The sequence below is a fragment of the Paenibacillus thalictri genome (genome assembly GCF_004307995.1).
GTDB lineage: Bacteria > Bacillota > Bacilli > Paenibacillales > NBRC-103111 > Paenibacillus_AF > Paenibacillus_AF thalictri.
Genome location: NZ_SIRE01000023.1, coordinates 1 through 57,671, shown reverse-complemented (window position 1 = coordinate 57,671; position 57,671 = coordinate 1). Strand labels below are relative to the sequence as shown.

At 52.4% G+C, this 57,671-nt stretch carries 47 protein-coding genes, 1 other RNA gene, 1 pseudogene and 1 riboswitch (1 of these 50 running past the window's edge); of the genes and pseudogenes, 26 read left to right on the top strand and 23 right to left on the bottom strand.

Annotated features, from left to right (window positions below; translation table 11 throughout):
* Positions 1-1,011, top strand: the 3' portion of a protein-coding gene (locus tag EYB31_RS28300) for a DJ-1/PfpI family protein (RefSeq protein WP_131016836.1). Its footprint begins 36 nt before the window's first position; 1,011 of the gene's 1,047 nt are visible here — the last part of the coding sequence; the start codon falls outside the window, past its left edge; it ends in the stop codon at positions 1,009-1,011.
* Positions 1,012-1,035: 24 nt separating this feature from the next.
* Here EYB31_RS28300 and EYB31_RS28295 read toward each other — a convergent pair whose 3' ends face one another.
* On the bottom strand, positions 1,036-1,629 hold the full coding sequence (locus EYB31_RS28295) for a TetR/AcrR family transcriptional regulator (protein ID WP_131016835.1): 594 nt from the start codon (positions 1,627-1,629) through the stop codon (positions 1,036-1,038).
* 111 nt (positions 1,630-1,740) lie between these two features.
* Between EYB31_RS28295 and EYB31_RS28290 the strand changes: the two genes are divergently transcribed.
* A complete protein-coding gene (locus tag EYB31_RS28290; RefSeq protein ID WP_131016834.1) occupies positions 1,741-2,391 on the top strand; it encodes a DUF2306 domain-containing protein in 651 nt (216 codons plus the stop codon).
* Positions 2,392-2,513: 122 nt separating this feature from the next.
* Here the strand turns inward: EYB31_RS28290 and EYB31_RS28285 are convergent, their stop codons facing one another.
* Positions 2,514-3,707, bottom strand: a complete 1,194-nt coding sequence (locus EYB31_RS28285; protein WP_131016833.1) for an MFS transporter — start codon at positions 3,705-3,707, stop codon at positions 2,514-2,516.
* 172 nt (positions 3,708-3,879) lie between these two features.
* Here EYB31_RS28285 and EYB31_RS28280 point away from each other — a divergent pair, with 172 nt between their 5' ends.
* Positions 3,880-5,760, top strand: coding sequence for a SpoIIE family protein phosphatase (locus EYB31_RS28280; RefSeq protein ID WP_131016832.1), 1,881 nt, complete (start codon positions 3,880-3,882; stop codon positions 5,758-5,760).
* A 59-nt stretch (positions 5,761-5,819) separates the two neighbouring features.
* On the opposite strand, the gene EYB31_RS28275 is transcribed toward EYB31_RS28280, so the two are convergent.
* The 5 genes from EYB31_RS28275 to EYB31_RS28255 all read right to left on the bottom strand — a co-directional run bounded on the left by EYB31_RS28275 (position 5,820) and on the right by EYB31_RS28255 (position 13,480).
* Complete coding sequence (locus EYB31_RS28275) at positions 5,820-8,486, bottom strand: YbhB/YbcL family Raf kinase inhibitor-like protein (RefSeq protein WP_131016831.1); 2,667 nt, start codon at positions 8,484-8,486, stop codon at positions 5,820-5,822.
* A gap of 212 nt (positions 8,487-8,698) precedes the next feature.
* Positions 8,699-9,064, bottom strand: coding sequence for an STAS domain-containing protein (locus tag EYB31_RS28270; protein ID WP_131016830.1), 366 nt, complete (start codon positions 9,062-9,064; stop codon positions 8,699-8,701).
* 5 nt (positions 9,065-9,069) lie between these two features.
* Complete coding sequence (locus EYB31_RS28265) at positions 9,070-9,495, bottom strand: ATP-binding protein (protein ID WP_131016829.1); 426 nt, start codon at positions 9,493-9,495, stop codon at positions 9,070-9,072.
* 182 nt (positions 9,496-9,677) lie between these two features.
* Positions 9,678-11,471, bottom strand: coding sequence for an AfsR/SARP family transcriptional regulator (locus EYB31_RS28260; protein ID WP_240762961.1), 1,794 nt, complete (start codon positions 11,469-11,471; stop codon positions 9,678-9,680).
* A 161-nt stretch (positions 11,472-11,632) separates the two neighbouring features.
* Positions 11,633-13,480, bottom strand: coding sequence for a stalk domain-containing protein (locus EYB31_RS28255; RefSeq protein ID WP_131016827.1), 1,848 nt, complete (start codon positions 13,478-13,480; stop codon positions 11,633-11,635).
* Positions 13,481-13,653: 173 nt separating this feature from the next.
* Here EYB31_RS28255 and EYB31_RS28250 point away from each other — a divergent pair, with 173 nt between their 5' ends.
* Positions 13,654-15,150: an AAA family ATPase gene (locus EYB31_RS28250; protein WP_165452659.1), complete on the top strand. Its 1,497-nt coding sequence runs from the start codon at positions 13,654-13,656 to the stop codon at positions 15,148-15,150.
* 85 nt (positions 15,151-15,235) lie between these two features.
* Here EYB31_RS28250 and EYB31_RS28245 read toward each other — a convergent pair whose 3' ends face one another.
* From EYB31_RS28245 to EYB31_RS28185, 13 genes are all read right to left on the bottom strand, one after another.
* Positions 15,236-16,804 (bottom strand): extracellular solute-binding protein, encoded by a 1,569-nt coding sequence (locus EYB31_RS28245; RefSeq protein ID WP_131016825.1) that lies wholly within the window; start codon positions 16,802-16,804, stop codon positions 15,236-15,238.
* A 13-nt stretch (positions 16,805-16,817) separates the two neighbouring features.
* The gene (locus EYB31_RS28240; RefSeq protein ID WP_240762937.1) at positions 16,818-17,924 is read right to left on the bottom strand and encodes an SGNH/GDSL hydrolase family protein; all 1,107 of its coding nucleotides are present in this window, start codon (positions 17,922-17,924) and stop codon (positions 16,818-16,820) included.
* A gap of 195 nt (positions 17,925-18,119) precedes the next feature.
* Positions 18,120-19,490 carry an extracellular solute-binding protein gene (locus EYB31_RS28235; protein WP_131016824.1) on the bottom strand — a complete coding sequence of 457 codons (1,371 nt, stop codon included), beginning with the start codon at positions 19,488-19,490 and terminating at the stop codon, positions 18,120-18,122.
* A gap of 55 nt (positions 19,491-19,545) precedes the next feature.
* Positions 19,546-20,259 carry an HAD family hydrolase gene (locus EYB31_RS28230; RefSeq protein WP_165452658.1) on the bottom strand — a complete coding sequence of 238 codons (714 nt, stop codon included), beginning with the start codon at positions 20,257-20,259 and terminating at the stop codon, positions 19,546-19,548.
* 25 nt (positions 20,260-20,284) lie between these two features.
* On the bottom strand, positions 20,285-22,000 hold the full coding sequence (locus EYB31_RS28225) for an ABC transporter ATP-binding protein (protein WP_131016822.1): 1,716 nt from the start codon (positions 21,998-22,000) through the stop codon (positions 20,285-20,287).
* Between the two features lie 134 nt (positions 22,001-22,134).
* Positions 22,135-23,469, bottom strand: a complete 1,335-nt coding sequence (locus EYB31_RS28220) for a cryptochrome/photolyase family protein (protein WP_131016821.1) — start codon at positions 23,467-23,469, stop codon at positions 22,135-22,137.
* Positions 23,470-23,626: 157 nt separating this feature from the next.
* Entirely contained in the window at positions 23,627-24,115 is a 489-nt protein-coding gene (locus EYB31_RS28215) for a C40 family peptidase (protein ID WP_420819480.1), read from the bottom strand.
* 3 nt (positions 24,116-24,118) lie between these two features.
* Positions 24,119-24,261: riboswitch (cyclic di-AMP (ydaO/yuaA leader) on the bottom strand.
* A 293-nt stretch (positions 24,262-24,554) separates the two neighbouring features.
* Positions 24,555-25,376 carry a hypothetical protein gene (locus EYB31_RS28210; RefSeq protein WP_131016820.1) on the bottom strand — a complete coding sequence of 274 codons (822 nt, stop codon included), beginning with the start codon at positions 25,374-25,376 and terminating at the stop codon, positions 24,555-24,557.
* Between the two features lie 9 nt (positions 25,377-25,385).
* Complete coding sequence (locus tag EYB31_RS28205; RefSeq protein ID WP_131016819.1) at positions 25,386-27,431, bottom strand: M1 family metallopeptidase; 2,046 nt, start codon at positions 27,429-27,431, stop codon at positions 25,386-25,388.
* A 252-nt stretch (positions 27,432-27,683) separates the two neighbouring features.
* Positions 27,684-30,164 carry a S1C family serine protease gene (locus EYB31_RS28200; RefSeq protein ID WP_240762935.1) on the bottom strand — a complete coding sequence of 827 codons (2,481 nt, stop codon included), beginning with the start codon at positions 30,162-30,164 and terminating at the stop codon, positions 27,684-27,686.
* Between the two features lie 196 nt (positions 30,165-30,360).
* Complete coding sequence (locus EYB31_RS28195) at positions 30,361-32,220, bottom strand: ABC transporter ATP-binding protein (RefSeq protein ID WP_420819479.1); 1,860 nt, start codon at positions 32,218-32,220, stop codon at positions 30,361-30,363.
* Entirely contained in the window at positions 32,210-33,949 is a 1,740-nt protein-coding gene (locus EYB31_RS28190; RefSeq protein WP_131016818.1) for an ABC transporter ATP-binding protein, read from the bottom strand. The genes EYB31_RS28195 and EYB31_RS28190 overlap by 11 nt, the downstream gene beginning before the upstream one ends.
* Before the next feature lie 6 nt (positions 33,950-33,955).
* Positions 33,956-34,408: a MarR family winged helix-turn-helix transcriptional regulator gene (locus EYB31_RS28185; protein ID WP_240762933.1), complete on the bottom strand. Its 453-nt coding sequence runs from the start codon at positions 34,406-34,408 to the stop codon at positions 33,956-33,958.
* A 455-nt stretch (positions 34,409-34,863) separates the two neighbouring features.
* Here EYB31_RS28185 and EYB31_RS28180 point away from each other — a divergent pair, with 455 nt between their 5' ends.
* A complete protein-coding gene (locus EYB31_RS28180) occupies positions 34,864-35,361 on the top strand; it encodes a YwhD family protein (protein ID WP_131016924.1) in 498 nt (165 codons plus the stop codon).
* Between the two features lie 240 nt (positions 35,362-35,601).
* Here EYB31_RS28180 and EYB31_RS28175 read toward each other — a convergent pair whose 3' ends face one another.
* Positions 35,602-36,411 carry a dienelactone hydrolase family protein gene (locus tag EYB31_RS28175; RefSeq protein WP_131016817.1) on the bottom strand — a complete coding sequence of 270 codons (810 nt, stop codon included), beginning with the start codon at positions 36,409-36,411 and terminating at the stop codon, positions 35,602-35,604.
* 84 nt (positions 36,412-36,495) lie between these two features.
* Positions 36,496-38,451 (bottom strand): transglycosylase domain-containing protein, encoded by a 1,956-nt coding sequence (locus EYB31_RS28170; RefSeq protein ID WP_131016923.1) that lies wholly within the window; start codon positions 38,449-38,451, stop codon positions 36,496-36,498.
* Between the two features lie 253 nt (positions 38,452-38,704).
* Here EYB31_RS28170 and speE point away from each other — a divergent pair, with 253 nt between their 5' ends.
* The 4 genes from speE (at position 38,705) to EYB31_RS28150 (ending at position 41,190) form a co-directional block, all read left to right on the top strand.
* Positions 38,705-39,532 (top strand): polyamine aminopropyltransferase, encoded by an 828-nt coding sequence (speE, locus tag EYB31_RS28165; protein WP_131016816.1) that lies wholly within the window; start codon positions 38,705-38,707, stop codon positions 39,530-39,532.
* Between the two features lie 87 nt (positions 39,533-39,619).
* A complete protein-coding gene (speB, locus tag EYB31_RS28160) occupies positions 39,620-40,489 on the top strand; it encodes an agmatinase (RefSeq protein WP_131016815.1) in 870 nt (289 codons plus the stop codon).
* A 37-nt stretch (positions 40,490-40,526) separates the two neighbouring features.
* Entirely contained in the window at positions 40,527-40,670 is a 144-nt protein-coding gene (locus EYB31_RS41590; protein WP_131016922.1) for a Beta-galactosidase C-terminal domain, read from the top strand.
* Between the two features lie 106 nt (positions 40,671-40,776).
* Positions 40,777-41,190 (top strand): YwiB family protein, encoded by a 414-nt coding sequence (locus tag EYB31_RS28150; RefSeq protein WP_131016814.1) that lies wholly within the window; start codon positions 40,777-40,779, stop codon positions 41,188-41,190.
* Here EYB31_RS28150 and EYB31_RS28145 read toward each other — a convergent pair.
* A complete protein-coding gene (locus EYB31_RS28145) occupies positions 41,187-42,368 on the bottom strand; it encodes a S8 family peptidase (protein ID WP_240762931.1) in 1,182 nt (393 codons plus the stop codon). The two genes, EYB31_RS28150 and EYB31_RS28145, sit on opposite strands and share 4 nt — an antisense overlap.
* A gap of 377 nt (positions 42,369-42,745) precedes the next feature.
* On the opposite strand from EYB31_RS28145, the gene rpoE reads away from it, so the two are divergent.
* The 17 genes and pseudogenes from rpoE (at position 42,746) to EYB31_RS28065 (ending at position 57,458) form a co-directional block, all read left to right on the top strand.
* On the top strand, positions 42,746-43,330 hold the full coding sequence (gene rpoE / locus EYB31_RS28140; RefSeq protein WP_131016813.1) for a DNA-directed RNA polymerase subunit delta: 585 nt from the start codon (positions 42,746-42,748) through the stop codon (positions 43,328-43,330).
* A 251-nt stretch (positions 43,331-43,581) separates the two neighbouring features.
* A complete protein-coding gene (locus tag EYB31_RS28135) occupies positions 43,582-45,207 on the top strand; it encodes a CTP synthase (RefSeq protein ID WP_131016812.1) in 1,626 nt (541 codons plus the stop codon).
* A gap of 309 nt (positions 45,208-45,516) precedes the next feature.
* Positions 45,517-45,906 (top strand): response regulator, encoded by a 390-nt coding sequence (locus EYB31_RS28130; protein WP_131016811.1) that lies wholly within the window; start codon positions 45,517-45,519, stop codon positions 45,904-45,906.
* A 140-nt stretch (positions 45,907-46,046) separates the two neighbouring features.
* Positions 46,047-46,901 carry a class II fructose-1,6-bisphosphate aldolase gene (gene fba, locus EYB31_RS28125; RefSeq protein WP_131016810.1) on the top strand — a complete coding sequence of 285 codons (855 nt, stop codon included), beginning with the start codon at positions 46,047-46,049 and terminating at the stop codon, positions 46,899-46,901.
* Positions 46,902-47,057: 156 nt separating this feature from the next.
* A complete protein-coding gene (locus EYB31_RS28120) occupies positions 47,058-48,305 on the top strand; it encodes a UDP-N-acetylglucosamine 1-carboxyvinyltransferase (protein ID WP_131016809.1) in 1,248 nt (415 codons plus the stop codon).
* A 160-nt stretch (positions 48,306-48,465) separates the two neighbouring features.
* Positions 48,466-49,776 (top strand): transcription termination factor Rho, encoded by a 1,311-nt coding sequence (rho, locus tag EYB31_RS28115; protein ID WP_131016808.1) that lies wholly within the window; start codon positions 48,466-48,468, stop codon positions 49,774-49,776.
* A gap of 20 nt (positions 49,777-49,796) precedes the next feature.
* Entirely contained in the window at positions 49,797-51,071 is a 1,275-nt protein-coding gene (locus tag EYB31_RS28110; RefSeq protein WP_131016920.1) for a radical SAM family protein, read from the top strand.
* A gap of 75 nt (positions 51,072-51,146) precedes the next feature.
* Positions 51,147-51,344 (top strand): 50S ribosomal protein L31, encoded by a 198-nt coding sequence (gene rpmE, locus EYB31_RS28105; protein ID WP_131016807.1) that lies wholly within the window; start codon positions 51,147-51,149, stop codon positions 51,342-51,344.
* Positions 51,345-51,444: 100 nt separating this feature from the next.
* Positions 51,445-51,840: a hypothetical protein gene (locus EYB31_RS28100; protein WP_131016806.1), complete on the top strand. Its 396-nt coding sequence runs from the start codon at positions 51,445-51,447 to the stop codon at positions 51,838-51,840.
* A gap of 75 nt (positions 51,841-51,915) precedes the next feature.
* Positions 51,916-52,181, top strand: an RNA gene (ffs, locus tag EYB31_RS28095) — signal recognition particle sRNA large type.
* A gap of 234 nt (positions 52,182-52,415) precedes the next feature.
* Positions 52,416-52,700, top strand: a pseudogene (locus EYB31_RS41585) (PAS domain-containing protein); the annotation flags it as partial.
* A gap of 96 nt (positions 52,701-52,796) precedes the next feature.
* A complete protein-coding gene (locus tag EYB31_RS28090; protein WP_420819482.1) occupies positions 52,797-53,819 on the top strand; it encodes an ATP-binding protein in 1,023 nt (340 codons plus the stop codon).
* Between the two features lie 85 nt (positions 53,820-53,904).
* Entirely contained in the window at positions 53,905-55,641 is a 1,737-nt protein-coding gene (gene dnaX, locus EYB31_RS28085; RefSeq protein ID WP_131016805.1) for a DNA polymerase III subunit gamma/tau, read from the top strand.
* A 15-nt stretch (positions 55,642-55,656) separates the two neighbouring features.
* Entirely contained in the window at positions 55,657-55,968 is a 312-nt protein-coding gene (locus tag EYB31_RS28080; RefSeq protein WP_131016804.1) for a YbaB/EbfC family nucleoid-associated protein, read from the top strand.
* A gap of 32 nt (positions 55,969-56,000) precedes the next feature.
* Positions 56,001-56,597: a recombination mediator RecR gene (gene recR, locus EYB31_RS28075; RefSeq protein WP_131016803.1), complete on the top strand. Its 597-nt coding sequence runs from the start codon at positions 56,001-56,003 to the stop codon at positions 56,595-56,597.
* A gap of 313 nt (positions 56,598-56,910) precedes the next feature.
* Complete coding sequence (locus tag EYB31_RS28070; protein ID WP_131016802.1) at positions 56,911-57,195, top strand: DUF2508 family protein; 285 nt, start codon at positions 56,911-56,913, stop codon at positions 57,193-57,195.
* Positions 57,192-57,458 (top strand): pro-sigmaK processing inhibitor BofA family protein, encoded by a 267-nt coding sequence (locus EYB31_RS28065; RefSeq protein ID WP_131016801.1) that lies wholly within the window; start codon positions 57,192-57,194, stop codon positions 57,456-57,458. Before EYB31_RS28070 ends, EYB31_RS28065 begins: the two co-directional genes overlap by 4 nt.
* Positions 57,459-57,671 lie beyond the last annotated feature (213 nt).

Below are 57,671 nucleotides of genomic sequence, written 5' to 3'. Positions count from 1 at the left end.
CTGCTTGATGCTATAGCGCCATTCGAGGTCTTTTGTGCCGCTGAAACTTATTCCGGAGGAGCCATACGCGCCGAGCTCGTATCAGCTGAGGGAGAGCGTCTTGTTCCCAGTGGAACTAACGGTGTTCCAATCTGCGCTAGCGGGGGGATCGACTCTGAACGCGCCAAAATCATCCTTGTTCCCGGGGCATCGGGAGTAGTTGCAGGGGACGGGCCGGATTCCGTGCCGTTCTTGCTGCAGAAGGCATCGGAGACAACATTGATCCAAAGGGTAGGGGAAGCGTTCGGAAAGCCGGATGTTATTGTCGCTACCGTATGCGGCGGATCGCTTCTATTGGCCATGGGCGGCTTATTGGAAGGCCGGTATGCTGTCACTCATCATCTGGGAATGGAAGTACTGGGGGCGACCGGCGCAGTACCGGTTGCCGCGCGTGTGGTCGAAGACGGCAACTTCATCTCGGGAGGCGGCGTAACGTCGGGACTGGATGTGGCATTATATCTGGTAGAGCGGGAGTTAGGTCCGCAAATTTCACATGCAGTGGAGAAGCTTTTTGAATATGAACGTCGCGGAACTGTGTGGCAGCGGCGGGGCATTGTCCCCGTACCGGAGGGGCCGCAATTTTCGGGCGAAACGGAGCTTTCGTCTGCATCTGAACGGCTCATCCAAGCCCCCTCGGCAACCGGCAATTACGCCGGGGTTCATACCCATGAGTCGGTTTTTCAAGGGGTATGGGAAGTAACCATCTCCACGCCGATCGGCAAGATGCTTGTCACCTTGAATATTTCGGCGTTCAATGGCACGATTAGCGGTACAGCCAAGCAAGGCCAAGAGACGTCCCATTTCATCGATCCTGTGGTAAATGGAGGCATACTCAGCTGGTCTCAGCGCATCACTAAACCAATGCATTTGAATCTAAAGTTCGAGGTGTCGGTTGAAGGCAATCGAATGAACGGAACGGCTAAGGCCGGTCTGTTACCTGCATCCAAGCTAATGGGTGAGCGGATATCTTAAGTCCGGAGCCGGCAGGTTGAATGGCTAGCTCGTTTTATAGGATAATAGCAGACGTTCAATATGCTGTTTGGCATAGGCAACATGTTTGTTGTCGCGGGTCAATCTGCTGGTCATGATGCCGCCTTCTATTGAGGAGAAAATAAAAGAAGCGACGGATTCCGTATCCATATCCGGTTGAAATTCCCGCGCAGCAATCCCTTGCTGCAGAATACCTTGGATAAAAGCAAGCATTTGCTCGTATGCGGCAAGAGCGTGATCCCTCAGCACGGGAAACGAGTGGTCGCTCTCCACCGCCGTATTCAAGAAAGGGCAGCCGCCGCTCATCGGAGGACTGTGAACGGTGTCGCTGTATACGTCGCACATCGCCAGCAGCTTGTCGCTTGCCGTCGTCACGCCTTCTGTCGCCGCGGAGAAATGACTCCAAAGGACCTCCCCCGCGTACTTGAACGCTTCGATAGCAATATCGTCTTTGCTGGAGAAACTGCGATATAGGCCGCCTTTGGTCAGGCCGGTGGCGTCCATGATATCCTGCATCGTAGTTGCGGCATAACCTTTTTGATTAAACAGCTCCGCGGATTTCATGATGATGTGAGTTTTCGTTTTTTCTCCCTTGCGCATGGTCTGAATCCTTTCTGGTGAAGCTTATCCGTTTGATCCTATTGTACCACTCCTGTTCGTGAATCACAGCACGTCTTACTCCAATATGGTTAAAAGAAAGGGCTCTGCCAAATGCCGAAACCGGGACGATTGTACACGATCTTATTTGTAATATCGTTTGTTTTTGTTGTTTATGCGGTTTACGTCAATTTTATTTACGACCCTCAAGCAGCGGGCTTTTTAAGCCATAAAACGGACTTGAAGCGTCCGCTCAATGTGCCGGTGTGGTTGAAAATCATGAACGTTCATGTTGTTTTTGCCTGCATAGCGATGTTGTCCGGGTTGATCAACTTCTCTAACCGGATTATTGCAAAACACCGCAAGTTTCATAGAATAAACGGTTACTTATACCTCGTTTCCGTTATCATGGTGGATTTGACCTCCGGTTTTATGGCCCCTTATTCTACAGGAGGCAAGTTGAACAGCATCGCTTTTAATATGCTGAATATCGTCTGGCTGCTTATGACCGTCACGGCGATTGTGCAAATTCGCAAGAAACAGGTAGTGAAGCACCGGAAATGGATGATCCGCAGTTATGCGTTTTGTTTTACGAATATGTGTATTCACCTGATTACCGCATTCCTTCATGATGGGTTCGGGATCGCGTACAGCACCAGCTATACCATCGGCGTTTACGGAACGATAGTGCTTCTGCCGATAGCGGCTGAGGTGGTGATAAGGACGGTATTTAGGAAGCCGCCCCTCATCGCTGTAGGCTATTAGAATCAACAAAAAAACAGCGGGCTCCTGATCGGAGACCTGCTGTTTCTTTGTTGAAGGGCTTGTTCGAATAGGGGCCCGATATTGGCGATTCACGCTGGCCGATTTGGATAAGGCTTGTTGGCTTAAGCTTGCCCTGAGATCACAGCGACCTTCTTGCCCAGCAAAGCCGAAGCAATCATAATCAGCAGCATCACCAGCATAATCGAGATGAGCAGCCATTGCGCGCCTGCTGTACCAAACGCATCCATCAGCCAACCAATCACGCGTGGCACAACGGCGCCGCCAATGCCCCCTGCAGCAACAAGCAAGCTGGTTGTGCGTTCCGTTCTACCCGGCATGAGCAAATTGGCGGCTACTAAAGCGATGGAGAAGATGCCGGCCATGCCCAATCCCAGCAGGACGATAACCCCGATGCTGCTCCACAGCGTGTTGGTCAAGGAGAACACGGCGACCATAACCAGAGAGAACCCGCAGCTGTATAATAAATACTTGGCATAACCGACACGCTGAGCAAGGACTCCGGCAAAAAGACGTCCGACGGCCATCGCCGTCCAAAAAAAGGTGTTGCTGATAGCCGCCTCGGCGGAAGAGGCCCCTGTATTTTCGATCAGCATCGATGGAGCGAAATTAACAAAGCTCATCTCCGCCCCGACATAGACCATAAAGAAAATAACCATCAGGGTTAAAAAGGAAATCCCTATACCGTCAAGGCGTTTCACAGGTGCCGACTTGGAGGGCAATGCCGCGTCCGGGTTGCGGGAGAGCGTGCCGCGGTGTTTGCCAACCGGCATGAAGATCCACAACGCCCCGATGACCGCCGATAAAACGGCCACAGTGAGAAAGGACAAATTCCACACGCCATACAAAATCAATACGCCCGAGATAAGCGGAATCAGTAGCGCCCCGACTCCAAAGAATACTTCCAGTCGGCTCATGGCAACGGCCGTGTTATCTTGGACAAACTCAATAATAATGGCGCCGATCACGGCTTCGATGACGCCAAACCCGAGGCCTGCGACCGGGGCTGTAGCCAGCATCCATCCCCAAGGGGGCAGAAAGCAATATACCAGCTCGCCTATTGTCAGAGCCAGCAAGGCGATAATAAGCGTTTCCCGCCTGCCGATTCTGCGGGTAATGGTGGGAGTGAGCAGCACGCCAACGAGGAATCCGGCAAATTGATTAAACACCAGTTGGCCTCCGTCGCTGTAACTGCGTCCATAATAAGTCATCATCTCTTCCAGCACACTGCCTACCACAACATGAGCGAGTCCAATCAGTAAATAACATGCACAGCCTAACCAAAATATGACGCGCATTCCCGTATAACCTCAATTCTGCCTATAGTTTACTCTAGTTGTGACAATATAATAGTTTCGTTATTTAATCAAGCAGGTTCTTGGGAGCACTGGCTGTGCTATAATACAATTGGTTGATTTGACTAAATAATTCCACATTAAAGTACCAGAGACGAACAGGGGAGGCATATTCATGCGCGCGGCTATTCCGGTGCTGTTATTTATGGCAGGATTTCAAGGATACGTACTTACGCTGCCTTTGTTTGGTCCGCTGTTGTTTCAGCTGGCAGCCGTCAAGGGAGCGGATCCTGTACAGGCTGCGACTTCATTTTTGAATTGTTATGCGCTCTCTTTTCTTGTCTGGGGTATTGTACTGCATAAATGGCAGCCGGGATGGAAATGGTGTATTTCTTTGACGTATGCTATTGCGATCGGTTGTTTAGTGCTTACCATCAGTTTATGGTGGCTTGCCGCATCTTATTGGAACATTTTGTTTGCGCTAATCGGACTGGTGGCATCCTTGCCTTCTTTGGTCTGGATATTTCTCATCCGGCAATTGATTCCGCGGCATCAGATCGGACTTGCCTTTGGCATCAACGGTGTTCTCGTGGGCGGACTCCATTTTGTATATAACGTTTCAGGTGTTGGCCCACAGACTGGTATGTTGGCTGTTTTTGGCATGCTGGGGCTTGCAATGGTTGCGCTTTCTCGGTTTTGGAAGGTTCGGCTCCAACCTGAGCCGCTTGCCGCCAGTTTTCGAAAACGCAGCAATCCGATGCCGCTTTTCTTGTTTATTTTCATCGTTTTTTTGCTGGGCGGCATTATGTATCAGGTAGTTAATCCCTTTCTGGCGGAATTCCCTGGCATTCATAATTATTTTGAAAAAATGACCTACATCATGGTCATGCCTCTGGTCGGCTGGTTTGTTGACCGTCGGGGGTTCAAATCAGTGGTATACGGGCTGGCTTTTCTGGGACTCGGGTACGCCGTTTTTGCATTTTCCACTTCTTTTCAAGCGGCTCTTCTCGGCAGTGGACTCCTTCAAATCGGTTTTGCATTTCTGGATGTGTTCGTGCTTTATGCTTTGTCGATATGGGCTGACCGTAAGCGTCCGTTTCTGTTTATTGGCGCGGGACTGGCGGTGTACATCCTTTCTATCAGAACAGGCCTTTCGCTCCGTGACGTGATTGTGCCGTTATCGCTTGGGAATTACCAGATGACGTTTATGGCCGCTTTAATTATATTGCTGATCAGCTTGCTGCTTGTGCATTGGCTAGGGGACCAAGAACCTCGGGAAGTCGAAAAACAGCAGCTGCTTGAAAAGTTGGAGGCCTACTACAATGAAAAAGACGAGGAGCTGAAGCTCGCAGGAAAAATACAGCAGCAGATGCTGCCGGTAGGTCCGCAGCTGCCTGAAGGGGTGGAAGCGGTGGCTTTCTTGGCCGCGGCCAAAGAAGTCGCTGGGGATTTTTACGATATTATCGTAGTAGACAAGCACACCGTTCTTTTTATAGTGGGCGACGTGACGGATAAAGGACTGCCAGCCGCATTAATCATGTCCAATATCGTGGGACTAATCCGCTCGGAGGCGCAGCGGCGGCAAAACCTGCCGGAGATGCTCAAGCAGTTGAACCGGGCGCTCTACAAAGAGCATTCCATGGATATGTTGGTTACGCTGGGAATCGCGATGGTCGATCTTGAGTCCGAGACGATAACCTATGCCAGTGCAGGGCATGTATCGCCCTTAATCATGAAAAAAGATCAGGTGGAATTTGTCCCTTCTTCATCGTTTCCCATTGGCTTGGATGAGGATTTGGAGCCTTATGTCGTTTCCATGCCGATAAGCCGGCATGACACGTTTGTCCTTTACACCGACGGAATCGTCGAGGTCGAAAATGCGGAAAGGCAATTGTTCGGATTTGAACGGCTCAAGCTTGTGCTGGACGAATTAGCCACCTGCGATCATACTGCAGATCAAGTGAAAAACCGAATTTTGGAACAGGTCAAGCTTTTCTCACAAGAGCGGGCGCAAAGAGACGATATGACTTTGCTTGTCATTAGAATGAACGGTTAAGCTCATACAGAAAAAAGGGCAGTGCGAAATGACCTTTCGCCTGCCCTTATCTCTATCTCCTAGTTCCCTGCCCCAACCAAAGTCAGCCCGCTTGGTGCACCTTTATAACTCAAATGATAATTTTGTCCCTGCGTCTGACTGCTGGTCGTGATGGTGAAATGCTTGAACGGGTATAACGTATAGTCGATAGCAACCGCTGTGACGGTAAGGCCGTTGTCGAAGGTAAAATCTCCGGCCACTGGCGCAGCAGACGGTGTTGTATTAAACGAAACGCGAGCGCTGGTGTTGTCCTTTGCGGTGACTTCTTTCACCGCGAGTGCAGGAATCAGGTTGCTTTGGAACTGGAAGGTTCCGACTGTTTCGGCGCTTGCCAAGATTTTTCCGTTCATCTTGCTAATTAATCCGCTGTAGCTGTCCATAAGAGGGTAGCCCGGTATCTCGGTGAACCCTTCAAGGTGATCCGTATTTAAAGCGTACACCGCTACGTGGTAATGATGCGGCGCACCCGCCGGCGGAAAGGGCCCGCCGTATCCGGCTTTGCCGTCGAGATGACTGCCCAACTCAACGCTGCCTGACGGCATGGCGGTTCTCGATGCGCCTTCAGCCAGTGAAGTGACCGAAGCGGGAATATTAATGGCCGTCCAATGCAGGAAGTCCGAAGCATCCGGGTCGTATACAATGACGACAAATGACCGGGTATCGGGCGGCGGATTGGTCCAACTAACCGGGATGCTTGTGTTAGCGGCGCCAATCCAGCCCTCTCCGTCGTATGCATATTGGACAGGAATGGCTCCGCCCCCGCTGAACGCGGTTGTCGATACGGTGAATAACGCCGGTGAATAAGCATATGTTGTGGCGCTTACCGTAGTTAAACCACTGGAATTGCCTGCAGCGTCATATGCGCTGACTCCAAACAAATACGGAGTGGAAGGAGCGAGTCCGGTCACTTGATACACCGTATCGGTAACGGTTGCGATTTTAGCGCCATTCTGGTAAACGGCGTAACCGACAGTGCCCACGTTATCGCTGGCGGGATTCCAAGCCAAGGTTAACGAAGACCACGTGACATCACGGTAAACAAGCCCGGTGACTGAAGCCGGCGGTTCAGTATCAGGAACGGCAGGAACCGTATAGGTAAACACCGACGTCTCGCTGGTTCGTCCGTTTTTGGCGGCAATCGCTTTAACGGTCATATTCGAGTTGACGATAATCGGGCTCGAGTAAACGGAGCTAGCAACTGTTGGCGAGCTGCCGTCCAGTGTATAGTGAATCGCGGCATTTGCCGTTGTTGTACTTAAATAGACGGCGGTGCCAACGGTCACCTGACCTGATACAGGAGTAGCCGTCGGAGCCGCGATGAATTCTATATATGGCGAGTAGCCTCCACCACCACCTCCGCCGCCTGAGCCGGAGCTGCCCGAGGAACTGAACGAAGCGGGAGCAGTTTGGAACGTGGAGTTTTCAGCGCCTTTCCCCAATGTCGCTTTGTCGACTTTCCCTTCCCCCAAAACTTTCGTGACGGCATTTAATACAAGTTCGACAATTTTGCTGTCCTTGCCCAGCCGGATCGATGAGTTGCCGCCTTGTTCGGATACCGTGACGTTGTTGACGGAGCCGCTCGGTATGTCGACTATAATGCTTTGGGCCGAAATATCAAGACTTTCAAACTGGCCGAGCAGCGTGACTTTCGAATTTGCCGGAAGCTGTTCCTGCAACCGCACATTGGAAAAGCCGCTACCCGTTGCATTCGAGCCGTCGAAGATAGCACCGGTACGTACATCCACCTGTTTCACGGAAGTTTTCCCCTCCGCAACAATTCGCACTTCACCGGTCTTCTTATTGACCAAGATGGTCACCAGAACGCTGTCCTTCAGGTGAATGGAGTTGCTGCCGCCGCCGTAAACGTATGTATCGCCTTTTACAGTGACATTTTGCAGCGTGACGTCGCCTTCGCCGATAGCTTCGCCGAGTGTCAGGCTTCCGGAAATGGTTACGTTCCGCAGTGTAACGCCCGATGCGTTAATCAGCACATCTCCGGTTATGGTCTCGTTGCCTGCCGCGGGCCCGAAGGTGCCGGCTTGATGAAATGCCGTTTTTGAGCCTCCTTGTAAAGCGCGGTCCAGGATGACAACGGCTTCGGCTCGGGTTACACTCCGGTTGAAGCCCAGCGTTCCGTTTTCATAACCGTCCAAAATCCCTTTGCTGACAACAGCTGCTAATGGACCCTTGCTCCATTCAGGAAGATCGGCTTTATCGCGAAAACGATCCAGTGCGGACAACTGGCCTTGATCCAGTTGTAGCAATTTGACGATCATGGCGGCCGTCTCTTGTCGGGTGACATCGTTTCCAAGTCTTAAGGTGCCGTCCTCGTACCCGCTCACATACCCGGCTTTTATGGCAATGGCAGCTTGTTCGTACTCCCAGCTTTGCGGGTTGACATCCGAAGCGGTAACAGCGGCCTTCTCGCTAAGTCCAAATGCACGATTCGCAAGCGTCATCCATTCGGCTCTGGTCACAGAAGTATCGGGCCGTATGCTCCCGTCCGCATAACCTTGAATAAAACCTTTCGTTATCCACGATTGTAACTGCCGCTCGGCCCAATGTCCTTTGATGTCCTTGGAGCCGTCTTCCGCAGACACAATGCCAAGCGAAGAAAACGCGAGACTTAAAATCAGCATGACGATGATGCACCGGCCGAGCAGATTGCGTTTACTGTAAAATTTCATAATTCCTCCTCGTATACGTTAGTTCGACTGAAGCTGGAACCTGTGGTTGAGCTTGCGGTCACCTCGCTTTCACAAGATCGATAAAATAAACAATTTCAGTTGAATTCGAATCGTATTTTACACGGCGCGGCTTACAGGCCACTAACAATAGGCCATTACAAAAAACTTACAAAAAAACAGGGCCTTGACGAGATATCGCCAGAGCCCTGTCATTATAGTGAGTTTAAAGTTTCAATACGCTGCATAATCGAATATTCATCCGGGTAAATCATCATATGTTCCGCCAACCCCACCATCAGAAACAGCTTGTGATAATGAGGCGATATGCCGTAAGCGAATGTTTGATAGCCGGCCCGCTCCGTTTTGCGGGTTAGCCGAATAAGCAAAGCGATGCCCAGGCTGTTAATATAATTGACCTGCGAAAAATTCAGGATAATGCAGCACGTATCTTCTTTTTTCGTTTCCCAGTTGAATAGTCCGAGCAGCGGCTCATGAGCGCTCTTGGATAAATCTCCCGACATGTCTATGATAACGGTTTGACCTGTCTCTCGAACATTTGCGAAAAATGTCTCCTCCATGTGCATCACTCCGAACGTCTAAATTGCAGTTCCACATAAAAATGGTCATCGTTTCTTCCGCATTCGCAGCGGTCCGCTAAATTCCGCATTATGAGCAGCCCCCAGCCTCTTGCTTCTTTTTGCTGTGTGTCAGTCCGGTCTATCGATGAAAGAATGGGAGTAAAACCCGATCCCTCGTCGAAAATGCGGAAGCAATAGCTGCCATCGTCAACCACCATATAGACCTGAACCGGCAGGGTTGGGATGAGACGGTTTCCGTGTTCGAATGCATTCAGACAAGCTTCCGCAACGGCGGACAAGATGTCATTGGAACGAGCGGACGCGGGGTCCAGCTTCATTAAAATAACAGCGAGCTCATCTAACAGTACCTTTTCCTCTCCAATGACACTGTCCAATGTCCAATGCTTTTCATATGGAATACATACGGTCACGTCACATCATCCTCCAAGCTGCCCATGGCCACTGAAAAAGCGAACGCTGGCGCTTCTTCAGCATGATTTCGCTCACTTAAGCTATTTTTTCAGTGGCCTGCCCTTGGTTCATGGCAGCATTTGCTTTATATCATCATACGAAATCTTGCTTACAGACGGTTTACAATACGATAGCTGCAGATTTACCGGAAAAGGAGACGCCTTGTTTCCTCTGTAGGCCTGGCATTCAACTGTTCACGGCACATTACCGCCAATTGATTGTAGCAGCGTTCCGCCTCATGGTCCCTTCCGGTGGCGATCAGCAGTCTGATCATAGCTTGATAAGCTTCCTCATGATATGGGGCGAGCTCAAGCCATTCCCGGTAATACAGCTCGGCTTGTTCATGCTCCTTCTGTTGTTCGGCTGTGCTGCCGAGTCTTTGTAAGACATAAAGCTGTTTGCCGAGAAGAAACTCCCGCTGTTTCTCCACCCAATCGAGATAAGGGTATTCGGGCAGCAGCTTGTCGTATTGGGCATAAGCTTTCGTGTAAAATTCCAGGGCAAGAGCGCGTTCCTGCATCCACAATTGATCGGCAATCTTCAGCAGACTGATGTATTGTTCTACATCGACAAACTCGATGACCGACTCGTTTAACCGGATTTGCTCGTCTTTGATAATCACGCCGTCTTCCGTCAGTATGGTGGCTTGCAGCGCTTTTCGAAGCTGGTGGACAATGACATACAGATGCTTAAAGGTCCGGTCCGGATCACGCTGCTGAAATAACTGCTCGGCGGCTTCCTCTTTGTTTGCCGAGTAGTTTGGCTGAAGAAGTAAATAGATGAACAGCTCTTTGGCTTTTTTCCGTTTCCACCCAATGCCGGTTAGTTCCGTACCTTGAGAAGTGATTTTAAGACCGCCAAAGAAGTGAACTTTCCATCGTGCGGCGGCGGGTCTGATTTCATCTGCAGCTGCAGCACCGGCTTGATTGAGGCGGGGGTGATCCGGAAAGTCCGCAGGTTGAAGCATGCCGGTTCGCTCCTTGGCAGAAGGGTGATGCAGCTTTAACATGTCTGCAATCGCTTCCGCTTCGCGTAAAACACGATCCACCTCTTCCGAGTTGCCTGCTGCTAGATAAGCTTCATATTTAACAAGCTTGATCGCATAGTGAAGCTCCCAGTCTGCCGCGCAGGTTTGCTCAATTCGGCATAACGCAACGCCAATTTGCTCAGCGGCCGCAGCGCCTTGCGCACGCAATTGAGCCTGCACAAGCCGGAGCTCGGCTACGGCCATCCAGTAGTATGAATGCAACTTCTGCGGTACAGTGTGGAGCATATCGGCAGCGGCCTTCCACTGGCCTTCTTTCATAAGTCCAATCGCTTCGGCGAAGTGCAGATACCCGGCATATCGTGTATCCAAGGATACCAGCTTTTGCAAATGAATGTGCAGCGATACTTCCAGAGCGGGATTGATATGCTCCATCAATAGCAGCTCAAGTGCCACATCTGCTTGCTCCTGCCGGTTATCTCTGGCAAACAGGCGGAACGCCTCAAGCAGCAGCTTCGTGGCATCAACGGAGTCGTTTAGCAGCCGTGAGCCTCTGCTTATCACATATGGCACGTCGCCTTCCACATCCGGTTCGGAGGTTGAGGTGTACTCATTAAGCAGGAATTGAATCAGCGTTTCCGCAGAATTCAATTCCCCGGTCCTCAGCAAAATATCGGCCCATACCGCCATCGCGGATAGAAGGGGCTTTCGAAAAGATTGGCGCGCGAGCAGTTTCACCGCCGATGCCATGTGCCGTCCCGCCTCATTGAGGTTACCGAGCTTATATTCGCATTGCCCGCGGGCTTTTAACAGCAGGGGGGAGCTTTGCAGATGAGAGGGAGTTAACATCCGCAATATGGCGCCGTCGACTTCGCGGCCCTGCAATATTTCGTTTTCCAGCCGCATGACCGCTTCAGCGATGCGGCCTGCCTGCAACCAACTTAGGATCATCTCATTCACTGCGCATCCAACTCCGCGTGGTAAGTTTCTTTCTCATATTATTCGCCGCCGCAGTCAAACATCCTTTTCCGCAAAGACGCGTTCGCGACTGAAGAAAAAAGCTGCCTCACAGCTCCGTTGGGGGCCATGGAAGCAGCTTTTTCTACTCCGGCTTATTCGAAATCGCCATTATACGAAAGCGCAGAGCGGTCCCAGAGAATAACGTCTCCGCCGCCCCAGGTTCCTTGGCCGCTTGCTCCAAGATACCAGTCTTTACCCGATTCGCCGTGATGCAGAACGATGGGGTATTCGGAATAATGGCTGGCTTCCCAAGTTCCGGCTAAATCGGCGCCATCCATCACATTGTTGGTCCAGCTGTATGTGCCGTCCGCGCGGATGCTCAACACCGATGCCGTTGCCGCTCCAGGGGAAAGCACGCCGCTCTCATGAGCAATGGTTCCGCCGCTGCCGATACGCTCGCGATCCCACAAGACCGCCCCGGCGATCCGCAGCTTGATTGGCTTATCGATAAAAGGAGCTATCTCGTCAGCAGCGGCGATGTCGGTTTGTGGCTCAGTTGTCTCCATTAGACCAACTACTGAGGCGGAGCCGTTCTCACCGTCGATTTCGACCTGAAAGCCAAAAGATTCGGCTATCCGTTTAAGCGGCACCATGAGCCGCAAAGCCAGCACAGCATCCGGTTTATCCATATGTTTAAACGTTGTATCGACCGAAGCGCGCATGCTATCGTCGAGTGTCATCGCAAGCAGATTATCGCCACTTTTTAAATAGGGAATCTGCTCGGTAGGATCCCAAAGCAACTCCACTCCGAGCACTTTGGTGAAAAATCTCAGCGGCACCCACATCTCGTCTTCGATCAACTCGGCTTTATTATCAAGCGTTATGTTCTGATCGTTAATGGCGGCAGTGTTGCTGCCCGCTTGCAGCAGCACGGTTGAGGCAGTTCGGGCGCGATTATTTTCTTGCAAAACGTAAGAAATCGAAACGGCATTGTTCGTCAGGCGATCCAGTTGCAGCTTGGCATATTGTCCGTTGCTCAACTTGACGATATACACGCTGCCTTGTTCCGCTTTCTGATGATCAGGTTTCTGAATGGTGATCGACTTGGTGGGCTCGGGCAAGCTTTCATTCACTTTGGAAACGAATCGGCCGCCCATTTCGGTAAAGGTTGTAATGACAAAATCGGCTTCAGCGGTGTTGCTGACGGTTTTACCGGAAAATATAGAAAAACCTCCGTCGCTTAACGGATTGTTGATCGTGAGAGCTCCGTACTTCAGGCCGCTGTAACTCGCTTTTCTCGTCTCGCCCCACTGAATCGGGAACTTGAGAGGTCCGACCTGAGCCGATTTGGGCGGCGGCGTATTGGCTGCCGGTTTATCACCGTTGGTATTATCGGCATTCGGCTTGGCCGGAACCGGTCCTCCGTCCGGCTGCTTGGCGGGCGGCGTATCGGCGGATTTGACGGACGGCGAGCTGTCAGCGGGTTTAGACGGTTTGCTGTCGGTCGCCAGCTGCGTGTTTTGCGGGTTCGGCTGCGGCGCGGTAGATTCCGCCTTCTCCGTCACATAAGAGAAGGTCACCAAGGAGGAGGTGACGCGGTCCAGCCGGATTTTGGCATAACCGCCGTCATGCGTCATGATGAAGTAAACGGTGCCGGCCTCCATCTTGGCATGGTCTCGGGTGAGAGACGGTACCGTCTTGGTCGTGTCGCTTAACTCTTCGTCGACGATAGCTACACCGCGTGCTCCGAACTCGTTAAACGTGGTCAGCACGAAATCGGCATCATCGGTTTTTTTGACGACACTGCCGGATGCCAATGAGAATCCTCCGTCACTTAACGGACTGTTAATGATGAGCGCGCCGTATTTTAAATTATTGTAGGTCGCTTTCTGCACGGCTCCCCAAACGACAGGTTTGGCGGCTGCACCTGCAGATGCAAGTGCCATAAACCATGCCGCTGCGAGCAAAACGGAGAGGAGCAAGGATACTTTTCGAACCATTCGGAATCTCCCTTTCCATGTCTTTTTCAATTGGGCTACATGCCGCTTAAAGGCGCAGCTTTCATTAAAAATAAAGTAGTTTCACTGCCACCCTCAATGCCAAAACACTGCCAAACTTGCTAACGTTCAATTATAATGAAAGAAATATGGAGGGGAATGGAAGTGATATGCGGGTGAGGACGATAAAGGAGGTTCTGGAAGCCGAGGAAAGCAGGTTGTTTGTAGGCCGTCAGGCAGAGTTAAACGAGCTGGAGAATTGGCTTGCGGCGCGGGACGAATCGTGGCGGCTCGTGTATATACATGGACTTGGCGGCATCGGAAAATCTGCTTTGCTGAAAATGTTCATGCGGAGAAACAGCGACCGCACCTTCATTCATTTGGACGGAAGTCGCAATTCCCTGAATCCGGCGTCGTTACTGACGCATATAGATTGTTGTCTTGGCGGTCAAGAGAACTCAGGAGAGGGCGAAAAGGATGAGCAAGAGCGGCTGGCGGATATCATCAACCGGCTTAATCGCCAAGCCGAGCGGAAGTCTCCGCTTATTCTGCTGATGGACACACTGGAGGAATCCGCTTCAATCGAAGACTGGCTGCGGCAGCGGCTTTTGCCGAGTTTATCGTCTTCGATTCGGGTTGTCATGGCCGGGCGGTTCCCGCTTGGGGATGCCTGGGGTCGCTCGGGATGGAGCAGCGCGATACATTCGATCCATTTGCAGCCGCTTTCGAGGCGGGCGGCGGACGAATATATGGCAGCCAGAGGCTGCTTGGACCCGGGCTTGCGCCTGCGGATTAAAAAAATAGCGGGTGGCATCCCGCTGGCGCTTTCCCTTGCTTGCGCTGCCGGGGGATTTGCGGGAGGGCCGCAGAACGTTTCCGACGAGTGGTGGCTGAGCGATACGATCGGCATTTTGATGAAATCAGTTTTGACCGGCATGAGGGAGGAGCCGTATCAAACGATGTTGGATGCAGCCTGCATGCTGTGGAAATTCGATCAACAGACAGTCGAGCGGATAGTTGGCCGTACGCTGGATGACGCGCATTTCCATGCATTTTGCCGTATGCCGTTTGTCGTAAAGTTCGGAGGCGGCTGGCGGTTGGACGACACGGTAAGGTATTGGGCGGAATATGATCTGCGCAAGCGGAAACCGGAAACATATGAAGCATACCGGTTGCGGGCGGATAGTGCATGGGAAGATACGTCCGTATGGAGCGGCAAGGCGCTTGATTGTGATCCCACCGGACCGCCATTGGAGGCTGCGGCGGAATCTGTGGGGACTGTGGTCCTTCCATTGGAGCGGCTTGAGCGGCTCGTAAAGCAGCTGCTGCAGCAGTACGGCAGACTGGAGAAATCCGCGGAGCTGCTTAGTGCCGCAGAACCTTTGCTGAAGCGGGACGGAGGAGAGGCAGCAGCGCTTAAACCGGAGCCGGTTGGTATGGCCGGCGGAATTCGTTTGCTTTTCGAGCAGGCATTGCGGCAGTTGGAGGAAGGTGGCGCCTCCGAAAACCTGTATGCCGACATCGTACGGCATGCTTACATTAGACGGATTGGAACACACGAAGCGGTGGCGGAGCGGCTGGGACTGCCGACTCGCTCGTACTACCGCAGCTTGCACAAAGCTGTAGAGCAATTTACGTTGAACGTCGCCCGCACATTGAAAATGGAAACATAGCACATGCCCGCAATAAATAATAAGCCCTTAGCTTCTCTCCTACGGAGAAATGCCAAGGGCTTATTCGTTTGTTACGCAGACAATGTTATTTCCGCGGCATAATGACACCGTCTTTTTTGTTGTATCTCTCCGTTGCTTCTTTAATGACTTGATCGCCGCCCTTTTGCTTCCATTCCTCTAGCACTTTCGGGTAATCGGAGATCGGTTCCTTGCCGTACACCATTTTAAAAATATGAGTCAGCAGCACCGGCGGGAACTTGTCGAAGGTAGGCGCGATGTCCGGGATTTTCACCAGACTTGGCAGCTGCGGGTCGAATTGGATGCCGTCAATGCCTTCCTTCGCCAGCATCGTATCGTAAGTCTTAATTAAGTTTTGCCCCTCCGGAGTCAGATTCAGCACACCTTTGTTGTAAGTCGTATCCTGCACGAACCAGAGCAGGATTTGCCGGAAGGTCTCTTCGTCCGATTCTTTCGCATTGGCCGGCATTTTGTAATTGATCTTGCCGTTGTCCTCGGTGTAGTTTTCGCCTTTGACGCCAAATGTGAAAAACTTCTCCGCTTCATCGCCGACCATCCAATCAAAAAACTTAATGATCCCGGCAGGGTCCTTTGTATTTTTATTAATAAAATAAGCACGGGTGACGCTGCCGTACAGCCGGTTGCCGCCTTTGCCGTCGGGTCCGACCGGGGAGGGGATCAGCTTCATCTTGCCGGTAGGCACCGAATCCCGGAGCTGCTGGTCCCACTGCATCAGCAGGTTGGCGTTCATGTTCCAGATCCCCGCTTTGCCCGCCACGATATCGGTTCTGAATTTTGTCGGGTTGGTCGTAACGAATTCTTTGCCGATCAGGCCTTCGTCGACCATCGTTTTGTAGGTTTGGATCGCCTTCTGCATCCCTTCAACGTTAAAAAACTGGGGCACGATCTGGTCGCCTTGCTTCATGAAAAACTGGCTGTAAATGCCGTATGCGCCAAAAAATACGTCCGAATAAACGAAGTCCTCACGGCCCATGTAAGGGTTTTCAACGCCAAGCTTTTTAAACGCACGCATGACGTTTAAATAATCGTCGACCGTCTTCGGCTCGGGAAGTCCGGTTTTTTCCAGCAGGTCGGCACGGATCCATGTAGCCCGCCGCGACGGATTGGACAGCCATTCGGGGATAGCGTAGATCTTGCCGCTCGCATCGGTTTCGCGCGCCCAAGCTTCTTTCGGTATTTTTTTCAGCAGATTTTGCCCGTATTTTTCGAGCAGATCGTTGAGCGGCAGAAACACGCCGGCTTGTACCGATCCGGCCAGCTGTAGGTTATTTAATCCGTCGCCAACCTGCACGACATCGGGGATGTCGCCCGTAGCCATAAGCTGAATCATTTTTTGGTCAAAATCTTTGGCCGGCAAAATACGGATATCCAAGTCGGTATTGGACAGCTCCTCCATCTTTTTCACCCATTTATCTTGGTTGATGTCCGGGCTGTTTTCGGCATACCCGACATTGCCGGAACGGATGGAGATGGAAAATGTGGTTTTGCCCTGTGGAGCGGGGGCGGGTTTGCCGTCGGATCCCGTGCTCGCGGCTGGCGGCGTACTTGACGTGCAGCCGACCGCAAGCGCGGCGGTAAGGCTTAAGCTGATAGCGGAAACGAACCATTTTTTCATTATGATATCCCCTTTATAATTGGATTTGACTCATATCTGACTCTAATTGGTTTGCAGCTTGCTGCTGCATGGTTCGCAGCCGCTCGATTGCGGGGCGCATATGCCCGGCCAATTGCTCTCCCATCAGCATGTGGCCGTAGTCGGAAGGGTGGATCAGATCGGTCGTCAAGGAAGTAAAGTCGCTCATGATCTCATGGCCTTCGATCAGGTGCAGGTCGGGGTACGGTGTGCGGGCGGCGTAGTTTCGCAGGATATCGTTGTAGCGCCTTTCGTGTTCGGCCAGCGGATCGCCGGGATTGGTGAAGAAGGTTGCCCGATTGGGATAAATGGTCGTTATGAAGACCGGTTTCCCGGGGTTCTCCGCAATGACCCGGTCTAGCAAATACGACGCCCGCTGCTCGTATTGCTCCGGCGTGAACACGCCGCGCATATTTACGCCAAGCTCGAGGAATGCCGCGTCCCAGCCGCCGTGTCCGGCGATAAAGTCGGCGATTTCCCGCTCGCAGTAACATGAGCCGCTGAGACCCAGATTCAGCGCATCCGCTTCCAGTCTTCGGGCGGCCTGCTGAATATATCCGTTGTAATGGTTAGTCGCGCCGGCAGCCTGTGTGATGGAAGAACCATAGGCCAGCAGCGTCAGCTTAGGGAGCGGGCCGCTCTCCGGAGGGCGTACTTCGCAGCCGAAGGCGTCGACTTCATGGAATACCGCCCCTACCCGGTCGAAATGGATCCTCCAGACGTCCGGCGAATACGCCCGGTTGTGCAGAACCGTCTGACTCACTTGGGCCAAACGCTCAGGGGTCTCCAGATGCAAGGTGTGAAGGACGCCAGCCGTTAGAGGATGGGAGGAGTGGTATAAGTCCCCCCTGAACACGTGAGCGAATCCGCCCGATTCCACTGCGGACACGGTCACATTGACATACCTCGATTCCGTAACAAAACGGATTTCGCAGCCGTTTGATTGGGCGGCTTTGACCCGGGCCTTGGCGTTTAGCGATTCACGAACCGTGCGGGGAAACCGCTGCAGCCGGAGTCCGGGTAAGCGCTCTCTTTTTTCAAGTTCGCTGACGTTATGAAACAACACCCCTTCATGAATGCACATAGGTTGACTTGATTCCATAAGAAGCAGCTCCTGTTAATAAAATACGTTTCATGAACGGATCAATTTTATTGACCCATTACTGACCCATAACTACTATAAGGCACATTATGCTTGACCGTCAACCACGAAATTGGAAATAAAAAAAAAGGCAGGTCGCGAAGACCTGCCTCATTCCGGAATAACCAATGGAGCGATTATGATTAACTCTTAAGCTTACTTGAGCAGCTGCCAGATATGGCCGCATAACGTATGGCTGTCCTGCAGGCCGGAGACATACAGCATAACCTCCCGTTGAATATCCCGCAGCTTGGCGTTGCTCACGCCAAGATCGGAAAGTGATCTGTAGGTCGGAATAATTTCCCGGTACATGGAAAACCGGGAAGGGCGGTTCAGGTGTTCTGTCCCGCGCCATTCCGCTACCCGGCTGTGCGCCGGAATATTCAGCGTATGCTGCCGGATAAACAGCTGCGTCTCGTAGGAGGTGAGGAACTGCACGAAACGTCCGGCTGCCTCTTTACAGCTTGATTTGCTGTTCATAGCCAGTCCGACAACCAGCAGCAGTGTATTCGAATTGTACAAAGCGGGAAGTGGCGCCACGTCAAACGGAAGATCGGAGCGCTTGAGCGCATTCAGGAAAAAATACGTCGTCATCATTACAGACACTTTTTCCCGCTGCAGCAGGCTTTCCGCATCGGCTTCGGACAGCGCCATCGGGGAATCCTCCGAACTGGCGAGCAGCTCCCGGCACATTTCCAGGCTGGTCTTCAGCCGCTCCTCCAAGCCGGTCCGGTCGCTATCCGCCGCCACCGGCAAGCTCAGCCCGCTTTGCAGCAGGAATACCGGCCAGCGGTTGCGTGATTGCAGGTGGAAATAAAAGCCGAACCGTTCATTTTTGACGGCGAGCTGTTTGACATGCCGGAGCAGATCGTCCCATGACCAGCTGCTGTCCGGTTCGGGCACGCCTTTTTCCTGCAGATGCCCGCGGTGGTAGCAGAGAATGACCGGTGAATAAATAAAAGGATACGCCAAAGAACGGCCGTTATGAATAAACGGTTCCTGCAGAAAGCGGGGAATGTCCGCGCCGATATCGACAGGTTCAAGAAGGCCGGTACTTCCGTTTTCGACAAAATCCTGAAAACTGTTGTTGTTGAACATGACCACATCCAGCAGACCGGCCTCCAGATACTCTTCAATGGCATGGCTGTAGCTGTTCTCGGGAAGCTCCAGCGGCTGCACCTGGATATGGGGGCAAAGCTTGTGGAATTTGGCGATCAGATCGGCGATTTCCGTCTGATTGCCGATTGTATTGTGATAACCGAATTTAATGACCGTCGTAGCATGCGGGGAGGGAGAAAGCACCCGGTTGCCGACACGCGGTATTTTCTCCAGCAGCCCCTCCTGCACAAGGATGTCCAGCCCTTTGCGGACGGAATTGTTGCTTAAGTGAAACTGTCCTTCCAGGTCGCTTTCCGACGGCAGGAATCCGCCGATCGGCAGCTTGCCGCTCACGATGTCTCTGCGCAGCGATTGAACCATTTCGTCCAAGCGGATTCGGAAGCTTTTGCGCCCGGCTTTCGTCTGCATCACAACTACCTCACAAAAAAAGTTATTCTATCCTGTAAATCTATCTTTCCATAGCCTATAACAAAAACCGCCGAATGTCCAAGATGTTCTCCACCGTCCCGATATGAGTCTGCGGTGAGCCGTCGGGAACCTGCTCCTTACGCAAATTGACCCAGATGGCCTGCATGCGAAGCTGCGCGGGACCGAGCACATCGTTTTTCCAGGAGTCGCCGATAAATACGGCTTCTTCCGGTTTCATCCGGTAATGCCGGAGTGCGGTGGAGTATGTTTCCGGGTCCGGTTTCTCGCAGCCGACATCCTCCGAGGTAACGACGTTTTCTCTGGTAAAAAAACAGCCGATGCCGGCTGCTTGGATTTTATCATGCTGCCAATTCGTGGTCCCGTTGGTTACGATGCCGAACCGGTAAGAAACGCTCAGCTCCTGAAGCAAGGAGACCAGCTCCGGGTCCGCTCTCATAAACGATTTGCTGATCTGCCGGTGCAGGCGGTTGAACGAGATAGCCGCGTCTTCATCGGCTTGCACGCCATATTCCGCCAAGGCGGCAATCAGCCGCTCATTGCGAAACCGCTGCAGGCTGATCTCTTGTTTGTGATATTGATCGACGAGCGCACTGTTTTTAACCATAAATACATCAAACAATTGTTCCGCATCGAACCCGCGCGTTGCCTCATGCTGTCTGAACGTTTCTTTGATGCTGTCCGGCCAGTAATCGTCAAACCGTACCAAGGTGTCGTCCAAATCGAACAAAACCAGCTTCCATGAAGGCATCGGCATCGCTCCTTGATGTGTAGTGTTAGGTTCCAAATTGCGCTTTGTGCAGTCTGCTGTAAATGCCGCCGGACGATACCAGCTCTTGGTGCCTGCCCTGTTCGGCAATGCCTTGGTCGGTGACAACGATGATGCGGTCGGCGTTCTTAATGGTCGCCAGCCGGTGGGCGATGACCAGCGTTGTACGTCCCTGTGACAATTCGGCCAGCGATTGCTGGATGGCCGCCTCCGTCTCGGTATCCAGCGCGGATGTCGCTTCGTCGAGAATGAGGATCGGCGGATTTTTCAGAAACATTCTGGCGATCGCGAGCCGCTGCTTTTGTCCGCCGGACAGCTTGACGCCCCGTTCGCCGATGATCGTGTCCATGCCGCCGGGCTGGCTGCGGATGAACGGTTCCAGCTGCGCCCGCCGGGCCGCGTCCCAGATTTGTTCGTCCGTGGCGTCCAGCTTGCCGTAAGCGATATTTTCCCGGATCGAGCCGGAGAACAGGAATACGTCCTGCTGGACGATGCCGATCTGCCGGCGCAGCGACGAAAGCGTCATATGGCGGATATCGGTGCCATCGATGCTGATGCCGCCTTGGGTGCAGTCGTAGAACCGCGGAAGCAGGCTGCACAGCGTTGTTTTGCCGGCGCCGGACGGACCGACGAAGGCGATCGTCTCCCCTGCGGAGATCGAAAGATCGATGCGGGAGATGATGTTTTTATCGGCCTCGTAACCGAATGAGACGGCGTTGTAGCGGATGTTGCCGCGCAGCCGGTCGACTTCTATCGCATTTGGCGCATCGGTGACATCGGGCTGCGTGTCGAGAATTTCGACATACCGCTTAAAACCGGCAATCCCTTTCGGGTAACTTTCGATTACCGCGTTAATCTTTTCGATCGGGCGGAAAAACACGTTGGTCAGCAGCAGGAAAGCGACGAATTGTCCGTAAGTCAGTTCTCCGTGAATGACAAACCAGGTGCCGCACACCATCACAAACAAGGAAACGAAACGCATGAACATATAGGTTAGCGACATGCTTTTGGCCATAATTTTATAAGCCATCAGCTTGGTTTCGCGGTATCTGAAGTTGTTGACCGAAAACAGGCCTTTCTCATGTTCTTCGTTGGCGAATGCTTTGACGACACGAATGCCGCCCACGGTATCTTCGACCCGCGAGTTAAACTCGGCCAAATCGCCGAACAGCCTCCGGTACGTGCGCGTCATTTTGCCGCTGAAATGCATGGCCAGCCACGCCATGAGCGGAATCACCAGAAAGGTGAGCAGCGCCAGCTGCCAGTTGATTGAGACCATTAACAAGAACGCGCCGACCAGCGTCATCACGGCGATGAACACATCCTCCGGGCCGTGGTGCGCAATTTCGCCGATTTCGTTCAGATCGTTCGTAATCCGCGTCATCAGATGGCCGGTTTTGGTGTTGTCGAAAAAGCGAAACGACAGCTTCTGGATATGGTCGAACATTTTTTTGCGCATATCGGTTTCGATGTTGATGCCCAGCATGTGCCCCCAATATGTTACGACATACTGCAGCCCCGTATTCAGCGCATACACCGCAAGCAAAGCGAGACACGCCCATATGATGAGCGCCCAGTCTTTGCCGGGCAGTAGCTTGTCGACAAATTGATTGACGGCCAGCGGAAACCCGAGCTCGAGCAGTCCGGCGATGACCGCGCAGGAGAAATCAAGAATAAACAATCCCTTGTAGGGGCGGTAATAGGAAAAAAAGCGGCGGATCACGGCATTCCCTCATTTCTCGTTTTAAAATCGCTTACAAGGCTTCACTTAGTATTATAAAACAAAAAGGGAAGAGGGTGTTGGGGAAAAAAGGATATAAATAAACCCGGCGGCGGGCCGGGTCTTCAGACATTGCGTTAATGGGCTCCTTGCAGGATGCGCTTGTACACTTCGATAGCGCGTGTACGTGACTGTTTCAGATCTACGATCGCATGCGGCTGCGGACGGTGTATCTCGCGGTCGGACAGATGGGCTAGCTCCGGCAGCCAGCGGCGGATATACGTACCAGCGGGATCGTGGGTTTCCGATTGAATGACCGGATTCATCATCCGGAAATAAGGTGCGGCATCAAAACCAAGCGAAGACGACCACAGCCAGCCCCCGCGGTTCAGCGTACGATCGTAATCGGAAAGCTTGCGGCGAAAGTACTGTTCGCCCAGAGGGAACGGGCAAAGCAGATTTTTGGTCAAAAACATCGATGTGACCATCCGCAGCCGGTTGGGCATGGAGCCGGTCGCGTTCAGTTCGGTCATCGCCGCGTCGACGATCGGAATTCCGGTCCGCCCTTCGCACCAAACCTCGAAGTGACGGTCGCTTAACGCTGACATATCGTAAGTATGCTCGTAGCGGAAGAACAGCGGGTCGGCGCTCGCTTGATACAAGTAAAAATCGCGCCAAGCCAGCTGACGCAGCCAATCTTCGTACAGCTCCCGCTCCAATAACGCCTCGTATATCGTGCGAATCGATAAAGCGCCCGTATTCATGTACCGGCTCAGCCCGCTTGTTTCATCGGAGGCAAAGCGGTCGCGCCGCTGCGCATAACCGGATAACTTCTCTTCGAGAAAACTTGCGAGACAGGGGGCGGGATCGGTGTCCGGCTCATAAGACTCCAGTTGAAAAGGGGGTATCAGCAGCTCGGCCGTATCTGCCGCCAAATCGGCCGTATGCAGCTGTCCCACATGGACGGAAGAGGCCGGCCGGTGAAACAAACCGACATATTCCCGCCATTTTCGGTAAAACGGTGTGAAGATCTTGTACGGCTCGCTTCGTCCGCTCCATTGCTGAAAATCCGGCAGATCGGCAAGGGCTTGATCGGCAAAAGAAGTGAACTTTCGTCCGGTTTCGGCAGCCCAGTCCTGCAGATTCCGGTCGCGCTGCAGTGCATACGGCGTGCAATCGCCGTGGCAGACGATTTCCGCAATGCCGGGATGCCGCGATACTAGCTGCTTAACGACGCCAAGCGGTTCCCCGTACAGCACATGCAGCCGCCGCCCGCAGTCCCGGTACTGCTGGCGCAGCCGCTGCACCTGACGCAAAAAGTGAATCCCGCTATGCTCCAGATGGCGGTTCTGACCCAGCAGCGCGGGATCGAGAATAATGACATGCAAGCTGGGGCTGCCGAGCCGGTGTATATATTCGAATGCGGGCAAATCCGACACCCGCAAATCTTTGCGATGAATAAACAAAATCACAATCCAACGTCCCCTTTTTTTGAAAACAAGCCGGGATGAAGCGGCCGGGCTGGCCTCAATATGACATAAAGCTCTTCAAGAAGACCGTCCATCCCGCAGGGGGATTGGGCTTCCGAAGAGCTTCAGTCTGTTCCGCTATGTACCTACTCGTAAACCTTTATGGATTGGAGTCGGTCATTAATTGATCGTACTGCTCGTCCGACAGGACGCGGCGGGCGGTTACGTAGCGATTGGCATAATAAGACTCGCTCAGCTTCGTAACGGTAATCCCTTTGTTGGTGGCGGAGTGGTAAAATTCGCCGTTGCCGACATAAATGCCGACGTGGGAGATGTCTGTGCCGATCTTCTTACCGTTCGTATCGAAGAATACGAGGTCGCCGGGGCGCAGATCTTTTTTGTCCACCCATGTGCCTTCTAGTGCTTGGCCTTTTGATGTGTGCGGCAGTTTCGTGTCGAAATATTTCGAGAATATGTACGACGTATAGCCGGAGCAGTCAAAGCCTTTCTCGGTTGTGCCCGCATATTTGTATGGGGACCCCATTACCGAATTAACCGCCTGACTGAGCGGCGTTTCTGCAAACACGCTGCCCGCTCCAATAGAAACGGACATCGTCAAGGCAAACACAAGTACTGCAAACTTTTTCAAGACAAATACTCCTTCCGGAGCCTACGAGGTTAGCTTTAGGGTTCGGTTGAAGGTTCCCTATGATCCCTTGACTGCGAGATCAATTCACCCAAAGAGTGGTTCCCCCGTTTTCCTCATTTCAAGAGGAAATTCGGCAAGATTTTTCTTGTTCATGTTTCCAATACTCTAAATTCGCCAAAAGAAACGAAATTCCTGCTTAAGACACATATTTTTCACAAAAAAACTCGAAAAAGGTGCGATTATCTCAAAATATCACCTGTTTTTAGGACTAGCTCTTAAAATCAGGCGTATACACGCAAAAAAGCCGGTCTGCTGCGGCAGAACGGCTTTTGAGGTGCGAAATGTATGGACAATTATTGGGCAAAAACGGCGTTTCTTAGAAGTGCGCGAAAAAGGAGATTGTGGCAGTTTTTGTTCTCATTTTTCGTTTTTCGGGAATTTATAGGGTATCGGTTTTGGCCAGCCAAATCCGATATTGCGACGCAATGGACCACACTCTGCAGAACACATTGGCGAGCCGGTATAGCTGATAGAGAATCAGGGCGAAGAATCCGGCCCAAATCAGCGACACGGATAACACCGTAACTGTCAACACAGCGCCGATCAGCAGCATGATGACGGAGACACTGACGGCCGGCAGCAATCCGCGCAGCATCGTGAACATCCCGCTCCAGGCCGAGCTCCCGTCCGCTAAGGCGAATTGCACGTACATGCAGACGAGACGCAGGAGGTATCCGTACAGCAGATACACGCTGATGATCGGCAGCAGCGACTGGACGATCGATTCATAGGTGTAATGTGTCGATAAGATGTGTGCGGCTTCGGGAGCCAGCCAATAGAGCGGCGCCAAACTTAGCGCAATTTGCAATGCATACAGCCCGAGATACGGAAAGAACAGCTGACGGATACCGTGGACGAAGCGGTAGCCGGAGTTCAGCAGCGTATGGTGCAGGGAATAATACAATCCTGCGTTGATGAGCGGCGTCAGCAGCATCCGTGCGGCCAGCAGGCCGAATCCCAACCACAGGTAGCTGTGGAGCATATCCGTTTTGGTCAGGCGGAACTGGCTTTCAATCCAGAACAGCTGTGTCGCTTCCCGGCCTAAGCTGGCGCTCGGGTAACGATGCAGCAGCGGAACGATGATCGAATACACCATTTTAAATAAGGCCAGGCCCCACAGCAAATTGTAAATAAACAGCGTCAGTACGGCAAAAGGCTGCCGCCAAGCGATATTCCAGCCATCTTTAATCAATTTGAGCACGTTGCCACCTCACCATGCGACCCAGCTGAACAAGGTCTCGAGCAGTTTCACCGATCCCAGGTTCCAGCGCAGCGCGAGCTTCGGGTCGATATCTTTTTTCATAAAGCTGTTGATGTGCTTGGTTTCCAGCACGTTCGTGTGCTGCGGATCGATGACGGCCCAATCGACAGGGGCGGTATGCGTCAGCTTAAACTCCGTCTGATCGGCTTTGCCTTCCCACACTCTGTCCATCTCGGTCCCGTCGGCGAAATGGAAGTGGATCGGCACATACCCGTAGCTGCCGCCCCGCTTACTGACCACAACCGTGCTTTCATAAGAGGGAACGCCGTTTAGCTCTTGCTTTTTCACGTAGATGCCGTCCATCGTAAAGTCGGTCATCATACCGCCAAACACATATTGCCGGAAAAAGTCGCTCCAATCCGCCTTGGTCGTATCCTCCAGCACACGCTGGAAGTCGGCGGTTGTCGGGTGCTTGAATTTAAAGCGGGTGAAATACGATTTCATGACGCGGTCCATCTGCTCGGGGCCGATCTGCCTTTCGATCGACTTAAGCACCAGCTTGGCTCGGGTATACACGTTCTCCGCATATCCATCATGGCCGTGGTAATTCCATGCATTCTGCTTGAGCGCCTCCGGCGAAGTGATGTAGCTCGATTCGACAGCGAGATTGGGCCGCGATCCGTATTCTGTCTCCATAATTTTATCTTCCGAATAGGAGGTGAGCCCTTCGTCCAACCAGGCTTCCTCAAATTCGTTGGAAGCGACCATGCCGTACCAATACTGGTGTCCGATCTCATGCACAAGCACGCGCTCCAGCTCCAGATCGGGATCGGCTTCTTCCGCGGACCAGCTCGTAACCAGCGTCGGATATTCCATGCCGCCCGCGCCGCCTCCGCCTTTGGGAGGCACGACAATCGAGAGTGTGGAGTACGGGTAACTTCCGTACCATTGCGAATAACGGGCCAGCGCTTTTTTGGCGGCTGTTAAATAACGGGCTTTCAGATCTGCGTGCAGCGGATCGAGATACAGCTTGATTTTGACCCCGGGCAGGTTGGGGGTGGCATAAGGTTCTTCGACATAGACGAAGTTGGGTGAAGCCGCCCAGGCAAAATCGTGCACATCGTCGGCGTAAAACGTGTACGTCTTCGACTGCCCGTCGTCGACAGGCGGTTTAATTGGGAAGCCGGTTGCCGCAACCGTGTATTTGGAGGGCACTTTCACGGTCACTTCATAGATGCCGAAATCGGCGTAAAATTCCGAGTTCCCATGATATTGATGGGCATTCCAGCCCTCGTCGGGGCGGCCCCTTGTGCCGACGGGCTCGTACACGGCAAGTTTCGGGAACCATTGTCCGGCCATGATGAAATCCTGGGTATAGCCCATCCGCGCGAAAGTGGCCGGCAGTTGCACGGAGAAGTCGGTTTTTAGCGTAATTTTTTCCCCGGGCAAAATAATTTTGGGCAGCGGCAGCTTGACCAGCGTCTTGTCGTCCTTGTTGCCGTCGTCGGGCTGAACGTATTCGAGGCGGGGGAGCAGATCCTCGCCGGTCAACAGCTTCATCGAAGTAATCTGCATGTTGCCGAAGCTGTTGTCTTTCATTTTGTCGCCCCTCAGCTGTCCTCCCGATTCACGAACGAAGGTGGATTTCTTCGAAGCAAACGCATTGGGATAAAGGTGAAAGTAAAGCTCGGACACCGGCTTTGCGCCGGGATTACGCCAAGTCAGCGTCTGATTGCCGCGCAGCGATTTGTGCGCCGCATCCAGCTCGACGTTCATGTGGTACTCTACGATACGGTCGCTGAGCGGTTTGGGCAGCGGCTTTTCCAGCGGTTTTGCCGGGATGGAAGGAGGAGCTTGGCTGTCGGCAACAGGCTGTACAGGCTCGTTTAATGCGGCTAAAGCGGCGACAGCTTGAACGCCTTGGGCTGTAAGGGCCGGATCGTATGTTGACGACGGCTTGCCCTGCAGCATCAATCCGGTCGCCGCAGTCGTGCTTGCGACGAGCAGAAAAACGGTTATCCATTTTGCGAAAGGATGGGAGAGGACGGTTTTCATCTATTTTTCACCCCGTTGACAAGCTTTCTACAGCATGTATATGTCAGGGGGTGGGGGAATATATCTATTTCGTGGAAAAGCCCTCCACAATTCGCCGGAGGCCACTGAAAAAGGTGAACGCTGCATGTGCGAATCATGCTTCTGAACGCTGGCGCTTCTCCAGCATGATTTCGCTCACTTCGCTGCTTTTTCAGTGGCCCCCAATTGGCAGTGGAGGGCTTTGGGGGCATTAAGGTTAAGGGCGGGAACGCGTTATTTCGTTCCCGCTGTTATTTTCAATGAGGCAAGACACGCTTCGATGCGGTTTGCGTGATCGACGGTCTTGACCGCATCGTTGATTCTGACGCGCACGGTATAAGTGATGCTGCCGCGGTGGAAAATGTATTCTTTTTGCGTATATGGCGAAGCTTTGGTTTTGTAAGCAAGCTCGTAGAGCTTAACCTCGCCGCCGAATGCTTCGCTGTCGCTTTCGGTATATTGGTAATCGGCGTCGTTATCGGCGCTTTTCTTATAGTTTTGCGAGACCCGTTTAACCACATCGTCAAGTGGTGTGCGGTCGTCCGCCTCAATGGTAAATGAACCTCCGATGAAGGAGAAGGTCTTATATTTGCTGTCCACCGACGTATCGCGCTCATAATCCGTTGTGCTCCATATTTCGGGTACTTGCACGGAGTATTTGTATGTCGCGTTGGTGTAAGTATACGTTTTGGAAGGATCGGCCAGGTCGTCATCGTCCTGAATGAAACCGACCGTTTTGTTGAGTGACTCCTTATCGAATTTGACCGATTTCACGGTATCGAGGATGAGGCTCTCAATATGCTGCTCGTCCGTTTCTTTCGGAAAAGCGAATTCCAGGCGGTATTTGAACTTGTCTTTGATCAAATAAAACACGTGCCGCATATTCCATTTATCGCCCATCGTAGAACCGAGGACATCCTCATATGCGGTAACGCCGCCAACCGTCGTCTCCTTCAGTCCGGAAGCGGTCCGGTAATCAGGCTCATACAGGCGCAGCAGCTTCTGCTCCTGCCGTCCCGCCCAGTCCTTGAGCGTATCGCCGGAAGAAGCCGAAGTGACCCGCAGCGCGATCGATTCGGTCCCTTCTTTGTTCGAATGGGAAATCACCGAGCCATGGCTGTCCTCTTTCCAATCACCCGGGACATCATAGGTAATGCCGTATTCGGTGGAAACGGTATTTTTGTTCTGATACACCGAAACGTCCTTAAGCGAGCTGTCCTGTTCATCAAAGCGGGGACCAAACGTGTCGAGCAGATCGTTGTAGCTGTTCTGCTTGAAGCTGTTCTGATAGTTTTCTTCTTTATCTACATATAAAGTGATGTAATAAATCCGGTCCTGCTTGAGAAATGCACGCATTTGAAAGTACGCGCCGCCGCTTGTTTTGCCGGTCAGTCTGGCGTACGGAAACTCCGGACGGTCCACATACTGCTTATCCAGCACGGTATTGGAGGTCCGGCTGGCCAGCTTCTGCAGCAGGCCGTAAGCGGACAAATCTTCGCTTTGCTTCTCGCTGACGTCGATGAAAACACCGAATTCGCCTTTGCTGTCACCGAAACCGATGCTGTCTCCGGTCGGGGACTGCTTGGCTTTGATCAGGCCGGACGGGTAGTCCATCGACCAGCCGTAATGGCTGTCGCCGATGCGGGTTTTGCCTTGATCGGAGTCGATACCGGCATTGTCTTGATCCGGACCTTTGGCCGAGGCGCTTGCCGGGTCTTCGGCTACAGTGATATCCAGCACTGCGGCACCCGACGCGCCCTGCAGTCTAAGCGAGATCCGGTCTCCAGGAATATATTTCTTCAATACCTCGTAATAAGCGACCAAGCTGTTGATGGCTTTGCCTTCAATGGAAAGCAGCACATCGCCTTTCTTCACCCCGGCCAGCGCAGCGGGGGAGTCGGGCTCGACGTAGGAAACCTTCAGCCCTTCTTTGGTCGGCAATCCGACGACCGCTTCCCAGCTTTCCTCCAGCTCAAGTCCCAGATAAGGGCGCTTCACTTTGCCGTATTTGAAAAACTGGCCCATGACGTATTGGACGGTATCGACCGGAATGGCGAATCCCAGGCTGTCGACGCCCAAAGACACATATTTCAGCGTGTTGATCCCGACGACCTGACCCTGCATATTGATGAGGGCCCCTCCGCTATTGCCCGGATTGATGGCGGCGTCGGTTTGGATCAGCTGGTATCTGGAGTGGACCGCCCGGTCGATGCCGCTGACGATGCCGGCGCTGACCGAATTGCGCAAGGCAAAGGAGAGCGGCGTGCCGATGGCCATAACCGTTTGGCCGACATGGACATCTCCCGAAGCGGCAAACGCAGCGGCAGGCAAACCGGTCGCTTCAATCTTGACTAGCGCCAAATCGCTTTCTTCGTCGTAATGCGTTGTTTTGCCCGGGTAAGAAACTCCCTCCGAGGTGACGACCACAATGTTGCGCATGTCCTTGACGACATGAGCGTTTGTAATAATGTATCCGTCGGTGCGCACGATGACGCCGGTGCCGTGGGCCAAGTTAAACCGGTTATTGTCCACGGTTTTGGCGCTGGAAACCGGCTTGCCGATAATGGCGACAACGGATGGCGTCATTTTGGCGATGGCTGCGGGCAGCGGTTCCGGCTCAGCGGCCAAGGCGGCAGCGGGCGGCAGGCTCCCCGCCAGAAAGAAGACGAATGCCAGCATGAGAACAGCCGTTTTTACACGAAAATAATTGTTCAACGATATACTCTCCCTGTCCAATAAAAGTAGTAAGCGTTATCAAGAAAACTTCCGCTGACGCTATAAAATTTACCACTATTCCCCTGGATCCGTCCATCGATTTCCTGAAATGTAAGTAAATTCACATAACAAAGAGATGTTTTTGCCTGAACTGAGGTCAAAAACATCTCTTCCAACACGCCCGCTGCCGGGGTAATCAGACCACTCGGCGAAACTGGCTGTTATATAAGTCGTAATAGAAGCCGCGGCGTTCCAGCAGTTGCTCGTGTGTGCCTCTTTCAATGATGCGGCCGCCGTGAATGACAAGGATCATATCGGCGTCGCGGATCGTACTCAGCCGGTGGGCGATGACAAAGCTGGTCCGTCCTTTCATGAGCAGCGTCATCGCCTCCTGAATATGCATTTCCGTACGCGTATCGATGCTGCTTGTCGCTTCGTCAAGGATAAGAATGGCCGGGTTCGCCAATATGGCTCGCGCAATGGTCAGCAGCTGCCGCTGTCCTTGGCTTAGATTTCCGCCTTCCGAGGTAAGCGGCGTATCATAGCCGTCCGGAAGCTTCTCGATGAAGTTATGAGCGCCCGCCAGCTTCGCGGCGGCTTCAATGTCCGACGGGCTGGCGTCCAGCCGGCCGTAACGGATGTTCTCGCGAATCGTATCCGAGAACAGATAGGCGTCCTGCAGAACAATGCCAAGCTGCTCGCGCAGGCTTGTTTTATCCAAGTCGCGCAAGTCGGCGCCGTCGATGGTAATCCGGCCGCTGTCGATTTCGTAGAAGCGGGTCAGCAGATTGACGATTGTCGTTTTGCCCGCGCCGGTCGGACCGACCAAGGCAATCGTGTCGCCGGGCTTCGCCGTAAATGAAACTTCGCTCAGCACAGGGGATTCGGCATTGTAACCAAACGACACGTTCTGAAAGACAACTTCGCCTTTCACGCCGGCAATAGGTTGCTGCCTGCGGTCTTGGCTGTATTCCGTCTCGGTGTCCAGTGTTTCAAAAACCCGCTCGGCCCCGGCGATTCCGGACTGAATCAGATTGTACTGGTTGGCAAGCTCGTTAATCGGCCTGCCGAACTGCTTGGAATAATTCAAGAAGCTGACGATGACGCCGATCGACGTCAAGCCGCTGAGCGCCATCCAGCCGCCAAGCGCAGCGATCAGCGCAAAGCTGGTGTTGTTCATCACGTTCATGAGCGGGCCCATGGCGCCCGAATAAATCTGCGCTTTCGTTCCGGCATTGCGCAGCTCAAGGTTGATGCTGTGGAATTGCTCAATCGATTTCGCCTCGCGGCTGAAGGTTTTGACCACCTTCTGCCCGGAAATCGTTTCTTCGATAAAGCCGTTTAATTCGCCGAGATGCTGTTGCTGGCCTTTGAAAAACTGGCGTGTATAGCTGGAAATTTTCCCGGTTACCCACATGACCAGCGGAATTGTGACCAGGCTGACGAGTGTCAGCCATACATTCAGCGCCAGCATCATCGCCAGCGAACCGACCAGCGTGACGGCGCTCGTAATGAGCTGTGTGACGCTTTGGCTTAAGGAGACGGAAACATTCTCGATGTCGTTGGTCGTGCGGCTCATTAATTCGCCGTGTGTTTTACTGTCGAAATAGCGGAGCCGCAGCTTCTGCAAATGGGCAAACAAATCGTGCCGCATATCCTGCACGGTCCGCTGGGCAATGCCCGCCATGATATACCCTTGCGCCCATGTCAGCACGCTGCTGAACGCATAGGTGCCAAGCAAAGCGAGACATAACCCGAGCAGACCGCGGTAGTCTCCGGGAATGATATAGCGGTCAATCGCCCGGCCGATGAGATAAGGTCCGATCAGCGCACTGCCGGAGCTGAGCGCAGTCACGATGACAACGCCGATCAAGGCGCCCCGCTGCCGCTTCATATATTGCCAGATGCGATACAATGTGGCGCTGCTGTTCTTGGCGCGCACCTTCGGGCTCATGCCGCGCCCGAAGCCTCCGCCTCCGCCCATGCCGGGCATGTTAAGCGGCGGAGCGGGACTTGGCGCTTCGGAATGGTTGTGTGCTGCGTGTTTATCCGCCATAAACAATCTCCTCCTCGCCCAGCTGCGATTTATAAATATCCCGGTACAGCGCGCTGCGGCTCATCAGCTCTTGGTGAGTGCCTTCGGCGGCGATCCGGCCGCCTTCCAGCACGATAATATTGTCGGCGTCGAGTACGGAAGAGATGCGCTGCGCAATAATCAGGCAGGTGCTCCCGGCCATCAGCTCCTTTAGCGCTTTCTGGATGCGCGATTCCGTACCCAAATCGACGGCGCTGGTGCTGTCGTCCAAAATCAGCACTGCCGGGCGGACCAGCAGCGCCCGGGCAATGGAAATGCGCTGCTTCTGGCCGCCGGACAGATTGACGCCTCTTTGGCCAAGCAGCGTATCGTAGCCGTCCGGGAAACTCATGATGAAGTCGTGGGCCTGCGCGGCTTTGGCGGCTTCCTCAACTTGCTCCTGCGTGGCGTCCGGCCGTCCGAAACGCAGGTTGTCGCGGATCGTTCCGCTGAACAGGACGGCTTGCTGCAGCACCATGCCCACCCGTGTGCGTAAGCGGTCCAGCATCATCTCTCTGACATCGACGCCGTCGATGCGAATCTGGCCTTCCGACACATCGTACAGGCGGGGGATGAGATGCACCAGCGACGATTTCCCGGAGCCGGTGGCGCCGAGAATCGCTACCGTTTGACCGGGTTTGGCGGTAAAGCTGACATCCTGGAGGGCCAGCTCGCGGCGTCCCTTGCCGTAACCAAACGAGACGTGGTCAAAAACGATTTCTCCGCGGCGTATCTCGTAGTTGCCGGCTTGCGGCGGGTCGGATATGTCGGGCCGGGTGGCAAACACCTCGTTGATCCGTTCGGCGGACGCTTTGGCGCGGGAGACGGTCATCAGCATCATGCCGACGCTCATCAGCGATGCCAGCACCTGCGTGACATAGTTCAGGAACGCCGCCAGATCCCCGACCTGCATCCCGCCGCTCCACGTTTGCGCGCCGCCGAACCACAGCACCGCAACGATGCTGGCGTTCATCAGCAGCATCATCAGCGGCATATTCAGCGCCAGCGTGCGTGCCGCTTGCAAGGCGATGCCGGTGTATTCGCCGTTGGCCTTGCCGAATCGGCTGCGCTCATATCCGGCGCGTACGAACGCTTTGACGACACGAATACCGGATAAGTTTTCCTGCAGCACGTTGTTGACCGTATCGAGCTTTTGCTGGACTTGGGCAAACAGCGGGAAAGACCAGCGGATCAGCATATACAAGCTCAGAAAAAGCAGCGGAATCACGACGACAAGAATCAGCGCAAGCTTCGCGCTGATCAGAAACGCCATGATGATGCTGCCTAAAGCCAGAAACGGAGAGCGCACCAGGATGCGCAGCGTCGTCTGGACCATATTCTGCATCTGCACGACGTCCGAGGTAAGCCGGGTGACCAGCGTGCCCGCTTTAAACCGGTCCAGATTGCGGAAGGAGAAGGTCTGCGCATGCCGGAACAAATCTCTCCGCAGATCGGCGCCAAAATATTGCGAGGCGATGCTGGAAAAAATCGTGCATCCGACCCCGCCGATCAGACCGATCAAAGCGTACAGCAGCATCAGCGCGCCGGTGTTGCGAATATGCGCCAAGTCTCCCTTCATCACGCCGTCGTTGACGATGCTGGCCATCAGCTTCGGCTGCAGCAGGTCCATGGCAACCTCAAGCAGCATCAGCAGCGGGGCAAGCACGGCGGATTTCCAGTAGGGCTTTAGATAGGTTGCCAGCTTCCACACATTGCATCACTCCATTATGTTGTCGGCTACATGATTTTCATCCGCTGCCGCGCTCAAATTTTCATCCATATGCAGCAGAAAGCGGCGTAAAAGCAGCTTCTCTTCGGGTAAAAATCCTTCGAAACAGAGACTGTCCAGCTCCATTATCGATGCTTTGACGGCCTGCGCCGCCCGCAGCCCTTTGTCGGTTAAAAAGACGCGCGATACCCGCTGATCGAGAGGATCGGATCTGCGCTCCAGATGACCGGTCGCTTCCATCCGGTTAATCATCACCGTCAGTGTGGCAGGCTTTACGCGCTTATGCGCCGCGAGTTCATTCTGGCTTTGCCCGTCTCGCTCAAGCAAGCGGAGCAGCAGCGGAGGCTGGCCGGGGTACACCTCGTAAGGCTGGATCAGCGTATGAATGCGTTCGCGATGTTTTTTAATCACATGCGACATCATATGGACAAGCGAATCCATTTCGTGCAGGTTAATGGGAAACACCTTCTTTATATTGTATTTATTTAGTCGGCTAAATATATGATAGGACCCACGAATTGGAAAGTCAATGATTTTCCGGAAGATGAGGGTTTGAAAACAAGCCGCGATTCGCTACAATATAAGTGCGTGTTCAAAAAGTCGGCTTTCAACACCGAGAAGGTTGCGTAAAGGTGAAGAAGGAGGAGCGGAGTTTAGGCAAACCTAAATGAGCACCGGACTTCGAACCTGAATGCAAGATTCGATGTCGAATATCCCTTCGGAACACTTCGTGATCAAAAGTCGACATTTTGAACAACTTCTATAAAGGTAAGCCGGGCAGCTTCTCCGCCATGGGGAACGCAACCGCCGGTCAAAGCCGCTGCAAGGCGGCTGAAGCTGAAGCGGGGCTGCTTTACGGTCGGGTTCTATAATTGCAGAATGGATGGTGCCGTGAAATGGATGCGGAAAAAGGGAAAAAGCTATCGCTGAACATCGTCAGCGGTAAAGTGGAGCACCGTGGATTCGGGGCCGGCTCGATTGATCTGAACAACATGTCTAGCGTCATTATAGATGGGGACGAAGCTTATTTGGATATGGGCGCGATGCACGCCAAAAGCAAGGTAGAGAAGGGCATCAAGTTCTCCGTCAACAAGGAAGATACGCCGAACGGGCGTAAATGCTGGATTGTATGGGTTGCCGTGGACCGCAACGAGCAAGGCGAAAAATATTACGCCGGCGTCACGGCGTGCGAGATGCTGGTTGATCCGGAAGCCCGCCGCGGGTGGAAAATTCTTGCCGATCATGTCAACAAAATGGATTATGCGCTAAAACGCCGGTTCGTTTTGGACGGCTTAAACGATGCGGAGAAAGCCGCGCTGAAGGCGTGTCTGATCGAGCAAGGCGAAGATATGTGGGAGCTTTCGCCCGATACGCTTAAGCAAGGGCTGGCGTAATCGGCTGAAGCGGACAACACAAAAAGGCAGACCCGGTGGGGCTGCCTTTTTGCTGTCCTAGTATATTGTGGCATATACTAGCGTTTAGTATACATCGGTTCCGGTTTCGTCACAACCGCAGACACACAAATGACATAATTGCTCCGAAACCTTTTTTTGCCCGCACGTAATCTTCAAAGAGCCGGCTTCTGCTTAAGCTGATGAAAACAGGCGCCGGACTCAAAACACTCCCTGCGGCGTTTACGCTCCCAACTGCCGCTGCAAAAATTCGGCTGCCCGGCGAAATGCGTCCTGCGCCGCTTCCGCGCGGTAAGAAGCCCGCGTATCGTTGAAAAAGGCATGCGGCGCATCGTCGTAAATGACATAATCGAACGATTTGCCCTGGCTGCGCATCGCCTCCGCGAACGCCGGCACCGGCTCGGTCAGCCGCTTGTCCAGCTCGCCGTAGATGCCCAGCACCGGGCAGGCGATGCCCGGGATTTGCGCCTCCTCCGGCGCCGCGCCGTAAAAGACGATCGCACCCGCGAGCTGCGGGTCGCGGCAGGCAAGCTGGGCGGACAACATGCCGCCCAGGCAGAAACCGACGGCGGCGACTTTCGGCGCCGCCACGCCTTCTTCGCTGCGCAGCCAAGCGGCCGCGGCAATAGCGGGCAGCGCGAGCGCCTTGCGGTCGCCGCTGAATATCGCGCCGAGCGTGCCGCCGATGCGCGCGCCTTGCTCTGCCGGCAGCGCGTCCAGCGCTTGCTGCCGCGCATCGGGGTTGCCCCACGCCGCGGGCGGCAGCGAGTCGAGGAAACGTTTCGTTTCCTCGACTCGTTCCGCCGCTAGCGGCTCGGGGCGCTGGCCGTCCTTCGCGTACAAGTCCGGCGCGAAGGCAACGTAACCCAAGGCGGCGAAACGCCGCGTGACGTCTTGGATGTGGGGGTCGACGCCCCAAATCTCCTGCAGGACGACGACGGCTGGAAGCGATTCGCCGCCGCTGCCCTCCGGTCTGGCCAAATACCCGGTGAAGCCTTCCCCAAAGCTCGTCCACTCCGCATGAACATTCATTGCTACAAACTCTCCCTTCGAACGCCGTATTATTTAGCTTGCCAAAATAAGCATATGCCAAATACAGCCAATTCACAACCCTTTCTAATCGTTCCACCAGCGCTTCAGATCGTTCCACCACGAAGAATTGCCCTTCGGTTTCACGGGCTTCACATTGTCTGTCGAAGTAGTTCGCTGCGTGCAATATTCCGTAGGTTCCGTTCCTTTCACGAAAGCTTCCATTCGCGAGTTCGGGCAGTCGCTGTTCGACAGCTTGCCGGTTGCAGGGTCGATGTACACATTCGCGACGCCGTCGGGAATCGGGAACAGCTTCGGCAGCACCGCATCGAGCGCGCGTTCCGTAAACTCGGCGAAGATCGGTGCGGCCAGCGTCGATTCCACGGCGCTGATGTTGCGGTCCTTGTCATAGCCGACCCAAACGGCCGTAGCCAGCTCGGGCGTGAACCCGACCATCCAAGCGTCGGTATTGGTCGTCCCGGTTTTGCCCGCCACAGGACGTTTAATCAGGTTCGACACGCGGTTGCCGGTGCCGCCGTCGTCAAATACGCTTTCCATCAGATTTGTCATTACATACACATAGTTGGGATCCGCCACCTGCTCCTGCTTCGGAGCGGCTTCGTACAATACCTTGCCGGAAGCGTCGGTAATCCGCAGGATGGCCGTCGGCTCGACACGTGTTCCTTGATTGGCGAATACGCCAAAGGCGGATGCCATCTCCAGCGGGCTTACGGGAAACGTACCTAGCGCCAGCGACGGCAGCGGCTTCATCGGGCTGTCGATGCCGAATTTGCGGACCGTGGCGATGACATTTTCCGGACCGACATCAATCAGCGTGTGCACTGCAAAAATGTTGTCCGATTTGGCAATCGCTGTCCGCAGATCGATCCAGTCATAATAATGATTGTTGAAATTGCTGGGCGTGTACGTTTGCCGGCCGTTATCGTAAGTAAACGTAGTGGGCTCGCTTTTGAACCGCGTGACCGGCGTAAACCGGTTCGTTTCCAGCGCGGTCAGATACACAAACGGCTTAAATGAAGAGCCGGGCTGGCGGCTGCTCGCCAAAGCGCGGTTGAATTGGTTTTCGGCGTAGCTTTTGCCGCCGACCATGGCTTTCACATAGCCGTTTCGCGGATCGATGGCAACCAGTGCTGTCTGCAGATCGCCGCGGTCCTTCAGTGTCGCCGCCACCGCTTCGTCCGCCGCTTGCTGTGCGTGCAGATCCAGCGTCGTATAGATATTAAGGCCGCTTTTGTCGTATTGGTCTTCGGTAATGCCAAGCTTGTCGATGGCCAGATTCCTCACGTAATCCTGAAAGTACGGAGCCGGGGCTTGCTTCTTTTCTTCCAGCGTTTTATAGGTCAGAGGTTCCCTTGCGGCGCGGTCGGCGTCGCGTGCTGTGATGTACCCGCCGTCCACCATGGTCTGCAGTACGGTTTCCTGACGTTCCTTCGCTTTCTTCTCGTCGTAGTAAGGAGAGTAGTACCGGGGGCCCTTCGGAATGCCGGCGAGCAAGGCGCTTTCGGAAAGCGTTAAATCTTTTGCGTCTTTGCCGAAAAAAAGCTGGGCCGCCGCTTCAATGCCATACGTCGAATGACCGTAGTAAATTTGGTTCAAATATTGTTCCAATATTTCATCTTTGGACATGTGCAGTTCCATTTGCACGGCATAGATGGTTTCCTTGATTTTGCGCGTCCATGTCCGCTCGTGGGTCAAATATAAGTTTCGGGCGAGCTGCTGCGTAATCGTACCGGCTCCCTGCACCTTGGACATATGCTGCAAATTGACATAGGCGGCGCGGGCGATCCCTTTAAGATCAAAGCCGAAATGGCTGTAAAAGCTGCGATCCTCCGTAGCCAGCGTCGCTTCCACAACATAATTCGACATGTCCGAAAGCGGCACGGTTTGCCGGTTTTGCCCGTTGCGCATCGAATCGATCAAGTCGCCGTGCACATCGTACATTTGCGTTGTCTGCTGCAGTTTGGACACAGGCAGCGCTTCGGAGCGCAAATACAGCAGAAATACAATCGCAAACGCGGACATGATGATAAAAGACGAGAATATAAACGATGCCAGTTTTTTCACAGCGATCCCTCCAATCCGGTCAGACTTCCTTATCTTCCAGTATGGAAAGGAATGGGGGGAGGTATTCTACTGAATGTAAATATTTTTTTAAATCATCTTGGGCAGAGGTTGAGCGTATTTGCAATTTTGGCGGGATATTCTATAATACAATTTGACGTTGAGAACGCCCTGATGAAAAGTATAATTTTTCCGAAGAAAGAAGGGGTTTGAAATGGAACTGTGGTACACGGAGAAACAAACCGAAAACTTCGGCATTACGGCGAAAATTCGTGAAACGCTGGTAACGGAAAAAACCGACTTTCAGGATTTGGCGATGATCGATACAGTAGAATGGGGACGTATGCTCGTACTGGACGGCATGGTCATGACAACCGTGAAAGACGAGTTTGTTTATCATGAAATGGTGGCGCATCCTGCGTTGTACACGCACCCGAATCCGAAGCATGTGCTAGTGGTCGGCGGCGGCGACGGCGGTGTGATCCGCGAAGTATTGAAGCATCCGGAAGTGGAAAAAGCCGTGCTGGTGGAAATCGACGGCAAGGTGATCGAATATTCGAAAACCTATTTGCCTTCCATCGCCGGCGGGCTCGACAACACGCGCGTGCAGGTGATAGTAAATGACGGCTATATGCACATTCACGATCATAAAAATACATACGACGTCATTATGGTGGATTCTACGGAGCCGGTAGGCCCGGCGGTCAACCTGTTTACGCAAGGCTTCTATAAAGGGATCTTCGACGCTCTTAAGGATGACGGCATCTTTGTTGCGCAAACCGACAATCCGTGGTTTAAAGCGGAATTGATTCAAACGGTGAACCGCGACGTGAAGGAGATTTTTCCGATCGTCCGGGTGTACTGCGCCAACATTCCGACTTACCCCAGCGGTTTGTGGACGTTTACGTTGGGCAGCAAAAAGTACGATCCGCTGCAGATCGACGAAACGAAAATTCCCGAGATCGACACCAAATATTACACCCCTCGTCTGCATAAAGCGGCTTTCGTTCTGCCGAAATTCGTAGAAGATCTGACGAAATAAACCATTACACTCGAAACTACGCGATACGTGAATCGTATTCGCTTAAGGAAGCGCAACGATACCGCTTCGGAAAGGACATGCACTCCAATGCGTCTTGATCAAAAATATTCCGGCAACGTCTTTATATTAAGTTCTGAAGATTACGCGGCGTCCCGCGCCGTCATTTATGGCATGCCGATGGACTACACCGTCAGCTTCCGTCCCGGTTCCCGGTTCGGCCCCGCCCGCATCCGCGAGGTATCCATCGGACTGGAGGAATACAGCCCTTATCTGGATAAAAGTCTTGAAGACATCACTTATTTCGATGCAGGGGACCTGCTGCTGCCGTTTGGCAATGCGGGACGCAGCCTGGAAATCATCGGCGAGTTCACCGGCAAACTGCTCTCCGACGGCAAGTTCCCGCTTGGACTTGGCGGCGAGCATTTGGTCAGCTGGCCGGTCATTCAGCAAGTATACGCCAAGTACCCTGATCTCGTGTTGATCCATATCGACGCTCACGCCGATTTGCGCGAGCAATACGAAGGCGAGCCGTTGTCCCACTCGACGCCGGTGCGCAAAGCCGCCGCGCTGATGGGAGGCCGCAACATTTATCAGTTCGGCATCCGCTCGGGCTCGCGCGAAGAGTTCCAGTTCGGCCGCGAGAACATTAATTTCTATCCGTTCGAAGTGCTGGAGCCGCTCAAAAAGGTGCTTCCCGAGCTAGCCGGACGTCCTGTGTATTTGACGATCGACATCGATGTGCTTGATCCGTCCTGCGCGCCGGGGACCGGCACGGCGGAGGCGGGCGGCATCACTTCGAAGGAGCTGCTTGCTGCTATTCATGCGATGGCCGCTTCCGACATTCGTTTTGTCGGCGCAGACATTGTTGAGGTCGCTCCCGCTTACGATCCGACGGAGCAGACGCAGATCGTCGCAAGCAAGCTGCTTCGCGAAATTTTGCTTGGTTTGGTGAAATAGTTTATTTCTATAACATGCACAACCTCCTGAGTCCGGAATTTCGGCCAGGAGGTTTTCTGCTGTCAGGGGCCAATTACGCTTCCTGAAAGGTCAATACACCGATTTGATCGCGGGGGCAACGTATGACGGTGAAGCGGAGTTGGCGCCAAACGGCGTCGTTATCTTGCAGAGGATTGATTAGCCGGTCGGATGCGATCTGGCGGACTGCTTTTCGTCAATAGATTTGCTTGAAATCCCGCTCTGCGCTACACTTTAAGCAAAACTAGCCATGAACAGGAGAACGTCAAGTGGCCGATAAACAAGCGGTTAACCTTCGAATCGTCAGTATGGCGGGTGGCCAGACGACCCGTCAGCAGACTTTCGGAGATGTGTATTTTAAAGGCGAGCATCTTTATATTCGTTATTTGGAGAATGAATCCGAGCTTGGCCGGACAACCACGGTAATCAAGATAAGCAAGGGCCGTATCCGTGTTCTCCGGCAGGGGGCCATCGTGTCGGAGCAGTCGTTTGCGGAAGGGGAGCGTCTCGGCGGATTTTATGAGACGCCCCATGGACGGCTTGAGCTGATGACGGTCACCGACCGGCTGGATGTGAAACTCGAAGGGGGATACGGCACCCTTCGTTGGAGTTATACGCTGTTCGCCGGAGAAGAGGAAGCCGGTACATTCGAGCTCCAGGTAGATGTCGATCCTGCCGGTTAAACCGATCTTTTCGCTTTTAATACGGCTTGAACGGCGCGCAGCGCATGCACCTCGCGGATGTCCTTCTGCAGCTTGGCGTATCTCGCCAGCTTGACGGCATGTTTCTTCAAGATCGATTTTACCTGATACGGCCTCAAGGTCGGACGGGTGGAAAGCATTAATGCGATAACGCCGGATACATGCGAGGTTGCCATCGAGGTTCCGGACAATTCGGTATATTTGCCCTTCAGCCAAGTCGAGTATATTTTATCTCCCGGCGCATAGATGTCGATATGTTTGCCCCGGTTGCTGAACCGGGCGATTCGGCTTGTTTTTGTCGTTGCCCCCACGGATATCGTCTGGGGAAATCGCGCCGGGTAATCGATGGATGTCTTTTTGCCTTCATTGCCTGAAGAGGCCACTACGATCGTGCCGGCCTGATAAGCGTTTTTGACCGCCGCTTCCAGAGAGCGGCTGTACGTTTTCATGCCAAAGCTCATATTGACAATATGCAGCCCGTTTTTGACGCACCAATCGATCCCTTGAATAATGTCCGAGACATAAGCGCTGCCTTGATAGTCGAACGCTTTGACGGGATGGATGACGGCCTGCGGGGCGACGCCGGTGATGCCTCGTTGGCGGGAAGCGGCCGCTATCGTGCCGGCGATGTGCGTTCCGTGCCCGTTGTCGTCGGCGGGGAGCAGGTGCCGCTGGATCAGGTTGATCCCCCGGGAAAGGGCATGACGCAGATCGGGATGCGAATAATCGACGCCGGTATCGATAACGCCGATATGGATTTGCGCCCCCTTCGCTTTATTCCATACCTGTGGGGCTTTAATATGCCGTATCCCCCATGGAATCATCTGCTCGGCCGGGGCTTTGACGGCGCGGGCTTGCAGCGGCTGAAACGACTTCAGGCCGTGGACCCTGATTTTCACATCTGTCTCCACCGAGTGTACATAAGGGGAGTGCAGCAGTTGGCCGTTCGGGCGCAGCGTGCACGAGATGGCATTGATAATTTTTAAGCATTGAACCGAACGCAGACTGGACAGCTTTGCTTTCATCCGGCCGATTTGCTTGGTGCAAGCCGTATAAGCGTGGCGGTTTTTAAACCGGATGATATGCCGCGACACTTCTGCAGTTCCTTCGGTGTCTTCAAGTTCGCTTTGTAGCAGCTGTACAAAGAGCGTTGTATTCACGCGCGCATTCCCCCGTTTTACAGGTAGCTGTGTTTACCTATAACGTATGAGAAGCGGCGTTTATTCGTATGAGCAGATGGCCTTTTTCCAAATAAATAGGTGAATGTCAGTGTCACAAGGAAAATCCCGTCATACGATACAACAGAGGGATTGTAGAGATCCCCGCTCCGTTGGGGCATAGGGCGGCTTGCCGCCGCAGCAGCGGATACAGTCAAGAGCGAAGGCGCAGTTTTTTGTGCCTTCGCTCCTTCATGTTTGCGGGAGAAGCGCCGCTTGATACTTCCAGTTGCATTTTTACATAAAATAAGGTTTACTTAATGAATATAATGGATATTGTAGTATAGATATATGGAATTTGTCCGAAGGGATGTGCTTGGATGAGCGCGCAATATACGCTGAAAATCGGCACGGAGAAAGCAAAAGAAATGCCGATGGTCGACCTCGCCTTTGAATTGCTGAAGTCGGCGAATACGCCATTTTATTACCGCGACCTGATGTCGGAAATCGCGAAGATCAAAGGACTTTCCGATGATGAGGTTATGCAGGTAATCGCGCAGTTATATACCGAAATCAATATTGACGGTCGGTTTGCATGCGTAGGAACGAATTTGTGGGGGCTCAAACGGTGGTATCCGGTGGAGAAATCCGAAGATGCCGTCGGCAGCGCGAAGCGCCCGCGTATCATAAACGACGAAGACGACGACCTGGACGAAGAGGATATGTTCGAGGAAGAAGAAGACTCTTACGTCGAGGAAGAGGGATACGATTCCTACGATACGGTGCGTGACGAGTTCGAAGCGGAAGAAGAAGCCGAGGAAGAGGGCGAATTCTTCGAAGAGGAAGAAATCGAAGAAGAAATCGAAGAATCGGCCATCGACGAAGAAGGTATGGATGAGGAGATCGACGATCTGGAAGGCGAAGAAGACTTTGACGAAGACGACGATGAAGAAGAGGATAAATAATCCGGCTTCTCTTCTCTTGACATGCCCCCCGCGATCAGAGTAAACTATGTTCTGGGCTATTGATGAAGAAACAATATTTACACAAAAAATAAAAAAAGCGCCCCCTTTTTTGAGGGGCGTTTTTTATTTTTATGCCACCTTGGAAACAATGAATTTCGAAACCAAATCTTAAGTCGTCACGGTATCGTCAAACTGTTGTAGATGAGCTGTTTTAGTTGACAAAAATCCAATACTCTTGGGAGGTTTACATAATGACAAAGTATATTTTCGTCACTGGGGGGGTCGTTTCCTCGCTGGGTAAAGGAATTACTGCAGCCTCATTAGGAAGGCTGCTCAAAAACCGCGGGCTGAAAGTGACGATCCAGAAGTTTGACCCGTATATCAACGTCGACCCGGGAACGATGAGCCCGTATCAGCACGGCGAAGTGTTCGTTACCGACGATGGTGCGGAAACCGACCTTGACCTTGGCCATTATGAGCGGTTTATCGATATCAACTTAAGCAAAAACAGCAATGTAACTACCGGGAAAATCTACTCCTCCGTCATTGCGAAGGAACGCCGCGGCGAATATTTGGGCGGTACCGTCCAAGTCATTCCGCATATTACGAATGAAATTAAGGAGCGGGTATTCCGCGCCGGACGCGAAGCTCATTCCGATGTGGTGATTACGGAAATCGGTGGTACGGTCGGCGATATCGAAAGCTTGCCGTTTCTTGAAGCGATTCGTCAAATTAAAAGCGATATCGGCCGCGATAACGTAATGTATATCCATGTTACGCTTATTCCTTATTTGAAAGCGGCAGGGGAAGTAAAAACCAAGCCGACACAGCATAGCGTGAAGGAACTGCGCTCACTGGGCATCCAGCCGCATGTAGTTGTGTGCCGGACGGAGCATCCTTTGACCGATGAAATGAAACGTAAGCTGGCGTTGTTCTGCGATATCGACGCCAATGCCGTAATCGAAAATAACGACGCCGAAACATTGTACGAAGTGCCGATGATGCTGCGCGCGCAAGGTCTTGACGATATTGTGGTCAACCATCTGAAATTAACGACGACGCCTCCTGACATGACCGAGTGGGAGAAACTGATTGATCGCGTGAAGTCGCTTAAGCACACGACCGAAATTGCCATCGTCGGCAAATATGTCGCATTGCATGACGCTTACTTGTCGATTGTGGAATCGCTTAGTCACGCCGGCATCGATTGCAACACCGAAGTGAAGATCCGTTGGGTTAACGCAGAGGAAGTATACGATCATAATGTGGACGAGCTGCTTGGCGGCGTACAAGGAATTCTGGTGCCCGGCGGCTTCGGCGACCGCGGCATTGAAGGAAAAGTGAGCGCAATCCGTTATGCCCGCGAGAAGAAGATTCCGTTCTTCGGCATCTGTCTTGGCATGCAGGTCGCTGTTGTTGAGATTGCACGTTCATTGGCTAATTTGGAAGGGGCGAACAGCTCCGAGATTAACCCGACGACGGCATACCCGGTGATCGACCTGCTTCCTGAGCAGAAAGATATCGAAGACCTCGGCGGTACGATGAGACTTGGCTTATATCCTTGCAAACTGGCTGAAGGTTCTTTGGCTATGAAATGTTATGAAGATGAATTGGTTTACGAACGTCATCGTCATCGCTATGAGTTCAACAATGAATACCGCGATTTGATCGAATCGGCTGGCTTAAAAGTTTCCGGCACCTCTCCGGACGGCCGGCTCGTGGAAATTGTCGAATATCCGGACCATCCTTGGTTTCTGGCGGTGCAATTCCATCCGGAATTTACGTCCAGACCGAATCGTCCGCAGCCGTTATTCCGTCATTTCGTCAGAGCGGCTTTCGAGCAATCTGCCAAATTAAGCGAATTGGTTGAAGTGTGATAGATGGTTAGCCATCACTTTTTTGTAAAAGTTTGAACTTTATGGATAACCGAAGGAGGATTATCACGCTGGGCAGCGAATGTAATCCTATATACAGAGAGAGGACTCTCCGTGCGAGCAGTCCTTTTCTTTTGTAAAGAACGGCGGTTTCGGCAAAGAAACGCTTCTGCGGACGGACAAACTGGCATAACATGTTGTTACCGGCTTTTTATGCACGACGCTTCGCCTTAAAGATTGGTTTTGAGGATGGGGCGGCCAGATCTGCGCAGCAAGGACTCACCAAAAGCGATGTTCTTAGGAGGGATTATTTTGAAAAAAAAGCTACTCATTGTGGACGATCAAAACGGTATCCGAATTTTGCTAATGGAAGTGTTCAGCAGTGAAGGCTATGAGACGTACCAAGCTTCCAACGGCAAGCTGGCGCTCGAAATCGTCAAGAGCGTATCCCCCGACCTCGTTCTTCTGGACATGAAAATCCCCGGTATGGACGGGCTGGACATCTTGAAGCATATCAAACAGATTGATCCGTCTATTAAAGTCATCATGATGACCGCTTACGGTGAGTTGGATATGATTAAGGAAGCAACCGATCTCGGGGCGATCATGCATTTTACCAAGCCATTCGATATCGATGAGCTGAGGACAGCCGTCAACGACAAGCTGGGCAGCTCTGAAAACGGCTACGCTGTAGGATCCTGAGCTCAGGGTCCTTTTTTGTTTAATACCCCGTGTTATCATTTCAAAAGTTATATGGTATACTAGTTCAGTACTGGATAGCTCGGCGGAATGGAGTATATTCCAACCAGCAACTACATAGACATTTAGGAGGAAAGAAAGCCATGCCATTGGTTTCAATGAATGAGTTTTTGCCGAAGGCAAAAACGGGTAAGTATGCAGTAGGTCAATTTAATATGAACAACCTGGAATTTGCCCAAGCTATTATGGAAGCGGCGATCGAGCTGAAATCTCCGTTTATTTACGGTGTCAGCGAAGGCGCGCTGAAATATATGGGGATTGAATATACGGTTGCAATCGCGGAAGCCGCAGCTAAAAAGTCCGGCCTTCCGATCGCGCTTCACTTGGATCACGGCAGCAGCTTTGAAGTGGCTATGAAATGTATCCGCGCCGGTTTCAGCTCGGTTATGTTTGATGGTTCCCACCACTCTTACGAAGATAACATCCGTCTGACAAAAGAAGTCGTTAAAGCGGCTCATGCGATGGGCGTATCCGTTGAAGGCGAGCTTGGCACTATCGGCGGCGTAGAAGACGATATCAGCGTGGATGAGGCTGATGCTAATTTGGCCAAGCCTGAAGAAGCAATCCGTTTCTACGAAGAAACAGGCGTTGACTGTCTGGCAATCGCAGTAGGTACGGCGCATGGCATGTATGCAGGCGAGCCGAACATCCGTTTCGACATTATCGAGAAAGTAGCTAGCGCGATTCCTGTTCCAGTCGTATTGCACGGTGGTTCCGGCGTTCCGGACGAAATGATCCGCAAATCGATTTTGGCCGGCGTAGGCAAAATCAACGTCAACACGGAAAACCAAGTGGCTTGCACCGAAGCAATCCGCGAAGTGCTTAACAAAGATGCGAAAGTATACGATCCTCGCAAATACCTCACCCCTGCCCGCAAAGCTATGATCGATGTCGTTAAATCGAAGATCCAATTGTTCGGCAGCTCGAACCAAGCCTAATTTTTCATGAAATGTGATCGGGAAGTCCGCCATGCTTTGGCGGATGTTCCCGCCTGTTTTTTTAGTTTGCCCTACTATAGCATTTCGTTTTTAAGAGAGATGCTGACGATGCAAGCTTTGCCTGACGGCAAATGCGTTCAGGAGGAATAGTTTTATATGAAAAAACTGATGGTCGCTGGCGGTCGTCCGCTGCGCGGCACGGTACAAATCAGCGGGGCGAAAAACAGCGCGGTCGCCTTAATTCCGACTGCCATTATGGCGGAAACGGCGGTCACACTGGACAATTTGCCTGCAATTAGCGATGTTGCGGTGTATTCCAACCTGCTTTCGGAGCTTGGCGCGGTGGTTGAGCGTACAGATGACACGATGATGATTGATCCTAGTTCCTTGCAATCCAAGCCGATGCCAAACGGCGATGTGAAGAAATTGCGCGCCTCCTATTATTTGATGGGCGCACTGCTTGGCAGATTCGGAGAAGCAACCGTAGGATTGCCCGGCGGATGCAATTTTGAACCGAGACCGATTGAACAGCATATTAAAGGATTTGAAGCGCTTGGCGCGGTTGTCACGAATGAGCACGGTTCTTTGAAAATTAAAGCGAAAGAATTACGCGGAGCAAAGATCTACTTGGATTTGGTCAGCGTAGGCGCGACCATTAATATTATGCTTGCGGCCTCTCGGGCCAAAGGTGTCACCATTATCGAAAATGCGGCTAAAGAGCCTGAAATTATAGATGTAGCAACATTACTCAACTCGATGGGGGCCAAAATCAAAGGGGCCGGTACCGAAACGATCCGCATTGAAGGCGTTGATGCGCTTCACGGCTGCCGCCACTCGATTATTCCCGACCGTATTCAAGCCGGTACATACATGATCATGGCCGCCGCAACACGAGGCGATGTTGTGATTGATAACGTGATACCGAAACATATGGAAGCCGTGACGGCAAAACTTCAGGAAATGGGCGCCCACATATACGAGATGGACGAAGCGATTCGTGTCGTCGGTCAGCAGGAGTATGCGAGTGTGGACGTTAAAGCGCTTGTATATCCCGGGTTTGCAACCGACCTTCAATCCCCGATGACCACTTTGCTGACGCAAGCCAAAGGCGTTAGTATTTTAACAGATTATGTGTATGGTAATAGATTTAAGCATGTGCCCGAGCTTGTCAGAATGGGTGCAAAAATCAAAGTGGAAGGCCGTTCGGCCGTGATTGAAGGCAGCCGCTTAAGTGCGGCGAAAGTGAAAGCCACCGACCTGCGCGCAGGCGCGGCACTGGTTATTGCCGGCTTGACGGTGCAGGAAGGCGTGACGGAAATCAGCGGCGTCGAGTATATCGAACGCGGCTATGACAACATTGTCAGGAACCTAGTGTCGCTTGGCGCGGAAGTATGGCGCGAGTAGTCTTGATTGGCATAGGCAATAAGAACGGTCTTGCAAGCAGCGAGGTTTGGCTCGTCTCAATCTTTTGCTCCTGGCTGTGGAATAAATCAAGTCAAAGTTGGGAATTGCTAGACTATATTTCACAAGAAGAGAAAATTTAATAGTTTGGTGGTATGTATCCATGGATATGCATTTAGCGCAGCTCGAAGCGCTGAAACTAACGGAATTATACAAGCTGGCGAAAGAACATCAGATTCCATCTTACGGCCAGATGAAGAAAAAAGAACTTATTTTTGCCATTCTCCGCGCTCAAGCTGAAAAAGGCGGACTCATGTTTATGCAGGGCGTGCTGGATGTGCTGCCTGAAGGCTTCGGATTTTTGCGGCCGATCAACTACTTGCCGAGCGCAGAAGATATATACATCTCGGCGTCGCAAATACGCCGGTTTGACCTGCGTTCTGGCGACCTGGTATCCGGGAAGTGCAGGCCGCCTAAAGAAAATGAAAGATATTTCGGTTTGCTTCATGTGGAAGCCGTTAACGGCGAAGACCCCGACACTGCATCGGAACGACTTCATTTTCCAGCCTTAACTCCTCTTTATCCGCAGAAAAGAATGGTTCTCGAAACTTCTCCAACTCATTTATCGACTCGTCTTATGGATTTGCTCGCTCCTGTCGGTCTTGGCCAGCGCGGTCTTATTGTCGCTCCTCCGAAAGCGGGTAAAACGCTGCTTCTTAAAGAAATCGCTAACAGCATTTCATCCAACTATCCGGAAATCGAACTGTTCGTGCTGCTGATCGACGAGCGGCCCGAAGAAGTGACGGATATGCAGCGTTCGGTCAAAGGAGAAGTTGTCGCTTCGACATTCGACGAGCTGCCGGAGAACCATATTAAAGTAGCCGAGCTTGTGCTTGAACGGGCGCAGCGGCTTGTCGAACATAAAAAGGATGTCGTTATTCTGCTCGACAGCATTACCCGTCTTGCCCGGGCGTACAACCTCGTTGTACCTCCGACCGGCCGGACGTTGTCCGGCGGTATTGACCCTGGCGCATTCCATCGTCCGAAGCGGTTTTTCGGGGCGGCCCGGAATATCGAGGAGGGCGGCAGCTTGACGATATTGGCTACCGCTTTGGTCGAAACCGGCTCACGGATGGACGACGTAATCTACGAAGAATTTAAAGGAACTGGCAACCTGGAGCTTCATTTGGACCGCAAGCTCGCCGAACGGCGCATTTTCCCGGCTATCGATATTCGCCGCTCCGGCACCCGCCGCGAAGAAATGCTGCTGAGCAAGGAAGAACTGGATAAAGTGTGGACGATTCGCAAGAGCATGAACGAATCGCATGAATATGTCGACGCGTTTATTAAAAAGCTCGGCGAAACGAAAACGAATCAGGAATTTTTGGATACGTTGGAGAAGAAAACCGCATCGGCATCTACTTCCGGGTCCACTTCAACAGCTGCCAAAAAAGTTAAAAATTCCGCGTCCTGATTGACTTCAAGGAGAACATGATGAATCTTGTATATGCTGACCGTCAAGGTAACGTGTTCGACCATCCCGATTACATCGGTCTTGGACGCAGCGGCGACCAGGTGACGGAAATATTTGAAGACGAGCTGATTCCGCTTCCCGAGGGGGCGACTTTGGTCAGTCTGCCGGATACGCGAGCCGTTGGCATCGATGCGGATTCCGGAGAGATGACGGTGGTTCCAGGTGATGTTTGCGCCGTAGGCGCCTTGCTGCCCCAAGGTTTCACCCGGCTGCTCCTGCCGGGGTATGTAAAGGCGGACAAGACCAAGCTGCTGCCGCTGTTCGGTTACTCGGCGGTTGTTTGGAAGGAAGACGGCTTTTATGTAGCTGCCCGCCAAAGCGACGATCCTTATCTGTGGAATCCTTTGAACTGCGACCGCGATGTGCTGGATGTGGAAGTGGGGCGGATCAGGAAAGAATATCCCGATAACCGGCTGTATGAGCATTTGTCGAATTGCGCTCTCGGGTATGAATGCTTGACTGCTTCCAATACGTTTTTGAACCGCTGGGAAGGCGCTGTTCCCGTTTCTTTTTCCTGCAATGCAGGCTGTTTCGGATGTATCTCCGAGCAGCCGGAGGATAGCGGATTTCCCGCACCCCAAACGCGGATGAATTTCAAGCCGAAAGTGGAGGAAATTGTCCAGGTGATGCTTCATCATCTGAAAACACCGGAGGCCATCATCAGCTTTGGCCAAGGATGCGAAGGCGAACCTTCGACGCAAGCGCCGCTTATTATAGAAGCGATTCGTACCGTGAGGAAGCAGACGGATAACGGTTTTATCAATATCAACACGAATGCGGGCCTGAGCGATCATATTCGCGGCATTGTCGATGCGGGCCTGGATTTGATGCGGGTAAGTACCATTAGTGCGCTGGACGATCATTATAATGCGTATTACAAGCCGCGTGGCTATACGCTGAAAAATGTCGAAAAGTCGCTGCGGTATGCCGCCGATCAAGGCGTGTACACCTCGATTAACTATCTGATTTTCCCGGGCGTAACCGATCGGGAAGAGGAGATGGAAGCGATGATCGAGTTTGTCCGCCGCACCGGACTGAAGCTGATTCAGCTGCGCAATCTGAACATCGATCCGGAGAGTTACCTCCAGCTTATCCCGAAGGCTCGCGGCGAAATGCTTGGTATGAAGCAGATGATTGAGATTTTTCAGGAAGAGCTTCCGGATGTAGTATTAGGCTCTTATACTCATGTGCCCAGTCCGCACGAGCGGAGAAAAAAAGTTGCAACCGGTTTGTAAGAAGTGATATACTCTTTTTATGTGTCAATATAACTCTGATTCACATGGTGATTCAGGGCATGAGAGGTGAAAGAAATGAAACAAGCAATTCATCCGAATTACCAAGTAACGACGGTTACCTGCGCTTGCGGCAACACGTTTGAGTCCGGTTCGATTAAGCAAAATCTGCGTGTCGAAATTTGCTCGAACTGCCATCCGTTCTTCACAGGCAAACAGAAATTCGTCGATGCTGGCGGTCGTGTTGATAAATTTAAGAAAAAATACGGCATCTAATAGCCCGGTTGTTTTTTCCAAGCGATATGCAGCATAACAGAACCTCCTTAAGCCATCCTAAGTACATCTTACTTTAGGAATGGCAGGGAGGTTTTTTTATATGTTTGCTTATAAAACAACGTTTGTTGCGCTTATGGTGGGAGCAGCGGTTCTGGTCGCACCCGCGTGTCAAAAACAAAATCAGTCAAACGGCGGTCAAGTTCGATCTTATTCCAACGACGGCTATCTGGGGCTTACCGACGTGAATCCGAATCTGCCGACCAGCCCGACGTATCACACCTATGGCGACGATACCCGCCTTATGCGGGAAGTGATTAAACAAATCCCGGATGTCCGCAGCTCCAGCTTAACCATTAATGGGCCCGATGCCAGCGTCAAATTGAAGCTGAATTCGGGTTTAACCGATGCGCAGATGGAAGCTGTCCGGATGGATGCGTATAATCAACTCGCTACCATGATGCCAAGATATCGAATTCATGTCTCCGTTTACCGGTAATGGCAGAAGGATACGTCTCTAGCAATCGACAACTTCGGTTGCTATTTGTTTGCGAATGAGCTATACTTATCTGTGCCGTGCTAGACGGGGAGGTAGCGGTGCCCTGTAACTCGCAATCCGCTATAGCGGGGTTGAATTCCTACAAGCGGTATTGTCGATGTGAGGTTTGGGTTTTAAAGCTGGTGTTGAGAGCCGGGTCCTCCGCAATGGATGCCTGTGAATCTGGTCAGGTTCGGAAGAAAGCAGCCATAAGCGGGATGTTTCATGTGCCGGGGGGTTGCCTTGTTTGAGCCAGCGATAAAAATTCCGCTTGGATCGCAATATCAATTGCAGGTGCACGGTTTTAATTATGAAGACATAAATGAAGACATAAATGGACTGCATCACTGTCGTGGAACGCCATGACCGGAGGATGCAGTTTTTTTATTCATCTGAAAGGTATCGGCAGAAGTTTTTTTATAGCGACATTTGTTACATAGAAGGAAAAATGGGAATAAAAGGAGAATACTTCGTACTTACGATATATTTCCCATGAACCGGAGGTGAGAGAATTGTCTGAATCCGTGATTTGGCACATGTCGTTAGATGCTTTCAGAACTTACATTGAGCGCAACAGCCATAATTCCGTTCTGATTGTCGACCAAACGCAGCGTATCCTCTACTCCAATAACGTATTCCACACGTTAACCGGTTATAGCGGACAGGTTGTGTCCGGACAGCCGCTTGGAAGGTTGTTGGCTTTGGATAAGCCGCTGGAACTATGGCGCTTCATTGATTCCAATGAAGCGTCCGACGACGGGTATTGCCACGCGTCCGTTCAATGTTCATCCGGGGAGACGCTTTCTTGCCCTTGTGCTGCATTGAAAATCGAAGTGGACGGATTGATATACTTCCTCATTACTCTTCGCACGTCTCCTTCATCGCAAGACATTTCATTAATAAGACAATTTGGCAGCATGTTTATCAAAGATGTAAATCTAGGGGTTCTGCTCATCAATAAAGATTTTCAGCTTACGGATATTAGCGATGTGGCTTGCCGTCTCCTCGGTTTTTCCAAGTATGATGTGCTGTATAGGTCGATGGATGAGATTTTTGCTTACGTCCCCTCCGAGCACAGATTGGTTCAACGGACGATTCTGGACGGTATGGTAGACCGCAACCGGGCCCTTTCGTGGACTAATAATCAAGAGCGCTACGAACTGCTTCTTGATTCCAATGTGCTGAAGGATACCTCGGGAAGTATTGTCGGGGCTTACGTTATGTTTAAAGATGTGACGAATTTGCGGTCGCTTGAACAACAGGTGCAGCGCAGCGACCGTTTGGCCATGATCGGGCAGATTGCCGCGGGGACCGCACACGAGATACGCAATCCGCTCACGTCCATCAAAGGTTTTTTGCAGGTGCTGCGCCGAACGTTTGAGATTCAAGGAATGCACAAGGAGACGGAGTATACCGAAGTGATGTTGGCGGAGATCAATCGGATCAATGAACTGGTCAGTGAATTTTTACTGCTCAGCAAACCGAAACATGTCTCTTATGTCGAGGTCGATGTGCCGAACGTGCTGCGGGAAATTATGCCGATCATCTATAATGAGGCGATATTACATGGCGTTACGGTACACTATGAGGCTTCAGGTTCCCTGCCCAAAGTGATCGCCGATGCGGAGCTGCTTAAACAGGTGTTTCTGAATATCGGCAAAAATGGGATCGAGGCCATGGTGGATGGCGGTCATTTAACTGTAACGGAAAGAGTCGATTTGGAGGAGAGACGGGTTCATATCGATATCCACGATACCGGTCCCGGTATACCGCTGTTTGTCATCGACAAAATATTCGATCCGTTCTTCACCACCAAAGCGGAGGGCACCGGGCTTGGCTTATCGGTATGCCAGCGCATTATTCATGATATGGGGGGCAGCATCCGGGTTTCCGCCAAAGGGTTTGGCACAACGTTCACCGTCAGCATCCCTTTTCCGTAAATCGGCGGGTACGCCTTCAAATCGGCCGTACATATGTAGTATAATAAATTGAAACATTCACGAAAGACCATGGGAGAGACTACTAATGGCACATATCGCACTGTATCGAACGTGGAGGCCGCAGGCTTTCCAAGATGTCGTCGGCCAGAAGCACATCATACAGACGCTGCAAAACTCTCTGCGCGAAGGCCGCATTTCCCATGCGTACTTATTTAACGGACCCCGGGGGACGGGCAAAACCACCCTCGCCAAGATTATGGCTAAGGCCGTGAACTGCTTGAGGGGACCTGCTATCGAACCGTGCAATCAGTGTGCCGCTTGTGAGCGGATTACCGAGGGCTCGGTCATGGACGTGCTTGAAATTGACGCGGCTTCCAACCGCGGGGTGGAAGAGATTCGCGACATTCGCGATAAAGTGAAATACGCCCCTACCGAAGTGCGGCATAAGGTGTACATCATCGACGAAGTGCACATGCTGACGACGGAAGCGTTTAATGCGCTGCTCAAAACGCTTGAGGAACCGCCGGAGCACGTGATGTTCATCTTGGCGACAACCGAACCGCACCGCTTGCCGGCGACGATTATTTCACGGTGTCAGCGGTTTGATTTTCGCCGGGTGCCGCTCGATGAGCAGGTGGAGCGGCTGGAGGAAGTATGCAGGCACGAGGAGATCGAAGCTGAAGGCGAAGCGCTCCGGTATATCGCCCGGTTATCCGATGGCGGGATGCGCGATGCGTTAAGTTTGCTCGATCAAGTCATTGCCTTTTCGGGAAAAAAAGTAACGTATGCCGACACGCTTTCCATGACCGGAGGCATTGCGTCCGATCAATTTGAAGCGTTGGCTCAAGCTATCGGCCGGCAGGATGTCGCCGCGGCGCTGCAAATGATCGATGAGTTTATGCAAGAGGGCAAAAGTGCGGATAAGTGCTTGGAGAACCTGATTCATTTTTTCCGCGACCTGCTATTGGTCAAAATGGTCCCGGGTTCGCAAGCCGTGACCGAACGGGTGCTCGACGTGGAACAAATGAAGCGGGTGGCGGCAGGATTCGCGAACAGCGAGATGATGCGGTTTATCGAAGTGTTGAACCACTACCATATCGAGATGAAGTATTCGGCTCAGCCCCAAACGCTGTTTGAAATTGCGATGATGAAGTTATGCCGCAGCGAAGCGGGCGCGCAGCCAGAAGAGGGGCATGCCGGTGGCGCCAAAACGGACGACTCCGTTGTCCGTGATTTGCTCGGCCGCATCGGCCGCCTGGAGGAGCAGCTGGCGCAGCTGCAGAAGCAGCCGCCGTCAGCGGGGCCGTCCGCTCCGTCTCCGTCCGCCCCGTTCCGCCAAGCTTCGCCTTCGTCGGCAGCCGCCACCAGGCGGAGCGGAGAGAAGCTGGACGGCTTCTTGAGCGGCAAGGACGGGACGGCCATCCGCGCTGTGCTGGGCAAGTGGAGCCAGGTGTTAAGCCGGGTCAAAGACCAGAAAATCACCGTGCATGCTTGGCTGGTGGACGGGGAGCCGGCGGCCATCGCCGGAGACCGGCTGCTTGTCGTATTTAAAAGCGCGATGCACCGGGAAACGACGGAAAGACCGGCCAATAAGCAGCTGATTGAACAGGTGCTGGCCGAAATTATGGGAGAGCCTTATAAGCTTTCCACCGCGATGCAGAAAGATTGGAAAGCGGCGGCCGATCAGGTGAAAGAACCCGATACGCCTCGCGAAGAGCTGAAGCTTGTTCATGAGGAAGAGCAGAAGCCGCAGGAAGAAGCCTATATTTCCGAAGCAATACAATGGTTTGGCGAAGATTTGGTCAAAATCAAAGACGAGTAAGGGAGCGTGTTATTTATGAACAATATGAACCAAATGATGAAGCAAGTGAAAAAAATGCAGGAGCAAATGCTGAAAACGCAAGAGGAGCTCGGCGGTAAAACGATCGAAGGAACGGCAGGCGGCGGTGTGGTTACCGTGACGGTCACTGGTCAGAAGAAAGTCGTTAACGTTGTCATCAAACCGGAAGCGGTTGATCCGGACGATGTGGAAATGCTGCAGGATCTTGTTTTGACCGCAATTAATGATGCATTGACCAAAGCTGAAGAGATGGCCGGCAAGGAAATGTCCCGATTTACGGGCGGCATGAACATTCCGGGCTTGTTTTAATCGGCGTACTACAACGTGAAGGGGCTGCTCCATTGTTTTATCCCGAACCGATAGCCAAATTAATTGATGCCTTCGGCCACTTGCCCGGTATTGGTCCCAAAACAGCCGGGCGTCTGGCTTTTCACGTGCTGCGCATGAAGGAAGAGGACGTTGTCGATTTCGCCAAGGCGTTGGTTAATGTAAAGCGCAACCTGCATTATTGTTCGGTATGCTGCAACATTACCGATGTCGATCCTTGCCGCGTATGCCAGGATAAAAGCCGGGACATATCCACCATCTGTGTTGTCCAAGAGCCCAAAGATATGGTCGCGATGGAAAGAACCAAAGAGTTCCGCGGCTATTACCATGTGCTCCACGGTGCGATTTCACCGATGGAAGGTATCGGACCGGATGAGATCCGCATAGCCGATTTGCTTAAGCGGTTAAGCGACGAACGTGTACAGGAGTTAATTTTGGCGACAAATCCTAATATTGAAGGTGAAGCGACGGCGATGTATTTGTCGCGGCTTGTCCGGCCTTTTGGATTAAAAGTAACGCGTATTGCCCATGGCTTGCCGGTAGGCGGAGATTTGGAGTACGCCGATGAGGTTACTTTGACGAAGGCGCTCGAGGGGCGCCGTGAGCTCTAGAATAGTTGCAAGAGAGGTCTGTTAACGAGGCCGCTGAAAAGTAGCGAAGTGAGCGAAATCATGCTGGAGAAGCGCCGGCGTTCGCTTTTGTCCCCAAATTTCGCCTGCCGCAAGCGGGTGGATTCAAGAAATTTGGGGACAATTGGCGATCGTAAGTATGATTGGCTCATGCAGCGTTCACTTTTTCAGTGGTCGTCTGTTTACAGGCCTCTTTTTTTGTTTTCCCGGTTCTAAAACGCCTCCTTCTCTCTATATCTATAGTAGACGAGTTGTTGCAAGTTATGTCTGCCGATAGATAAAGGAGGTACAAGTCATGCAGTTATGGCCGAATTCAAGAAAAGAACAAAAAATGCTTCAATTATCCGTTAGGAAGGATCAGCTTTCGTTAATTCAAGAAATCAGATCCGCTCAAATCGAATGGGTGACGGCACAGAAAAGATTTGATTACGTATGCGAGAGGGAGCAAATCGATTATGCCATATATGCTCTGGAAGCTGCGGAGAAACGTTATGAAATGCTGCTGCGGCTGGCGAAACGGCTCCATGTGGCATCGGGGGACGCCTATCTTGGACATGCCTTGGAGGTAAGCGAATCATGATGCATTATGTACTGTGGGGAGTACTTATTGCTTCCGGTTTATTACTATTATTTATTTTTTTGCGCAATACGCGTTCCGTCCATTGGTTGGGTCGTATTTGTTTGCAGATTGCATTTGCCGCTTTTTTAATTTATTTCTTGAACCTGTTCAGCACATATACGCATTTCACCATTCCGCTGAATGCGGCTACTGTAGGCACGGTGAGTTTCCTTGGAATCCCCGGACTTTGCATGTTGGCTGCCGTAAAACTTGTTTTATTATAAATTTTTAAAATAACACTTGCATACTGCCTATCAAATGTGTTATCTTATAAAAGTCGCCGCTAAAAACGACGACAAAAAGTAACAAGAAATTGCTCTTTGAAAACTGAACAACGAGTGAATGTAAAACAAGCAAGTCAGCAATGAATTGAGCTATATTAAACAAACCTTAATGGAGAGTTTGATCCTGGCTCAGGACGAACGCTGGCGGCGTGC

What these genes read in the sequence shown, in the direction of transcription:
- EYB31_RS28295 (WP_131016835.1), bottom strand. Translation starts at nt 1,629, where the DNA reads ATGCGCAAGGGAGAAAAAACGAAAACTCACATCATCATGAAATCCGCG.
- EYB31_RS28290 (WP_131016834.1), top strand. Translation starts at nt 1,741, where the DNA reads ATGCCGAAACCGGGACGATTGTACACGATCTTATTTGTAATATCGTTT.
- EYB31_RS28285 (WP_131016833.1), bottom strand. Translation starts at nt 3,707, where the DNA reads ATGCGCGTCATATTTTGGTTAGGCTGTGCATGTTATTTACTGATTGGA.
- EYB31_RS28280 (WP_131016832.1), top strand. Translation starts at nt 3,880, where the DNA reads ATGCGCGCGGCTATTCCGGTGCTGTTATTTATGGCAGGATTTCAAGGA.
- EYB31_RS28275 (WP_131016831.1), bottom strand. Translation starts at nt 8,486, where the DNA reads ATGAAATTTTACAGTAAACGCAATCTGCTCGGCCGGTGCATCATCGTC.
- EYB31_RS28270 (WP_131016830.1), bottom strand. Translation starts at nt 9,064, where the DNA reads ATGGAGGAGACATTTTTCGCAAATGTTCGAGAGACAGGTCAAACCGTT.
- EYB31_RS28260 (WP_240762961.1), bottom strand. Translation starts at nt 11,471, where the DNA reads ATGATCCTAAGTTGGTTGCAGGCAGGCCGCATCGCTGAAGCGGTCATG.
- EYB31_RS28255 (WP_131016827.1), bottom strand. Translation starts at nt 13,480, where the DNA reads ATGGTTCGAAAAGTATCCTTGCTCCTCTCCGTTTTGCTCGCAGCGGCA.
- EYB31_RS28245 (WP_131016825.1), bottom strand. Translation starts at nt 16,804, where the DNA reads ATGAAAAAATGGTTCGTTTCCGCTATCAGCTTAAGCCTTACCGCCGCG.
- EYB31_RS28240 (WP_240762937.1), bottom strand. Translation starts at nt 17,924, where the DNA reads ATGGAATCAAGTCAACCTATGTGCATTCATGAAGGGGTGTTGTTTCAT.
- EYB31_RS28235 (WP_131016824.1), bottom strand. Translation starts at nt 19,490, where the DNA reads ATGCAGACGAAAGCCGGGCGCAAAAGCTTCCGAATCCGCTTGGACGAA.
- EYB31_RS28230 (WP_165452658.1), bottom strand. Translation starts at nt 20,259, where the DNA reads ATGCCTTCATGGAAGCTGGTTTTGTTCGATTTGGACGACACCTTGGTA.
- EYB31_RS28205 (WP_131016819.1), bottom strand. Translation starts at nt 27,431, where the DNA reads ATGAAAACCGTCCTCTCCCATCCTTTCGCAAAATGGATAACCGTTTTT.
- EYB31_RS28195 (WP_420819479.1), bottom strand. Translation starts at nt 32,220, where the DNA reads ATGGCGGATAAACACGCAGCACACAACCATTCCGAAGCGCCAAGTCCC.
- EYB31_RS28185 (WP_240762933.1), bottom strand. Translation starts at nt 34,408, where the DNA reads ATGGATTCGCTTGTCCATATGATGTCGCATGTGATTAAAAAACATCGC.
- EYB31_RS28180 (WP_131016924.1), top strand. Translation starts at nt 34,864, where the DNA reads ATGGATGCGGAAAAAGGGAAAAAGCTATCGCTGAACATCGTCAGCGGT.
- EYB31_RS28175 (WP_131016817.1), bottom strand. Translation starts at nt 36,411, where the DNA reads ATGAATGTTCATGCGGAGTGGACGAGCTTTGGGGAAGGCTTCACCGGG.
- EYB31_RS28170 (WP_131016923.1), bottom strand. Translation starts at nt 38,451, where the DNA reads ATGTCCGCGTTTGCGATTGTATTTCTGCTGTATTTGCGCTCCGAAGCG.
- speE (WP_131016816.1), top strand. Translation starts at nt 38,705, where the DNA reads ATGGAACTGTGGTACACGGAGAAACAAACCGAAAACTTCGGCATTACG.
- speB (WP_131016815.1), top strand. Translation starts at nt 39,620, where the DNA reads ATGCGTCTTGATCAAAAATATTCCGGCAACGTCTTTATATTAAGTTCT.
- rpoE (WP_131016813.1), top strand. Translation starts at nt 42,746, where the DNA reads ATGAGCGCGCAATATACGCTGAAAATCGGCACGGAGAAAGCAAAAGAA.
- EYB31_RS28135 (WP_131016812.1), top strand. Translation starts at nt 43,582, where the DNA reads ATGACAAAGTATATTTTCGTCACTGGGGGGGTCGTTTCCTCGCTGGGT.
- fba (WP_131016810.1), top strand. Translation starts at nt 46,047, where the DNA reads ATGCCATTGGTTTCAATGAATGAGTTTTTGCCGAAGGCAAAAACGGGT.
- EYB31_RS28120 (WP_131016809.1), top strand. Translation starts at nt 47,058, where the DNA reads ATGAAAAAACTGATGGTCGCTGGCGGTCGTCCGCTGCGCGGCACGGTA.
- rho (WP_131016808.1), top strand. Translation starts at nt 48,466, where the DNA reads ATGGATATGCATTTAGCGCAGCTCGAAGCGCTGAAACTAACGGAATTA.
- EYB31_RS28110 (WP_131016920.1), top strand. Translation starts at nt 49,797, where the DNA reads ATGAATCTTGTATATGCTGACCGTCAAGGTAACGTGTTCGACCATCCC.
- rpmE (WP_131016807.1), top strand. Translation starts at nt 51,147, where the DNA reads ATGAAACAAGCAATTCATCCGAATTACCAAGTAACGACGGTTACCTGC.
- EYB31_RS28100 (WP_131016806.1), top strand. Translation starts at nt 51,445, where the DNA reads ATGTTTGCTTATAAAACAACGTTTGTTGCGCTTATGGTGGGAGCAGCG.
- EYB31_RS28090 (WP_420819482.1), top strand. Translation starts at nt 52,797, where the DNA reads ATGTTTATCAAAGATGTAAATCTAGGGGTTCTGCTCATCAATAAAGAT.
- dnaX (WP_131016805.1), top strand. Translation starts at nt 53,905, where the DNA reads ATGGCACATATCGCACTGTATCGAACGTGGAGGCCGCAGGCTTTCCAA.
- EYB31_RS28080 (WP_131016804.1), top strand. Translation starts at nt 55,657, where the DNA reads ATGAACAATATGAACCAAATGATGAAGCAAGTGAAAAAAATGCAGGAG.
- EYB31_RS28070 (WP_131016802.1), top strand. Translation starts at nt 56,911, where the DNA reads ATGCAGTTATGGCCGAATTCAAGAAAAGAACAAAAAATGCTTCAATTA.
- EYB31_RS28065 (WP_131016801.1), top strand. Translation starts at nt 57,192, where the DNA reads ATGATGCATTATGTACTGTGGGGAGTACTTATTGCTTCCGGTTTATTA.